At 60.3% G+C, this 57,671-nt stretch carries 47 protein-coding genes and 2 tRNA genes (1 of these 49 running past the window's edge); 8 read left to right on the top strand and 41 right to left on the bottom strand.

What is annotated here, in order from left to right:
* The 6 genes from J3U06_RS08410 to J3U06_RS08385 all read right to left on the bottom strand — a co-directional run.
* A protein-coding gene (locus J3U06_RS08410; RefSeq protein ID WP_267401132.1) for a polyprenol monophosphomannose synthase crosses the window boundary here: on the bottom strand, nt 1–111 show its 5' portion. It extends 594 nt beyond the left edge of the window; 111 of the gene's 705 nt are visible here — the first part of the coding sequence; its start codon is at nt 109–111; the stop codon falls past the left edge of the window.
* A gap of 47 nt (nt 112–158) precedes the next feature.
* Nucleotides 159–1,520 carry an NADH:flavin oxidoreductase/NADH oxidase gene (locus J3U06_RS08405; protein ID WP_267444909.1) on the bottom strand — a complete coding sequence of 454 codons (1,362 nt, stop codon included), beginning with the start codon at nt 1,518–1,520 and terminating at the stop codon, nt 159–161.
* Between the two features lie 134 nt (nt 1,521–1,654).
* Nucleotides 1,655–3,916, bottom strand: a complete 2,262-nt coding sequence (locus tag J3U06_RS08400) for a transglycosylase domain-containing protein (RefSeq protein WP_267430665.1) — start codon at nt 3,914–3,916, stop codon at nt 1,655–1,657.
* A gap of 41 nt (nt 3,917–3,957) precedes the next feature.
* Nucleotides 3,958–4,677, bottom strand: a complete 720-nt coding sequence (locus J3U06_RS08395) for a Crp/Fnr family transcriptional regulator (RefSeq protein ID WP_220236916.1) — start codon at nt 4,675–4,677, stop codon at nt 3,958–3,960.
* Between the two features lie 112 nt (nt 4,678–4,789).
* Entirely contained in the window at nt 4,790–6,016 is a 1,227-nt protein-coding gene (locus J3U06_RS08390; protein ID WP_267444908.1) for a lipoate--protein ligase family protein, read from the bottom strand.
* Complete coding sequence (locus J3U06_RS08385) at nt 5,998–6,285, bottom strand: TM2 domain-containing protein (RefSeq protein WP_267444907.1); 288 nt, start codon at nt 6,283–6,285, stop codon at nt 5,998–6,000. The genes J3U06_RS08390 and J3U06_RS08385 overlap by 19 nt, the downstream gene beginning before the upstream one ends.
* An 81-nt stretch (nt 6,286–6,366) precedes the next feature.
* Between J3U06_RS08385 and J3U06_RS08380 the strand changes: the two genes are divergently transcribed.
* Nucleotides 6,367–6,783: a hypothetical protein gene (locus tag J3U06_RS08380; RefSeq protein WP_267444906.1), complete on the top strand. Its 417-nt coding sequence runs from the start codon at nt 6,367–6,369 to the stop codon at nt 6,781–6,783.
* Nucleotides 6,784–6,972: 189 nt separating this feature from the next.
* Here the strand turns inward: J3U06_RS08380 and J3U06_RS08375 are convergent, their stop codons facing one another.
* The 8 genes from J3U06_RS08375 to J3U06_RS08340 all read right to left on the bottom strand — a co-directional run bounded on the left by J3U06_RS08375 (nt 6,973) and on the right by J3U06_RS08340 (nt 16,398).
* Entirely contained in the window at nt 6,973–8,016 is a 1,044-nt protein-coding gene (locus J3U06_RS08375; protein ID WP_267444905.1) for a 3-isopropylmalate dehydrogenase, read from the bottom strand.
* Nucleotides 8,017–8,082: 66 nt separating this feature from the next.
* Nucleotides 8,083–10,506, bottom strand: coding sequence for a S9 family peptidase (locus tag J3U06_RS08370; protein WP_267444904.1), 2,424 nt, complete (start codon nt 10,504–10,506; stop codon nt 8,083–8,085).
* 7 nt (nt 10,507–10,513) lie between these two features.
* A complete protein-coding gene (locus J3U06_RS08365) occupies nt 10,514–11,704 on the bottom strand; it encodes an App1 family protein (protein ID WP_267444903.1) in 1,191 nt (396 codons plus the stop codon).
* 10 nt (nt 11,705–11,714) lie between these two features.
* Entirely contained in the window at nt 11,715–12,128 is a 414-nt protein-coding gene (gene gcvH, locus J3U06_RS08360; RefSeq protein WP_267401122.1) for a glycine cleavage system protein GcvH, read from the bottom strand.
* Between the two features lie 39 nt (nt 12,129–12,167).
* Nucleotides 12,168–13,766 (bottom strand): L,D-transpeptidase family protein, encoded by a 1,599-nt coding sequence (locus J3U06_RS08355; protein WP_267444902.1) that lies wholly within the window; start codon nt 13,764–13,766, stop codon nt 12,168–12,170.
* 87 nt (nt 13,767–13,853) lie between these two features.
* Complete coding sequence (gene nudC / locus J3U06_RS08350; RefSeq protein WP_267401120.1) at nt 13,854–14,891, bottom strand: NAD(+) diphosphatase; 1,038 nt, start codon at nt 14,889–14,891, stop codon at nt 13,854–13,856.
* Nucleotides 14,888–15,745, bottom strand: a complete 858-nt coding sequence (locus J3U06_RS08345) for an alpha/beta fold hydrolase (RefSeq protein WP_267401200.1) — start codon at nt 15,743–15,745, stop codon at nt 14,888–14,890. Before J3U06_RS08345 ends, nudC begins: the two co-directional genes overlap by 4 nt.
* Nucleotides 15,746–15,768: 23 nt before the next feature.
* The gene (locus J3U06_RS08340; protein ID WP_267401119.1) at nt 15,769–16,398 is read right to left on the bottom strand and encodes an NUDIX hydrolase family protein; all 630 of its coding nucleotides are present in this window, start codon (nt 16,396–16,398) and stop codon (nt 15,769–15,771) included.
* Nucleotides 16,399–16,569: 171 nt separating this feature from the next.
* Here J3U06_RS08340 and trxA point away from each other — a divergent pair, with 171 nt between their 5' ends.
* From trxA to J3U06_RS08325, 3 genes are all read left to right on the top strand, one after another.
* Nucleotides 16,570–16,914: a thioredoxin gene (gene trxA, locus J3U06_RS08335; RefSeq protein WP_267401117.1), complete on the top strand. Its 345-nt coding sequence runs from the start codon at nt 16,570–16,572 to the stop codon at nt 16,912–16,914.
* 173 nt (nt 16,915–17,087) lie between these two features.
* On the top strand, nt 17,088–18,071 hold the full coding sequence (locus J3U06_RS08330; protein WP_324123865.1) for a G5 domain-containing protein: 984 nt from the start codon (nt 17,088–17,090) through the stop codon (nt 18,069–18,071).
* Between the two features lie 536 nt (nt 18,072–18,607).
* Nucleotides 18,608–22,180 (top strand): InlB B-repeat-containing protein, encoded by a 3,573-nt coding sequence (locus tag J3U06_RS08325; protein WP_416378955.1) that lies wholly within the window; start codon nt 18,608–18,610, stop codon nt 22,178–22,180.
* A gap of 202 nt (nt 22,181–22,382) precedes the next feature.
* Here the strand turns inward: J3U06_RS08325 and J3U06_RS08320 are convergent, their stop codons facing one another.
* Nucleotides 22,383–23,783 carry an NCS2 family permease gene (locus tag J3U06_RS08320; RefSeq protein WP_267444901.1) on the bottom strand — a complete coding sequence of 467 codons (1,401 nt, stop codon included), beginning with the start codon at nt 23,781–23,783 and terminating at the stop codon, nt 22,383–22,385.
* A gap of 201 nt (nt 23,784–23,984) precedes the next feature.
* Between J3U06_RS08320 and J3U06_RS08315 the strand changes: the two genes are divergently transcribed.
* On the top strand, nt 23,985–24,188 hold the full coding sequence (locus J3U06_RS08315; RefSeq protein ID WP_220236903.1) for a hypothetical protein: 204 nt from the start codon (nt 23,985–23,987) through the stop codon (nt 24,186–24,188).
* Nucleotides 24,189–24,192: 4 nt separating this feature from the next.
* On the opposite strand, the gene J3U06_RS08310 is transcribed toward J3U06_RS08315, so the two are convergent.
* From J3U06_RS08310 to J3U06_RS08290, 5 genes are all read right to left on the bottom strand, one after another.
* Complete coding sequence (locus J3U06_RS08310; RefSeq protein WP_267444900.1) at nt 24,193–25,179, bottom strand: AEC family transporter; 987 nt, start codon at nt 25,177–25,179, stop codon at nt 24,193–24,195.
* A gap of 68 nt (nt 25,180–25,247) precedes the next feature.
* Nucleotides 25,248–26,027, bottom strand: a complete 780-nt coding sequence (gene pstB / locus J3U06_RS08305) for a phosphate ABC transporter ATP-binding protein PstB (protein WP_267430676.1) — start codon at nt 26,025–26,027, stop codon at nt 25,248–25,250.
* A gap of 31 nt (nt 26,028–26,058) precedes the next feature.
* Nucleotides 26,059–27,039 (bottom strand): phosphate ABC transporter permease PstA, encoded by a 981-nt coding sequence (gene pstA / locus J3U06_RS08300; protein ID WP_267444899.1) that lies wholly within the window; start codon nt 27,037–27,039, stop codon nt 26,059–26,061.
* Entirely contained in the window at nt 27,036–27,989 is a 954-nt protein-coding gene (gene pstC, locus J3U06_RS08295) for a phosphate ABC transporter permease subunit PstC (protein ID WP_267444898.1), read from the bottom strand. Before pstC ends, pstA begins: the two co-directional genes overlap by 4 nt.
* On the bottom strand, nt 27,986–29,134 hold the full coding sequence (locus J3U06_RS08290) for a phosphate ABC transporter substrate-binding protein PstS (protein WP_267444897.1): 1,149 nt from the start codon (nt 29,132–29,134) through the stop codon (nt 27,986–27,988). The genes pstC and J3U06_RS08290 overlap by 4 nt, the downstream gene beginning before the upstream one ends.
* A 329-nt stretch (nt 29,135–29,463) precedes the next feature.
* On the opposite strand from J3U06_RS08290, the gene J3U06_RS08285 reads away from it, so the two are divergent.
* A complete protein-coding gene (locus J3U06_RS08285) occupies nt 29,464–31,035 on the top strand; it encodes an MDR family MFS transporter (protein WP_220236897.1) in 1,572 nt (523 codons plus the stop codon).
* On the opposite strand, the gene J3U06_RS08280 is transcribed toward J3U06_RS08285, so the two are convergent.
* The 20 genes from J3U06_RS08280 to J3U06_RS08185 all read right to left on the bottom strand — a co-directional run bounded on the left by J3U06_RS08280 (nt 31,036) and on the right by J3U06_RS08185 (nt 57,076).
* Nucleotides 31,036–32,094, bottom strand: coding sequence for a LacI family DNA-binding transcriptional regulator (locus J3U06_RS08280; protein ID WP_220236896.1), 1,059 nt, complete (start codon nt 32,092–32,094; stop codon nt 31,036–31,038).
* Nucleotides 32,095–32,143: 49 nt separating this feature from the next.
* Nucleotides 32,144–34,294, bottom strand: coding sequence for a beta-galactosidase (locus J3U06_RS08275; protein WP_267444896.1), 2,151 nt, complete (start codon nt 34,292–34,294; stop codon nt 32,144–32,146).
* Between the two features lie 25 nt (nt 34,295–34,319).
* The gene (locus tag J3U06_RS08270) at nt 34,320–35,288 is read right to left on the bottom strand and encodes a carbohydrate ABC transporter permease (RefSeq protein WP_220236894.1); all 969 of its coding nucleotides are present in this window, start codon (nt 35,286–35,288) and stop codon (nt 34,320–34,322) included.
* Nucleotides 35,285–36,247: a carbohydrate ABC transporter permease gene (locus J3U06_RS08265; protein ID WP_267444895.1), complete on the bottom strand. Its 963-nt coding sequence runs from the start codon at nt 36,245–36,247 to the stop codon at nt 35,285–35,287. Before J3U06_RS08265 ends, J3U06_RS08270 begins: the two co-directional genes overlap by 4 nt.
* Before the next feature lie 64 nt (nt 36,248–36,311).
* Nucleotides 36,312–37,637 (bottom strand): ABC transporter substrate-binding protein, encoded by a 1,326-nt coding sequence (locus J3U06_RS08260; protein WP_267444894.1) that lies wholly within the window; start codon nt 37,635–37,637, stop codon nt 36,312–36,314.
* Nucleotides 37,638–37,759: 122 nt separating this feature from the next.
* Nucleotides 37,760–39,670, bottom strand: coding sequence for a family 43 glycosylhydrolase (locus J3U06_RS08255; protein ID WP_267444893.1), 1,911 nt, complete (start codon nt 39,668–39,670; stop codon nt 37,760–37,762).
* 301 nt (nt 39,671–39,971) lie between these two features.
* A complete protein-coding gene (locus J3U06_RS08250; RefSeq protein ID WP_267444892.1) occupies nt 39,972–40,769 on the bottom strand; it encodes an HNH endonuclease family protein in 798 nt (265 codons plus the stop codon).
* A 54-nt stretch (nt 40,770–40,823) separates the two neighbouring features.
* A complete protein-coding gene (locus tag J3U06_RS08245) occupies nt 40,824–41,672 on the bottom strand; it encodes an aldo/keto reductase (RefSeq protein ID WP_267444891.1) in 849 nt (282 codons plus the stop codon).
* Between the two features lie 127 nt (nt 41,673–41,799).
* Nucleotides 41,800–42,963 (bottom strand): class C sortase, encoded by a 1,164-nt coding sequence (locus J3U06_RS08240; protein ID WP_267444890.1) that lies wholly within the window; start codon nt 42,961–42,963, stop codon nt 41,800–41,802.
* Between the two features lie 480 nt (nt 42,964–43,443).
* Nucleotides 43,444–44,271 (bottom strand): hypothetical protein, encoded by an 828-nt coding sequence (locus tag J3U06_RS08235; RefSeq protein ID WP_267430681.1) that lies wholly within the window; start codon nt 44,269–44,271, stop codon nt 43,444–43,446.
* Nucleotides 44,272–44,466: 195 nt separating this feature from the next.
* Nucleotides 44,467–46,464 carry an LPXTG cell wall anchor domain-containing protein gene (locus tag J3U06_RS08230; RefSeq protein WP_267444889.1) on the bottom strand — a complete coding sequence of 666 codons (1,998 nt, stop codon included), beginning with the start codon at nt 46,462–46,464 and terminating at the stop codon, nt 44,467–44,469.
* Between the two features lie 243 nt (nt 46,465–46,707).
* Nucleotides 46,708–48,222: an L-arabinose isomerase gene (gene araA, locus J3U06_RS08225; RefSeq protein WP_267401094.1), complete on the bottom strand. Its 1,515-nt coding sequence runs from the start codon at nt 48,220–48,222 to the stop codon at nt 46,708–46,710.
* A gap of 48 nt (nt 48,223–48,270) precedes the next feature.
* Nucleotides 48,271–48,963: an L-ribulose-5-phosphate 4-epimerase gene (locus tag J3U06_RS08220; RefSeq protein ID WP_220236884.1), complete on the bottom strand. Its 693-nt coding sequence runs from the start codon at nt 48,961–48,963 to the stop codon at nt 48,271–48,273.
* A 67-nt stretch (nt 48,964–49,030) separates the two neighbouring features.
* Nucleotides 49,031–50,644 (bottom strand): xylulokinase, encoded by a 1,614-nt coding sequence (locus J3U06_RS08215; RefSeq protein ID WP_267444888.1) that lies wholly within the window; start codon nt 50,642–50,644, stop codon nt 49,031–49,033.
* A 103-nt stretch (nt 50,645–50,747) separates the two neighbouring features.
* Entirely contained in the window at nt 50,748–51,869 is a 1,122-nt protein-coding gene (locus tag J3U06_RS08210) for a LacI family DNA-binding transcriptional regulator (protein ID WP_267444887.1), read from the bottom strand.
* A 38-nt stretch (nt 51,870–51,907) separates the two neighbouring features.
* Nucleotides 51,908–52,615 carry a ribonuclease HII gene (locus J3U06_RS08205; protein ID WP_267444886.1) on the bottom strand — a complete coding sequence of 236 codons (708 nt, stop codon included), beginning with the start codon at nt 52,613–52,615 and terminating at the stop codon, nt 51,908–51,910.
* A 7-nt stretch (nt 52,616–52,622) separates the two neighbouring features.
* Complete coding sequence (gene lepB / locus J3U06_RS08200; RefSeq protein WP_267401090.1) at nt 52,623–53,387, bottom strand: signal peptidase I; 765 nt, start codon at nt 53,385–53,387, stop codon at nt 52,623–52,625.
* Nucleotides 53,388–53,530: 143 nt separating this feature from the next.
* Nucleotides 53,531–53,902: a 50S ribosomal protein L19 gene (rplS, locus tag J3U06_RS08195; RefSeq protein WP_220236880.1), complete on the bottom strand. Its 372-nt coding sequence runs from the start codon at nt 53,900–53,902 to the stop codon at nt 53,531–53,533.
* 222 nt (nt 53,903–54,124) lie between these two features.
* Entirely contained in the window at nt 54,125–55,822 is a 1,698-nt protein-coding gene (gene pgi / locus J3U06_RS08190) for a glucose-6-phosphate isomerase (protein ID WP_267444885.1), read from the bottom strand.
* 129 nt (nt 55,823–55,951) lie between these two features.
* Nucleotides 55,952–57,076 carry a mannose-1-phosphate guanylyltransferase gene (locus J3U06_RS08185; RefSeq protein WP_267444884.1) on the bottom strand — a complete coding sequence of 375 codons (1,125 nt, stop codon included), beginning with the start codon at nt 57,074–57,076 and terminating at the stop codon, nt 55,952–55,954.
* 121 nt (nt 57,077–57,197) lie between these two features.
* Between J3U06_RS08185 and J3U06_RS08180 the strand changes: the two genes are divergently transcribed.
* Both J3U06_RS08180 and J3U06_RS08175 read left to right on the top strand, forming a co-directional pair.
* Nucleotides 57,198–57,270 (top strand) — tRNA-Thr (locus tag J3U06_RS08180).
* A gap of 41 nt (nt 57,271–57,311) precedes the next feature.
* A tRNA-Leu gene (locus J3U06_RS08175) sits at nt 57,312–57,392 on the top strand.
* Between the two features lie 79 nt (nt 57,393–57,471).
* On the opposite strand, the gene J3U06_RS08170 is transcribed toward J3U06_RS08175, so the two are convergent.
* Nucleotides 57,472–57,671, bottom strand: a 200-nt coding sequence (locus J3U06_RS08170) for a hypothetical protein (RefSeq protein ID WP_267444883.1), incomplete at its 5' end; no start/stop codon positions are given.

Below are 57,671 nucleotides of genomic sequence, written 5' to 3'. Positions count from 1 at the left end.
GGTGCCGTCCGGCGAGTTGTCGTCGACGACCAGGACATCGACTTCCGGACAGCAGGCCAGCAGCTGTGGAAGGGTCACCCCAATGTTGTCAGCCTCTTGATAGGTAGGCATGACCACAACGGTCCCTGCTCCACCACGAACAGCGTCCATGGCCGCTCTCAGCGTGCGATGCCGTAGGCCCCGCGCCGGTAAGGCTCAGGGTAGGGGGCCTGCTGAGCGGACAGCCCCAGTTTGTAGGCAGCCCTGAGCGGCCAGTAGGGGTCGCGCAGACTGGCTCGACCGATCTCGACCGCATCGGCCAGACCCTTGCGTACGATCCGGTCAGCCTGCCTGGGCTTGGTGATCAGCCCCACCGCTGTGGTGGGAATCAGCACCTGACTGCGCACCTGGTAGGAGAAGGGCACCTGGTAGTTGGGAGCGGCTGGGATCTTCACGCCTGGCACCAGACCCCCGGTGGAAACGTCAATCAGATCCACCCCGTGCAGCTTGAGCACCTTGGCGGTGCGGATGGTCTCGTCCAGACCCCATCCGCCAGTGGCCCAGTCGGTGGCGGACATGCGCACCAGCAGGGGCATGCCCGAGGGAATGACCTCGCGCACCGCATCGATCACCTGGATCAGCAGGCGCATTCTGCCGGACAGGTCACCCCCGTACTCGTCGCTGCGTCGGTTGATCAGGGGATCCAGGAATTGTGAGAGCAGGTAGCCGTGGGCGGCGTGCAGCTCCACTCCCAGGAAGCCGGCTTGAACGGCTCGCACGGCAGCTGAACGGAAGTCAGCCACAATGGAGGCTATCTGCGCCCGCGAGAGCTGAACCGGGACCGCCATCCTCCCGAAGGCGATGGGGCTGGGACCCACGGGCTGCCATCCTCCTTCGGCCACGGGTACGGTGGCGTTGATATAGCCCATGGAGGAGCACCCGGAGGAGCCCTTGCGCCCCGAATGGTTGAGTTGGACGATGGGGACGGCTCCAGCGGCCTTGACATCCCGGACGATGCCCTGCCAGGCCCTGGTCTGCTCGTCATCCCATAGCCCCACGTCGCAGGGAGAGATCCGCCCCTGGGGATTTACAGCCGTGGCCTCCCCGATGACGACCCCGAAGCCGCCCAGGGCCCTGGATACATAGTGCTGATAGTGGAAGTTGGTAGGAACCCCGTCATGCCGCAGGGACGAATAGGTGTCCATGGGCGGCATCCAGATCCTATTGCGGATGTGCTGGTCGCGCAGTTCCATGGGCTGGAAGAGCGCAGGCAGGGCCGTCTCCCGCCTTTTTCCTGATTTTGATTTCCTGGCCTTTTTGACTCTTTTGGCCTTCTTGTCCTTCTTGGACGATTTGATCCCCTTGGCAGCCTTGCCAGTCTTCTTCTTGCCGTCGCCGGCATCCGGCTCAAAGGGCCAGATCGGTTTGGAAACATCCAACCTGCCGGAGCCGCTCACCGGCCCCGGCATCACCTGATCCTCATGAACCCGGCCGTCGGCCCGAGGGGCCTTGTCATCCAGCTCTGAATATTCCTGGACCATCTATTCCTGCCTCTCCCGGCGGACGGCCGTACCCCTCGTGGTCCCGCCCGTCGACGAATCCCTAATGGTCTCCATTGTAAGCACAGCCTCGCTCGGGTCCCAGCCGGAACCCATCAAGCGGATCAGGCCAGGTACTAGTCAGCCGCTTGCACGCTCTGAGTCGCTTCCGAAGTGAGCTCCTCGCTCTCCGGCTCCTGCACGCCTACACCACGGGTCATCTGACGCTGCTGCATCGGAGCCGACTGCTGAGGCTGGACCCCGCCGGTAAAGCGAGCGTCGGGGTTGCCGTAGGAATTATCAGGCTGAATGTTGGCAGCGGCCAGGTAGGTGTTCATGAACTCCTTCCATGCCGGGGTGGCGATGTACATGCCGTACCAAGTGCCCATGGACCGTCCGTTGATGACCTTGCCATTGAAGGAGACCTGACCCTCGGCATTGCCCACAGTGACGAAGGAGGCCACCTGGGGCACGAACCCGCCGGCCAGCATGTACTTGTCCTCATGGGTGCCCGTCTTGGCGAAGGTCTTGCGGCCCCCGTCCAGCTGGGTCACGGCCGCCTCGCCTCCGGGCTGGACCACGCCCTGGTTGAGGGCATAGGCGGTGGTCTCGGCGATGCCCGGGTCGATGGCCTGATGGCAGTTGGCCTTGGGCACCTTGATGGACCGCTTGTTCTTATCGATCACCTTGGTCATGGCAATAGGGCTGCAGGCCACGCCCTTGGCGGCGATGGTGGCGTAGACGTTGGCCATGGTCAGCGGGGAGGCCTGGACCGATCCGATGGTCATGGGCGGCTGGAAGCTGTTGTCTGAGTGGATGTCCATCTGGTCCTTGGGCGAATTGTGGTAGCCCATGTCCTTGGCTGTATCCGCTATGCTGCACAGACCAATCTGCTGGGCCATGGAGGCCTGGGTGGTGTTGTGCGAGCGAATCAGGCCCTGCAGGGGGCTCTCAGGCGAAGTGGTGCCGCCGCCCGAGTTCTCAACGTGCCAGCTGCCAGTGCCGAATCCGTAGGAGGTACCGTCAGCCGTCTTACAGGCGAAGGCGGTCTGCGGATAGCTGGTAGAGGTACGCAGGGGCTGGTTGATGGACTTGCCGGCCTTCATCCAGGCCACCAGATTGATGGGTTTCCAGGTGGAACCCACGGGGAAACCCCAGCCGCCGCCATCCTGCTGGTCCACTGCATAGTTGATGGCCGTGCGGGTGCCACCGCCGGAGTTCTGGGTGGCGTCGTAAATGCGGTTGATCCCGAAGCCCAAAACCTCGCCGGTGCCCGGACGAATGGCCGCCATCGTCACTTCGAAGCCGGTCGGATCATCCACGGGGATGGTGTCCCGGGCCGCCTTCATGGCTGCGGCGTTGGCATTGACGTCCATGGTGGTGTAGATGTCCAGGCCGCCCTCCTTGAGGAGTTTGTTGCGATCCTCCTGGCTCTTGCCGAACTCCTTGGAGTTGAGGATCTGCTTGGTCACGTAGTCGCAGAAGAAGGCCGCGTCCCCGGCCGCCTGGCAGCCGGCGTCCGCAGACTGCACATGCAGCATCTGATCCAGCGGCTTGGCCTTGTTCTCCTCATACTGGCGCTGACTGATGTAGTTCTCCTGCCTCATCAGATCCAGGACGATGTTCCGCTGCTCCTGAGCGGCCTTGATATTGACGGTTGGGTCGAAACGTGCGGGATTCTTGGTCACGGCGGCGATGGTGGCCGACTCGCCCGGATCCAGCTCCTTGGCCGACTTGCTGAAATAGCGCCTGGCCGCCGACTCAACCCCGTAGACGTTGGTTCCGAACTGGGCGATATTCAAGTACCCTTGAAGAATCTCGGCCTTGGAGTACTTCTTCTCCATCTGCACCGCTATCAGCATCTCCCGCATCTTGCGGGCTATGGTCTCCTCCTGGGCGTGATACTCGGCGATGGGGTCGTTGTTTTCCTCGGCCTGGTTCATGAGCACGTTTTTGACGTACTGCTGGGTCAGGGAGGAACCGCCCTGGGTGTCACCCTGCTTGATGTAGGTCTGGATGAAGGCCCTGAGCACGCCCTGGGTATCCACGCCCGCATGCTCGAAGAAACGACGGTCCTCACGGGCCACCACGGCCTTCTGCATGTAGTCGGAGACATCCTTGATGGGTACCACAATCCGGTTTTGCGCGTAGAAGGTGGCGATGACGGTATGCCCGTCGGAGGCGTAAAGGCGGGACTGCTGGGGCAGATCGTTGACGTTGAAGTCGATGTTCTCCGTCTTCAGAGCAGGCATCAGATTCTTGGAGACGGCGTTGATGCCGAAGACTGCGGGGAACAGAAAACCAGAGACGACCACGCCACCTGCGACGCAGAAGATGAGGTAAGCCAGCAACAGCGTGAAAAAGCGCCTGACCGACATGGATTTCTTTTGTTCGGGCATGGTCTCCATCCTAGGCCGTTGGCTCTACCTGACAGCGGCGTTCACATGCGTGAGCGTCGAATCAGCGGTCCTGGCTGGAAAATGATGATGGTGCGGCCCTTGCGAGAGATCCATCCCCGGTTGGAGAAGTCCATCAGGGCTTTGTTGACAGTCTCGCGCGAGGCACCTACCAGCTGGGCCAGCTCCTCCTGAGTCAGGTCATAAGGAACCATCAACCCCTGCTCGAAGGGTTCGCCGAAGCGTGTGGCCAGATCCAGCAGGGTCTTGGCCAAGCGGGCCGGCACGTCCAGGAAGACCAGGTCGGAGATGCGCTCGTTGTCGGTCCGCAGGCGGTGGGCCAGCACCTGAAGCATGTCCACGGCCACCTTGGGATGCTGGTTGAGCCAGTCAAAGAGGGCGTCATGGTCCAGGGCAGCCACCTTGGTCTTGTTGACCATGACCACAGCCGAGGCGGTACGCGGCCCGCCGGAGGGGTCAAAGACGGGAATCTCGCCCAGAATCTCCCCGCGCCCGTGGATGCTGAGCAGCTGGATGCGGCGGTCGGGCGACTGCCGGACCAGCTTGACCCGGCCCTCCTCCAGCAGATACATGCGGTGGTCTGTGTCGCCCTGTCGAAAGATCGTGGACCCCTTGGCGTAAGTGGACTCGTGCATGGTGTCCAAAAGCTGGTCGGCATCCTGCCTGGGAACTTGTTTGAATAGGGCGGTCTGCCTGAGGGCGTTCCCGTCATCGGGAATCTCGTTGGGCTTGTGAACCGCCATACTCCGCACTCCTTTTCGCCATATTTGGCGGGTCTACACCGACTGGTTGATGACCTCACGCCGGATTCGACGCGACTGAGCACGATTATACTCACACATCAACCCCCTCCGATCACGCGATCTGGGCGGTCCACTCCTCACGGCCGTAGCGCTGCCGGAGCAGAGTGCGGGCCCGTTGCTCGACCTCAGGCGCTGGACTGGATATGCGCAGATCCGCCACCAGGGAGGGCAGGGTGTTCAGAAGGGCATTGATCAGGGATTGACGGGACAGACTGGTCTGCCTGTCGATGGGGTCCACCCGGCTTCTGACCGAGGTCACGGCCTTGTCGTGGAATTTCGCCGGATCCACGTTGAGCACCTGGGCCATCAGATCGGCATCCACTGAGTAGGAAAGGGTGGTGTGGTGGAGCAGTCCGCCCGGCCCACGGGAGCCTGGCGGCAATCTGCGTTGGGCGGCGCCCCCCATCTTGCCCCGCGGGGAGGCGATGTCATTCATACCCTGCCAGCCCGCCTGAATCCCTTGCATGCGCAGACCACGAACCAGCCAATAGTCGCAGATCCGGTAGGAGTCGATCAGGTCGGTCCCCTTGACGAAGTCCAGGGGCAGATAGAGGGAATAGGTGATGGCCCGGTCGGGCTGGATGACCATGGTGCCACCGCCGGTACAGCGGCGAACCAGGGTAAAGCCCAGACTGCGCGCCCGCTCCACGTGGACCTCCCGGCTCAGGGACTGGAAGCGTCCCAGGATCACCGCTGGCGCCGCCCAGTTCCAGATGCGCAGGGTGGGTGGCAGCTGGCCCTGGGCCACGACATCATTGAGAGCCTGATCCATGGCCATCTGCATGGCCGGCTGACGTGGACGGTCCCTGATCAGGTCCAGCTTCAGGCCAGACCAACGGCGGCGGCATTCGACCTCGTCCGGCTGCGACTGTTGAAAAGACGCCTGGTCGGGCTCCTCGTGCCTGTGGATGACCAGCCCAGACGGCAGGGCGCGCTCCAGTGCAGTCACTAGGGTCCATGGGGACACGCCGACAACCCGTTGGCCATCCCCTTCTGCCATGATCCTGCCCAGTCGCTTCAGAGCCAGACCAGGATCCAAGGGCAGCGGGATACGGCAAATTGCGGATTCCAGCCGGGATACCGGCCCATGATCATCCTCGGGTTCACGGGAGGCGGTAGGAGCCGGCTCCGTAAAGAAGTCGCCGTCAATCCTGCAGGAAGTGATGACTGGACGGGAGTCTGCCCCCCGGCCCAAGGTCAGGGTTACGCCCGCAAGTTTACCGCCCATCTGCTTGCCGACACCGTGCAGAAGGGCCGGATTCAATCCGTCAACTCCCATCCGCGAGCGTCACGATGCCAGAAGGAGCCGGTTGAAGATGTCAGAATCAGGATGCCTTCGATCAGCCCCCAGATTATGGCAATGGTCGGCCCAATGAAGAAGAAGAGGAAGCCGATCAGGGTGAGCATGAGCTGAGCCACACCCCGGCCGGTTCTGCCCAGGTAGAAGTTGCCCACGCCGAAGCAGCCCAGAAAGATGCTGAGCAGACCTGCCGCCGACTTGCTATGCGGAGTGGGTGATATTGGATAGGGACTCCTGCCGGTAGGCATAGCCCCTGGATACCCGCCCTGGGGCATGCCCGGATAGGGCCAAGGCATAGGAGCCTGCGGGGGATACTGCCGGCCAGGATATTGATTGCCTGGATACTGGCCTGCTGGGTATTGATTGCCCGGATACCCGCTCGGTGGGTACTGGCCAGACGGGTACTGGTCGGGATAGCCCTGTCCCGGCTGATAGGGCCTTGGCGGATACTGGCCACCAGGATATTGCTGACCGGTTGGATATTGTTGACCAGCTGGATACCCGGCGGTCGGATACTGACTGGGCTGATAGGGCCCTGGCTGATACGCCCCAGGATATTGGCCGCCGTTCTGAGGGGCAAATGGGTATCCGGCATTGGCCCTCTGACCTGTCGGATACCCACCATGGGGATACTGACTCGTGGGATACTGACCGGTCTGATACGGACTCTGATTCCCTCCGCCAAAATCATGGCCAGCGGGATAGCCCGAAGCCTGTTGCTGCCCGTCGACTGCATCTGGACCTGACTGGCCCGGCTGCGCAGATTTGGCAGCGGTATCTCCCCCGGCGGGCTCCTGTTGCTCGGGCGAAACCTGCGGGGACGGGGAGGGACCGAAGCCGGGATTCCCTGTCGGCATATCGCTGGACTGCCGGTCATCCGGCTGGGGGGCATCATCCATAGTCATGCCCTCCAGTCTAGCCGCCATCCGGCCCGATTACAGCCGGCTTAGGATATCTCTGCCGATCTGCTCCGTGCTCCGCTGGGTGGAGCCGGAGCGTTCGATGTCGTCCTCCACGGCCCGTTCGATGCTGGCCGCCTCGTCCTCAAAGCCCAGATGATCCAGGAGCATCCCGGCCGAGAGAATGGCAGCCGTGGGGTTGGCGATCCCCTTGCCAGCGATGTCAGGGGCGGACCCGTGGATGGGTTCGAACATGGATGGGTAGGTGCCCGAGGCGTTGATGCAGCCGGAGGCCGAGTAGCCCACGCCTCCCACCACAGCCCCCGCCTCGTCCGTGAGAATGTCGCCGAAGAGGTTGTCGGTCACGATCACGTCGAAACGGCTGGGCTCGGTCACCAGGAATATGGTGGAGGCATCGATGTGCAGGTACTCGCGCTCCACGTCAGGGTACTCCTGACCCACCTGGTCGACCAGCCGCTGCCACATGTCTCCCGCGTTGGTCAGCACGTTCTTCTTATGAACCAGAGTCAGGCGACGGCGACGCTTCATAGCCAGCTGGAAGGCGTAACGGATGACCCGTTCCGCCCCGTATGCCGTGTTGATGGAGACCTCGGTGGCCACCTCCTGGGGGGTGCCCCGGCGAATGGAGCCGCCGGCCCCGGCATAGAGCCCCTCGGTGCCCTCACGCACGACCACGAAGTCGATGTCACCCGGATTGGCCAGGGGTGACACCACGCCCTTGTAGAGCTTGGATGGCCGAAGGTTGACATACTGATCCAGCTCGAAACGCATTTTGAGTAGCAGTCCCCGCTCCAGGATGCCGGCCTTGATACGGGGGTCGCCGATGGCCCCCAGGAGGATGGCGTCCTGCTGCTTGAGCCGGTCCAGATCCTCGTCGGGCAGAATGGCTCCATCGCACAGGTAGCGCTCAGCGCCCAGGTCGAAGTCCTCATAGCGGATATCAGCCTTGCCCCGGGTCACCTTCTCCAGCACAGCCTGAGCCTGGGGAACGATCTCCTTGCCGATGCCGTCACCGGCAATGACTGCAATGTGACATGTTTTCTGCTTGCTATTTGTCATACCCCGAGCATAACGAGCCTGCCAGGGCCCTTTCCCGACCCCGACCGAATCCCGGACAGGCCAGGTTCAGCGGCTTTCAGGAACCATGATGGACAGGCACCAGGCGTTCTCGAAGGCCAGCTCCTCCCACTGCCGGTAGCGTCCGCTGATGCCTCCGTGGCCTGCCTGGACCTCGATCCTGATCAGCGCATCGGCACCTACCTGCGGCTCCTGCAACCTGGCAACCCACTTGAGCGGCTCCACGTAGAGCACACGGGTGTCGTTCATGGATGTGGTCGCCAGGATGGCAGGGAAGTGGTCGCTGTTGAAGAGCCGGAGCCTGCTATCGGCGTCAGGAACGTTCTCATAGGGCGAGTAGGAGCGCATATACCGGTAGACCTGCTGGTCATGCAGAGGGTCTCCCCACTCGTCCCATTCAGTCACGGTCAGCGGCAGATTCGGGTCCAGGATGCTGGTCAGCGCGTCCACGAAGGGCACATCCGCCTCGATGCCGGCATAGAGCTGGGGAGCCATATTGGCCACGGCCCCCATCAACAGCCCACCGGCCGACCCGCCGTTGGCCACGGTATGACGGGGATCCGCCCAGCCCTGAGCCTGCAGTGCGGCGGTCACGTCGATGAAGTCCAGGAAGGTATTGACCTTGTGCAGCCGACGGCCCTGCTCGTACCAAGCGCGGCCCATCTCCCCGCCGCCACGCACATGGGGGACGGCGTAGAGCACGCCTCGGTCAAGCAGGCTGAGCCTGCCTGTGGAGAAACCAGGGTCCTGGCTGATCTCGTAGGCTCCATACCCGGTGATGAACATGGGAGCAGGCTTGTCCTGATCCTGGTCCGGCCAGGGACGGCGCTCAGGATGGTCGGGGGCCTGAATGACCGTGTCATCAAGACCAGTCCTCCCGCAGGCATCCAGCGCCGGATGCATGCCTCGCCGCCAGACCAGGGAGACCGGCACCAGGGCCCCATCCCTGACACGGACCAGAATTCGACGCTCGGCGTAGCGCTCCGGCCGGAAGTCGCCCAGCACCCTGGCCCGCTTGAGCAACCGATCCACGCCCCGGACCGGATCCAGCTCCCGCAGCTCGGCGGGGGTCCCATAACTGCCCCGGATGTAGCGCAGCCCAGGAGCCTTGTAGGAGGGATTGTCCGTGGGGCCTATGCTGTAGAGACGGTCGATGCCGTCCCTGGCCTGGTCGGGCAGAACCTCGCGGAAGCGCCAGGGTCGGCCCGCCCGCAGATCCTCCAGCGCCTGGTCCTTGGCGATAACAGCCATGTGGGGCATGCTGTCGGCCCGGTAGGTCAGGACCACGAAGCTGCGGTGGATGCCCAGCCCCTCGATGCCTAGCCCACGAGCGCCTTGGAGGATGGCCGGATTGCCTGGATCCCGATAGGGCTTCTCTGGCGGCAGGGAGGCTAGGTCTCCGGAGCGCTCGCAGCCATAGGGGCTGCCCTGGGCCAGCCGCACCCCTTCTCCCAGCCGAAATGGCGGACGATGGCTGCGCAGATCGATAAGATCCACCTCAAAGTTGGGGTTGTTCACATTGTGATAGACCACAGCCACCGGCAGGTCCTCCCCCGCGGGACCGGCATTTTCGAACCGGGCCAGGCTGATGTCGTACTCGATTCCCTCCTTGCGGGGGATCAGGGGCACAAATTCGCCCTGCGGATCCTTCAGGTCCAGCGTGAGCACCTCACTGGTGATCTTGGACCCGGTGGCAATCAGCATGGCGGATTCGTCGTAACTCAGGCCCAGCCCCACCCAAAAGCGCTCATCATCCTCCTGATAGACCATGACATCCTGATCGGCCGAAGTACCCACCTTATGCCGCCAAACCGTGTCCGGACGCCAGGCCTTGTCCAGGCCGGTGTAGAAGACCCAGTGGCCGTCGGGGGTCAGCACTGCCCCTGAGGAGACCTGGTCGATTCGATCAAGCAGGTCTCGGCCTTGACATAGATCACGAATGCGCAGGTCGTAGCGCTCATTGCCCCTGGTGTCCAGTCCATAGAGCATCCAACGGCCATCGGCGCTCAGGTCCAGACATCCTAGAGAGAAAAAGTCATGCCCCTTGGCCTCGGCATTGGCGTCGAAGATGACCTCCTCGTCAGGCATGGATCCAGGTGCTGCATCGGCCTGGACAGCAGGAGGGTCCCAGTCATGCTGGTCGCGCACCGGCAGGCGGCACTGCACCCCATACTCCTGGCCCTTGAGCGTCCGGGAGAAGTACCAGTAACCATGCATCCGAGTGGGCACCGACATGTCGGTCTGCTGCACCCGGTCGGTGAACTCCTTGAGCAGGGTGGCCCGCAAACCCTTCTGGCCGGCAAGCCGTTCCTGGCAGTAGCGATTCTGGTCGCGCACGTAGGCCTTGGTGGCAGGATCCTCCCGGTTGCGCATCCACTCGTAGGGATCCTCGAAGTGATCCCCATGAAAGCATCGATCAGCAGGACGGCGTTCCGCACGAGGAGGGGCGGGGTTGACGGCCGAAAAACTCATGGGGCGATTATATTCGGGCGCGGCGACGCAGATAAGGCAGCAGGGTCCGCATCAGATTGGCGCCCGTGGTCCCGTAGAAGACAGGCACCTCCGTCACGGGCACCGGCTGTGTGGCAGTGCGCTTGACCAAGGTTCCCAGCCCGGTCTCCTGGGGACTCAACTGACGGATGCCGATGGCCAGGACCCGGCCCGGATACTGCCGTACCACCTGAGCGAAGGTGGAGGGATCGCTCTGGCCGTCGTCGCCCATGAGCACGAAGCGCATCTTGGGAAAGTCGGCCATGAGCTGGCGGATGAACTCCATCTTGTGCTGCACGATGGAAGGCACGAAGGTCTTGGGCCTGGGATCCAGATCCCGTAGCAGCAGAGGCCCGGCAGGAAAGCCATGATCGCGGATGAATCCGCGTATGGATCCCTCCACATTCCAGGGCGAGGCCGACAGGTAGAAGAAAGGCATCCGGGGGTCCAGATCGCGGATGCGGTTGTAGAGCACGGCCATGCCCGGCACCGAGGACCGGCGGTGCGGATTCGAAAGGAGCAGGTTCCAGGCAGCCTTCCAATGATTCGGCACCTGGCTGATCATGATGGTGTCGTCCACGTCGGATATGACGCCGACAGGAGTCTGACCGGGCACGATGTAGAGCGGCGCATTGATGGGCCGGCGGCCCCGTACCTGGTAGGAGACACGGTGCACGCCTGGGACCAGACCATGCTCGGCCACCAGATCCAGATAGCCCGATCGGTCCGAGAAGACCGCATCCGCGCTCAGGCTGCGGGCGGGATCGACAGCATCGTAGACCGAGGAGTCACCCACCTGGACCCTCCCGATGGCAGTGCTGTCGATGGCCAGACTGACCCTGGTCCTGGGCGCAGGTACGGTCAGCAGGCCACGGATGCCCCGAATGGCCGGATCCCCGCGTCTGCGGCCGTCAGTCAGAATGGTGCGGCAGATCAGCCGGGAATATGATTCGGTGCCGTAGCCCACATAGGGCTGAACGTCGGGCGACCAGCCCAGGCGGCCGGTCATATTGATGGACAGCCCCACCCAGAGGTCGAAAGCGCCAGTAATCAGGCGACGCAGCAGACGCACCGGGGCTGGTCTGCTTTCGATGCCCTCACCGGGCGCGGCCGAATCGAAGGTAGTGCTGACCGATCGGACCCGCAGAGGCCCTTCATTGCGGCCGGATCGCCTGGTCATCACCGGACCGTCAGTTCAGGCTCTTCAGCAGCTGACCGTACTCCTCGGCGCTCATCAGATCGGGCTCATCGTCCTCCAGATCGATCTTGGCTATCCAGCCTTCCCCATAGGGGTCGGAGTTGATGACCTCCGGATCGTCCGAGGCCGCCCTGTTGACGTAGGCGATGGTGCCCGCCACCGGGCAGACCACCGGCTCAACAGCCTTGGAGGACTCCAGCTCGATGACCTCATCACCGGCATCGACGTGGGTGCCGGTCTCGGGCAGGTCCAGAAAAACCAGTTCTCCCAGCTGATCCGCCGCATACTCGGTCACACCCATGGGCGCCGGGGACTGGCTAGGGTCGATCCAGACGTGATCCTGGGAATACTGCAGATGGTCGGGCACATCCAGACGGGAAGTTCCATCACTGTGTTCATCGCTCATGGTTCCAGCCTACTCGGCCGTCTGCCGCGACAGTTGCACCTATCGGGCCGGACCTGGCGGAACCTGTCCCTCCACCTTGACCATGGTCCCGACCGGTGCGTTGTCGTAGATCCATTTGGCATCCTGCTCATACATGTTGATGCAGCCGTGTGATCCGTAGTGAGTGGGGTCGCCCTTGGCAATGCCTCCGTAGTTCCAATCGGCCGTATGGAAGCCCTCGCTGCCATTGTAGTAGGAGACCCATCTGACATTGGGCGACACGTAGCCGGGGCCGCGCATGGTCTGAACGGTATAGCGCACATTGATGAAGAAAGTGCCTGTATCTGACCAGTCCCCGTCATAGGGCTTGCCCGAACAGATAGGGAAGGCCTTAACCTCGGTGGTCCCATGGTAGGCGGTGGCTGTCTGATCGCTCAGGTTGACTCGGATCCAGATGTCGCCGTCAGGCACGTCATAGCGGGCCACCCGAGTCTGCTCCTTGTGAGGCGTGACCTCAGCGCTCGCCTGGATCGGGTTCACGTCGCCCTGGACCAGGGCCTTGACGACCAGATCAGCTGTGGCGGGCACATTCGTAACACGGACCCCGTCTACGCCCTTGGTGGTCTCAGCCACTACATCGCCCTTGGTGTTCTTGACATTGACGGCGGTGACCATATCCCGATCCAGATGCCGAGCTAGCTCCTGATCCAGATACTGCTGGATGGCCTGCCGATCGAAGCCCAGCTCCATGGTTCCCTTGCTGAGGTCTGTCACCGGCTTGACCCAGGTGGCTACAGTGGCGGCCGGAACAGTCATGACATCGTCATCAGCTCCCTTGATGACCAGATCCTTGGCCAGCCGTTGGTTGGCTTGAGATGCCACCTGATTGGCGGTGTCCAGGCTGATGGGCATGCCCACATCCTTGTAGACCAGCCCAACAGCCAGCTGCCTGCCTGGCTGGTCTATCAAGGAGGAGACAGCACTCTGCACACGGCCCAGTTCAGCCCCCTTGCCGCCACGTCCCTCCTGGGCTCTAAAAGCATGAGCACCGGAATCAAAGACGATGGTGGAAGGAACAGAGCGATCTTGACTGGGGATGAAACGTTCAGTCAAATACTTATTCATGGCCAATTGATCCCGTTCTGCCACCAGCGGCACCGCCTCGCTATAGAAGGGGTTGAGCCGGGAGAGGCCTGCAGAGCCCTTGGCTGTCATGACTCTTGTGACTGTGGCATCCTGATCCACGCTCACGCCCAAATCCTTCAACCCAGCCCGCGCAGAGGCGCCATTGCCTTTGAGCTCCACCTGGGAGTCGCGCACCTGCTGATCGACGATCCGCCGGACTTGGTCGCTGGTCCGGCCCATCATGACCTTTCCGCCTAAGGTGACGCCGGGGGCCACCCGATCACGGAAGAAAGCACGAACGCCGAACCAGCAGCCTACCAGAATCAGCACAGCCAGAAGCGACATGGCCAGGATAGTGCGTCCTCGATGACCACTCGAAGGAGTCTTGTCGCTGGCACCTGCGCCGAAAGCCCGCTCTGCTTGTTCGTCGGCGAACAGGTCCACTGGGTCGGGCCCGTTACCGGTCGCGGGCGGCATGGTCACAGTTTCAGTCTGGTCGACATCCGGAATACGAGGCTCTTCTTGCCCCTCCATGGCCATAACGCACCTTTCGCTACTTACATTTCCACAAAATATTTTACGACAGAACCAAACCCAAAGGCACGGGCCTTCCCAAACAGGTCAGAGCTCGCTGCCATACCATTGTTCAATCATATGTCTGGCAACACTGGCCGCCTGGGGTATGTGCAACCGGCCCGAGGCCAGAGCATTGCTGAATTCCTCCCGTGTGAACCAGCCGGCATCCTCGGTCTCCTGACCATCCACCCGGATATTCGTATTCAGGGATCTGGCCTTGAAGGCCACCATCAGGGAGGAGGGGAAAGGCCAGGGCTGAGAGCCCAGGTAACGCATCTCCCCCAAATTCAGGCCCACCTCTTCCAGAGCCTCACGCCGGCCTGCATGCTCCAGATTCTCTCCAGCCTCAACGAATCCAGCAGTGACCGAACGAAAGCCAGGAACCCACTTCCGGTTGTGCTGGAGCAGAAGCCGATCATGGCCGTCCACCACGGTCATGATCACTGCGGGCTCGATGCGGGGAAAGAGCGTGTGTCTGTCCCCCGACACATTCCCCTGGCAGATCTGAGCCCATCCAGCCTGGCAGGGATGAACCGGTGCGCCACAGTGGGGACAGAAGACCTGGAGTCCATGCCATACGGACAGAGCGACTGCGCAGATTGCCAGGCCCACCTGACGCGGATGTCCATGAGGGGCATACTCGCGCAGGCCAAGCCAGTCGAAGCGCTGATCCGCAGCCTGAACCAGGTCACGAAGAGGGTCATGGACGACCCGACCGGCACAGGCTAGATCCAGATCCAGGGCCAGCCAGGCCTGCTGGTCGGCCTTCCCCAGGTAGTAGCAGGGCGGCTCGAACTGGTCTGTCGAGCTTGCTAGAGGACCCCGCAAGTATGCAGCGGGCAGTGTGGCCAGACGGATGCTGGCTCCGGTGCGGCCAGACAAGGCTCCCTCCCCCCTGGGCACGGCCACCTTCTCGCCCCTCACCAGGATGACCCCCGTGCCGTCCTGGTCCAGCAGGTGGTCAAGCAGACCGGGCTGCGGCCGCGATGCCGTGTCGTAGTCCACATCCCCCTGTGCCAGGGGCAGGAAGGGCAGGGGCTCGGTGAGTGCCAACGGGGAGAAGACCGTTTTAGGATTGCTCATGAGAGCCTCCCCACGCGACGAACCAGATCCAACAGGGCAACGGCCACCTGATGCGGATGCTCGACGGCGCTGAAGTGGCCACAGTCGTCGATAGCGGTAAAAGTAACGTCGGTTCCTGCCTGAAGCATGGCCTGGGCCAGAGGCTCCATGGCACGTGGGGGGCTGGATGGATCGCAGCGACCGCTGACCAGAGCCACGGGCACCCTGATGCGGCCGACAAGATCGCTCTGATCCGGGCGGCCTGCAGCCATCCGCTCTCGCCAGGCGATGCCGCGAGGATCCTGGGACTGTATCCATTCGGTCATGGTCTGCACGAAAGCAGACGAACGCTTGACCTTGGAATCGCCCTCCTGAGGCCTGGCGAAGTGCATGACCGGATCCAGCGTCCCCTCCACCTCACAAGTTTGGGCGATCCGCAGCCGGTTGGCCCGGGAGACTGGACGGTCAGCCATCATGGTGGTGTCGCACAGGGCCAGCCCGGCCGCCATCTGTGGATAAAGTCTGGCTATGGCTTCGACCAGGTAGCCTCCCATGGAAAGTCCGACCCAGATGGCCTTCTGCGCCCCCGTGGCGGCGACCATATCCACAAAGGCTCGAGCCATGGCATCCAGAGCACTAGGCAGGGCGCCATCAGAGTCTGCCGGGCCGCAGGACGCCGGCTCAGGCAGGGGGCAATCGCCTGCTCCGGGCATATCTGGCGCAAAGACAGGAAAGGGGGCCATACCAGCACGATCCGCCTGGTCAATCAGCAAGGCCGCACACCGATTCCACATGCGGTGGTCCACAGGGAAAGCATGGACCAGCACCAAGGGCAGCCCCTCCCCTTGTCGATATACGGTATTGACGATGTTCATGCCCGCCTCCAAGGTTTCACGGCTCATAGTGCACCAGCCCAGGTCAGGGCGCTCATCAGCACCTTGCCGTGCCCACCAGGCATCTGGCTCATGAAGGACTCCAGCATATCCGCCTTGGGATCGATCCACTCCACATCCAGGGTCTCGTCCTGGGGCTTGCAGTCCCCGGCCACCGGCACCAGATAACACAGAGCGATGGCATGCTGGCGGGGGTCGTAGTACTCCGAGACCCCCGGTGTGGGGAAGAACTCAGCCACGGTGAAGGGCTGTGGGCTGGCAGGCAGCATAGGCAGGGCCAGCTGGCCCAGATCCTTGGCGATGTTTCTGGCCAGAGCCTCCCTGATGGTTTCATGGTAGAGGATCCGTCCGGTGATCAGGGTGCGTTCAATGTTGCCCTGATCATCCACGCGCAGAAGAGTGCCCACTTGGGTGACAGCGCTCATTTCATCCACGCGAACCGGCACTACCTCCACATAGGGCATGGGTAGGCATCGCCGCGCACGGTCAATGGCATCACGGTCCAGCCATCCGGGAGGATTCGAACCCGAAAAACCCCGGTTGAAGTCCTCTGGAGTGATGTGCGAGAAGGCGCCACGGTCGCGATCGGCATCGAAGTCGTCATCATCGGGAATCTCGTCGTTCAGCACTGGCATGGTTCCATTATCCGCACCAGGCTTGACCGCCCACGGGACCCCGACGGACATCTCCACCCAGAGCATATTCGGGCGCTTTCTCCAGCCTTGATGAAATGCTGATGGTTGAAAGCGGTTGCTAAACACGGGAGCTTCCCGCGCGACAGTCAAGCGACTTCAAGGAGCGTCATTATGACCACCACGACTATCACTTCGGAAAACTTCGAGCAGACCATCAAGGACAACGACCTGGTGCTGATTGACTTCTGGGCCACCTGGTGCGGGCCCTGCAAGGCCTTTGGCCCCATTTTCGAGAAGGCTTCGCAGGCCAACACCGACATCGTCTTCGGTAAAGTGGATATCGACCAGAATCGGGATTTGGCCGCGGCGGCCGACATCCAGGCGGTGCCCACGCTGATGATCACCAAGCAGGGGCAGATCATCTTCAAGCAGGCCGGCGCGCTCAGGTCTTCGGATCTGGACGACCTGATCAACCAGGCACGTAAGGCCGATTTGTCAACCCCTGCGCAGCCCTGAGCCGGTCGAGTTGGCTCCAAGGCAGGTTTGTACTAAAATAGAGATGTATTTGTCCAGTGACCATTTCGGTCTTACCGGAAGCATGCGGTCGATAAGAAGCATTAAATCGACTGATCACTGAGGATCTGTCGGTCCAACAGAGGAGAGTAATGGCGAACCACCGTAGAGGACGGATGAGTGCGGTCAAGGCTCTGACCAAGCGTCAGTGGCTGCGTCTAGCCGCCGGTGTTACTGTTCTCGGTATGGTCATTGGCGCGGGTTTCGCCTCGCGCGACTTCTACGCATCCACTGAGAACTCGGCCAAGTCCGGCGTAACATCCTATTCCGCCACCCAGGATCTTGGCACGGTGTCCCGCAGCAGCACTAGGCAGGCCATCCGCAATGGTGCGGGCGGTGCCAACTCCGGTACATCCTACGTGAATGTGCAGATCAACGGGAAGAACAAGGTGGTGCTGGGCAACGGCTTCACCGATGTCAAATCCGTGCTGGAAGCCGGGGACATTACCCTGCAGCCGGGAGACCAGATCGCCCCGTCGCTGACCACTCGCATCAACGAGAAGACCATCATCCGCATCGACCGGGCCAACGCCCAAGTCAAAACTGACGAGTCGCCCATCCCCTTCAACACCATCGAAGAAAAGACCGACTCCCTGCCGGCAGGCACCACCAAGGTCAAGACTGAGGGGCAGAATGGCGTCATGGAGACCACTAGCCTGGTCACCGAAGCCGGCAGCAAACATCTGGCCAGCAATATCTTCGCATCCTTCGTTAAGACCGTCCCCGTCGATAAGGTAATCCTGGTGGGCACTGGTGGCGGAACCCCTGCACAGTCCGGCTCGACTACCACCACGACGCCTGTAGGCGAAGCCCAGAGCATCGCCCACGATGTGGTCGCCTCCCGCGGCTGGGGCGAAGACCAGTTCACCTGCCTGGTGCAGCTGTGGAACAAGGAGTCCGGTTGGCGGACCAATGCCGCCAACCCCTCAGGCGCCTATGGCATTCCACAAGCGTTGCCCGGCAGCAAGATGGCCTCGGCCGGCCCCAACTGGCAGACAGACGCCCACACTCAGATCGTCTGGGGACTGGACTATATCCAGGGCCGCTATGGGACACCCTGTGGCGCATGGGCTCATTCCCAGTCATCCAACTGGTACTGATTCGTTTTCATACAACTCAACCAGGAACTTCCGGTAGGCTAGTTCGGCTTACCGGAAGTTCTTTTTTGCCTGAGACACGACCTGTTCCAATTACCTGCTGATAATCCGATCGTCAAGCGAGAGAAGGCCATCACTGAAACCTCGGTATTCCAGAGCTGTGATAAACTAATCATAATTGAGCGACATACACGTTGGCCGTGCGGATTGAGTCGGAGATGCAGTTGCAATGTTGTATGCGCTGTTGCTTTTGAAAAGGACCGTATGCAATTGTTATATAAGAATCGCGCATGCTGCATTGCTTCTCTTATAGCTATTATCGTATCAGGGTTTATATTGGCAAACCTTTCGTGGATTGACCTAGCACAGGCAGATGCCACCGCATCCCCAATAGCATCGCAAAGCATGAAAAATCCGGGGACGGGGGGGGGGGGGGGACTTCAAGTATACCTGGCTCTACTCAAATTCCCTCTAATATTTCCACACCACCTATAACTCAAAAGCTGGATTCCTCTATTCAACTAACACCCTCTCCGGCTTTGCCCTCCCCCACTTCACTAGACTCAGCAAGCCCCGCTCTTTCCACTCGGTCGATAAGCTCCTGCCCCAATAGTCAATGTTCGGTCACCTTTGACACGGTCCAAGCTGACACAGAAGCCCCTGTCGCACAAATTATCCCTTCGGGAGGTCTGGCGAAACGACCGACAGATCCCACCAAGCACGGATACCTCTTCGACGGCTGGTTTACGGGCCAGGTAGCCTACGACTTCAACCAGCCCGTCACCAGCAACCTGAAGCTGACTGCAAAATGGACAGCCGGCGATGGCCATTGGTCTCTGGCACCTGCGCACGGAGCTGCATCGGGAAATACTGCAGTGACACTGACTCCCCCAGCAATCCGTGGCATCAAATTCTCTCAAATCACATCAGGAGCAACCCATTCCTTGGCTCTTGGGTCGGATGAAAACCTCTACGCCTGGGGTGATAATAGTTCAGGACAATTGGGCGACAGCACCAACACTCTGCGACAAACACCAGTGAAAATAAACAAGCCGGCCAATACGTCAGCCCAATTCACTTTCACTACCATTGCCGCTGGCGACCATTCCTCTTTCGCTATAGGTTCTGACGGTAACCTCTATGCTTGGGGGAACAATACCCGTGGACAACTTGGCGATGGAACTACCACAAACCGGTCGGCTCCTATCCAGGTTCCGAAGCCTGCCGGTGTCTCAAATGGATTTACCTGGACCCAAGTAAGCACCCGATGGGATCACACCCTGGCATTAGGCTCAGATCACAATCTCTATGCCTGGGGATGGAACGAGTACAGCCAGCTCGGCAACACCAGCGTCCCTACTGGCACCGATAATTCCGATGCGTATAGCAGCAAACCTGTACTTGTCAGCAGGCCAGCAGGAGTCACTTTCACTCAGTTAAGTGCTGGACGGTATAACTCTTTTGCCCTAGGCTCAGATAACAACTTGTACGCTTGGGGATGGAACGGATACGGACGGCTAGGAGATGGGACCGATATTCCGCGATCTACTCCTGTTCAGGTCCACCAACCCGCCGGCGTTACCTTCTCCCAGTTCAACGCGGGAGATACATCTTGTTTCGCAATCAGCACGAATGGAGATCTTTACGCTTGGGGATGGAACGGATACGGACGGCTAGGAGATGGCAGCAATGCAGAAGATAGAAAAACACCCACTTTAATATCTCCACCCAACGGAGCACCGTCAGGGTTTACCTGGATACGAGTCATGATAAGAGACTCTCACGTCCTAGCCATTGGCTCGGACGGCAATCTCTATTCCTGGGGACGAAACGATCACGGCCAACTAGGTATCAAAGATATAAGCACCGACGGTTCATACATCAATAGACCACACATTGTCAATCAACCAACATCTACAACTGCCCAGAAATTCACTTGGGCTCAGATCAATGCAGGATGGGAAGAATCATCTGCATTAGGATCAGATGGAAACCTGTACACCTGGGGATGGAACAACGGCGGACAGTTAGGTGATCCAGACGTTCCTATAGGTACGGATAATAAGCAGGCGATGAGGCTGACACCAAGCTTGGCTGCTTTCCCGCTTTCGCCAGATGTTACTGCGGTCAAATTCGACCAAACACTGGTCAACGATATCAAAAAAGCAGGTACGAACTGGCAGGTGATGACCCCAGCTCATAGGAAGGGGCGAGTAGATGCGACCATTACCTGGAATCTCTATGGCCAGCAGTTCGATGAAATCCTGAATTACACCTATGACCCGCCCAGATATGTCGTCTCTTTCGATAAGGCTGACGGCAGCCAGACCACCAGTCAGTCGGTCATCGAGGACCAAACGGTTCCCAGACCAGATCAAGACCCGACCCGACCGGGCTTCCTATTCGACGGCTGGTTCAACGGCGATGCGGCCTACGACTTTTCTTCCCCCGTCAAGGGTCCCACGAAACTGACAGCCCACTGGACGGCAGGCGCCGGGCAATGGACCACCTCTCCCAAGCAGGGTCCCGACAGCGGTCAGACCAAGGTGATCCTGATACCACCTGCAGCACGGGGCATTAGGTTCAGCCAAGTCAGTGCCGGCGACGATCATTCATTGGCTCTCGGATCGGATGGAAACGTCTATTCTTGGGGGGCCAATAAATACGGACAGCTGGGCGATGGGACCACAACGGACCGCTTGACGCCGGTTCAGATTCCCAAACCGACAGGCGTAATCCGATTCACACAGGTCAGTGCGGGAAGAGCCTTCTCATTGGCTCTGGATGGACAGGGCCACGTCTGGGCATGGGGACTCAACAGCTCCGGACAGCTGGGCAACAATGCCGTTGCTACCAATGGCTCAGCTGCATACAGCTCGAGCCCGATTCGCGTGCAAGCCCCAAGCGGGATGACGGCAACAAACTTCAGTCTCATTGGTATCAGCGCGGGAATCACTCATGTCCTCGCCGTAGACGAGCAGGGCAGAGCCTGGGGCTGGGGATCCAATGAGTTCGGCAAACTAGGCGTTCCTTCTAGCACTGTAGCGACGACAGGAATCGCCACCAGACCCGTCCAGGTTGCAACTCCGCAAGGCGAAACGACGGGATTCCGCTATGCACAGGTCAGTGCGGGCGGTTCACATTCCCTGGCGACTGACACCCAAGGCCATGCCTGGGGCTGGGGATCGAACCAGAACGGTGTCCTCGGCAACACGAGCGATGTAACACTCAATGGTTTCACCTCCATACCTGTCCAGGCCAAGCCAGACACCAACCCGACAGGCGGCTTCAAGCCTGTGCAAATATTGGCAAGCACAGGCCACTCCTTCGCCCTCGATGAGCTGGGACGCCTATGGTCCTGGGGCGGAAACAGCAATGGAGAGCTCGGCCTGAGCGACACCAACATAAGGACTGCTCCGTCCCTGGTAGCCATGCCTACAAACGTCAGCATGTTCACTCAGTTGACAGCCAGCAGAGCTAGCGGCAATTCACTGGCTCTGGACCAGAACGGAAACATCTGGGGCTGGGGTCAAAACTCATCAGGCATGCTGGGGACCGGAAATACAGGCAGCCTGAACAAGCCAACCAAGATGGGCAATCCATCAGGCATCGACCACTTCGTCAAGGTCAGTGCTGGCACTGACCACACTCTGGCTATAGCCTCCAGCGGCAGCACCTTGGGCTGGGGAGACAACGGCCAAGGACGCTTGGGCAACAATGCAACGCAGACAGCCTATTCCCCTGTCGACGCACTCTTCCCCTTCAGACTCGGTATCCCATCCACAGTGAAATTCGGAAACACCAGAGGAACCAGTCCAAGCTTCACGGGGCAGGAGGACGGCGCATGGACCGTGCTGACGCCAAACCACCAGGCCGGCGACACGACTGTCAGCATCACTTGGACGCTCAATGGGGCTCCACAACCCGAGGATGAGACCAATGCCTTCCGTTTCATCCACTATGGCGTCCTGCCCTTGACAGGAGAAACAGGCATCCTGATCACCATCTTGGCTGGATCGCTGGCCGCAATCAGTGGCTTGGCCGCAAAACGTCAGCGGGTTGAAATGCAAAGTGGACAAGGTGGAAGGACGAACGTCCGACACGAGCACTGACCCGAAGTGCCAACCACATCACCAGGCCACGAACAAGCAAGGTCCCGCCACTACATACATGGCGGGGCCTTGCTGCGGTCTCTGTATCTACTTTGCTCTATGCGCACCCTCAAACCCTGACAACCGCATGGCAACTGCTTGCGCGACCGGGGAATGCTCCTGACAAATACTTCTTGAGGATGCCGTGTTTGCGAAAACGTGCTTAGAGCACGGCCTGGAGCACGAAGTCCAGAATGAAGAGGGCTGAGACCGCCCAGATGATGGGGTGGACCTCCTTGCCCTTGCGCTTGCAGACCATGGTCAGGCAGTAGGTGATGAAGCCGGCGGCCACGCCGTAGGAAATCGAGTAGGCAAAGCCCATGAAGATGGCTGTGAAGAAGGCCGGAATGGCCTCAGACAGCTCGCCCCACTCAATCTCCGCGAAGGAGCCCATCATCATGCAGCCTACAATGACCAGAACGGGTGCAGTAGCCGCCGAAGGCACAGCCGATATCAGCGGAGCGAAGACGGCGCTGAGCGCGAAGCAGGCGGCGATGACCACCGAGGTCAGTCCGGTCCGGCCACCGGCCGCGATGCCGGCTGCGGACTCCACATAGGTGGTGGTGTTGGAGGTGCCGAAGAGGGCGCCGATGGAGGTGGCCGTAGCATCGGCGAACAGGGCCCTATCCATCTTGGAGCTGAACCCTCGGCCGTTTTCCAGAGCCTGCTCATCCTCGGCTGAGAAGATGCCTGAGCGCCGGCCGGTGCCCACAAAGGTACCGATGGTGTCGAAGGTGTCAGACAGGGAGAAAGCGAAGATGGTCACCAGAACCAAGGGCAGCTTAGCCGGGTCCGAGAAGAGGGCAGGGAACCCATCCTGACTGAAAATGGCCAGGAAGGTCTGCGGCAGCTGTGACCAGGCCTGGCCCAGATCGACCGACTTGGCCATGCTGGTGACCCCCATGGGAATGCCCAGGAGCGTGACTGCGATGATGGCGATGACGAAGGCGCCCTTGTTGATGAAGGCAAGGCGGCCCTTGAACTTGAAGATCAGAAGGAAGACGGTCAGCAACAATCCGATGACGAAGAGGATGACCCCGGGGGTGTTGAAGGTGGTCAGTCCAGGGTTGGCGCCTGCTGCCGAAGTCTTGTCGGGCGCGAACTTGATAATGCCCACATTGAGCAGACCCACATAGGCGATGAAGACGCCGATGCCGCCGCCGATGGCATGCTGAAGCAGGGGCGGAATGGCCTGGATGATCATCTTGCGCAGCTTGGTGGCCGTGACCAGGATGTTGATCAGGCCGCACAGGAAGACCATGCACATGGTCTGTTGCCAAGTGAAGCCCAGCCCCTTGACCACGGTGAAGGTGAAGAAGGCATCCAACCCGACACCTGGCGCCACGCCATAGGGCACGTTGGCCACCAGACCCATGATCAAAGTGCCGATGACAGCAGCGATCAGGGTGGCGAGAAAGACGGCACCCCAAGGCATGCCCGCCGTGGAAAGCACCGAGGGATTCACCACGATGATGTAGGCCATGGCGAAGAAGGTGGTAATGCCTGCTACCACTTCCGTAGAGACTGTGGTATTATTATCCGAAAGCCGAAATAGCTTATGCATATTCGATTCCTTATTGTCTTATTTGGCGATGAGACAAGAGCAGAATATCACGAGCGCTCGGCTTTTTTGTTACAAGACCTCCTCCAGGCTCCAATACCGCCCCACCACCTTCCGCTCATCTATAATCGGCATACCGGCACGGCCCTGAAGCCGTCCCACATGGGGATGAGCTGATGGGCGGGCACTGTTGAGGAGGGGTATATGGCCAGGAACAATCATTGGGATCCGGACGATCAGAAGCAGTATCAGCACGTGCATGACAGCGAAGTCGATCGCGGACAGGACGAGCGCTCCGCCGAGCGGATTGCAGCCGCCACAGTCAACAAGCAACGCACCCGCGAGGGCCGAACCCTGCGTCAGGAGCAGGAACGCCGCGACCAGCGCCAAAACGACAAGGAGGATTGATTCCTCAGAGGGCGCCCATCAGCAGGTGCGCCAAAACCATGAGCACGGCACCGATCAGCGCAGTCAGAGCCAGGGTGAATCCCGCCAGACGGGCGTTGCCAAGAACCTTGTCAGTAAACATGGTGGCGAAAACCGCCGTCGGAGCCAGGCAGCACAAGGCCACCGCCTGACGGATCAAGGGTTCGAAGGGCAACAGATACCATGCGGCCGCCGCGAACAGGATGCCGAAGGGCAGTCGCCAGCCCAGAATCTGCAATACGGCCTTGATGTCAGCCCGTCCGCCGGGCAGCTCCATGAGCATGCCCACCATGAGCATGGAGCAGAAGGCGTTGGCCGCCGAGAATGGACGGGTGATTTGGGCCGACCAGTCAGGCAATGAGATCCCGGCCAGCGTAAATCCCACCATGACCAAGTAGGTGTCGAATGAGGGCGAGCTCAGGAAGCCCTTGGCTATGGAGAGGGCTGCAGCCTTGCGGTGGAGTTTGCGGGCATCTGGGTCATCCAGCTTGACCGTCTCCCCCGCATCGGGATCCAGGGACTGGCCCGGTCGAATATGCAGAAGCCCCTGGGTCATGACGTTGGTGCCGGCAGAGACCATAACCGAATTGCCGATGTCGAACATGGCGGCGGGGACCAGGGCCGCCGTGCCCAGCAGCGACTGGAGCATGGGGAAGCAGAAACACCCGATGTTGAAGCCCGATCCGTTGAGCATAAGAAAAGCCCGCTGAGCCGTAGGACGATGCCTGCTGGTCAGGAAGATGGCCAGGGGTGGAGTCAGCGAAGCCACGAAGGCGAAGGCCGAGACCAGAAGCAGGCTGGGATCGTGGGGGCTGGTGGCGAAGGAGTAGATGATGGCCCCGGGCAGGACCAGATCGAACACGACAGTCTGCAGCACCCGGTAGTCCAACGGGCGAAAGAGTCCAAACCGCTTGAACAGGTAGCCCACCAGGATGATGCCCAAGAGGGTGGCCGGTTCCAGCAGTGCTCCCATGCTCTCGCTCCTTCCACGGATGCCGGAACCATGATACCTGACGAGCGGGTGCGCAGACCGGTTCTGTCTCAGCCGAAGCGACCGGATATGTAACGCTCGGTGTCCGGCTCGTGCGGGTTGGAGAAGATTGTGGTGGTGTCGTCCATCTCCACCAGGTGGCCGGGCTGACCCACGGCCTTGAGATTGAAGAAGGCCGTATAGTCCGAGACCCTGGCGGCCTGCTGCATGTTATGGGTGACGATGACGATGGTGTAGTCCCGCTTGAGCTCGTTGATCAGATCCTCTACGGCCAGAGTGGAGATGGGGTCTAGGGCCGAGCAGGGTTCGTCCATGAGCAGGACCTGGGGGTGCACGGCCACGGCACGGGCAATGCAGAGCCTCTGCTGCTGACCGCCAGAGAGCCCGATGCCCGGCTTGTCCAGACGGTCCTTGACCTCGTTCCAAAGATTGGCCCCGCGCAGGGCCCACTCCACCAGATCGTCGGCGTCAGACTTGGCAATGTGCTTCTTGTTCAGCCGTATGCCAGCCAGGACGTTCTCCCGGATGGACATGGTCGGGAAGGGATTGGCCCTCTGGAAGACCATGCCCACGTCCCGCCGTACCTCGACCGGGTCTACATCCGGTCCATAGAGGTCGCGCCCCTCCAGGAGCACCTGCCCGCTCACATGCGCCCCCGGGGTGATCTCGTGCATGCGGTCCAGGGTGCGCAGAACCGTGGACTTTCCGCAGCCGGAGGGACCGATGAAGGCGGTGACCTTGTTGGCTCGGATGCGCATGTTCACGTCCTGGACGGCCAAGAAATCGCCGTAGTAGACGTTGAGATGGCTGATGTCTATGCGTTGGCCCATATTCCGGCCTCCGTTCCTCTCATGGCGGCGCTCAACGGGTCCGCCCAACAGCAAAAATGCGCGAGACCAGTCGCCCCAGCAGGTTGAGCAGCAGAACAATAAGGATCAGCACCAGAGCCGCAGCCCAGGCCCTCTGCATGTGGACATCAGCCAGGCATCCCGGGTCAGCGCCTGGCCCGCAGACAGCCAGACCCTGGGAATACTCGTTGTAGACGAAGACCGGCAGGGTGGTCATCCTTCCGGAGAAGAGGTTGGGGTTGGTGGTGGCGATGAAGCCCGAGGCTATCAGCAGGGGCGCCGTTTCCCCGATGACCCGTGCCACGGCCAGAATAGTGCCCGAGACGATTCCAGGCAGGGCCGTGCGCAGAACAATACGGGTGATGGTCCGCTGCTTGGTCACCCCCAGGGCATAGGCCGCCTCACGCAGGTCATTGGGAACCACCGTCAGCATATCCTCGGAGGTCTTGACCACCGTGGGCAGCATGAGCAGGGAGAGCGCCACGGAGCCGGCCAGGCCATTGACCGTGCCCGGTCCAACCACCAAGGCGAACATGGAGAAGGCAAAGAGGCCTGCCACGATGGAGGGAATCCCGCTCATCACGTCCACCATGAGACTGATGGCCTTGGCCAGGCGGCCTCCATGGGCATACTCAACCAGGTAGACCGCGCACATGACGCCCACCGGAATGGATATGACCATGGATCCAAAGGTAATCTCCAGGGTGCCGATTACCGCGTGCAGGATGCCGCCATAGCCTCCGGTCGGCGTGGGGTTGCCCCCTACCACACCGCTCATGTTGTGGGTGAGGAAGTCCGGTGTCAGCCGTCGCACACCCTTGGACAGGCTGACCCAGAGCACCGAAACCAACGGAATCAGGGCCACCAGGAAGGAGAACCCGATCAGGACGGTCATCAGCCGGTCCTTGCGCTTGCGAGCACGGATGGAGGACCTTGTAGGCCTGAAACGATCAAAATCGATGACCGGCCCACGATCAGTTCGGCTCGCCATCATACACCCGCCTTCGCTGTGATCCTGCGCGCCATGTAGTTGACGATGAAGGTGATGATGAAGAGGACCAGACCGGTAGCCACTAGAAGGGCCACACCCTGGGAGTCCGCCTCCGGGAACTGGGCGGCGATGTTGGCAGCGATGGTCTGACTGTTTGAAGCCTGCAGCAGCCGCAGGGAGTAGCTGAAGCCTGGCGAAAGAATCATCAGCACCGCCATGGTCTCGCCCAGAGCGCGGCCCAGGCCCAGCATGGAGGCCGAGATGATGCCCGAACGGCCGAAGGGCAGGACCGCGAGCCGGATCATTTCCCACTTTGTAGCGCCCAGAGCCAAGGCAGCCTCCTGCTGCAATCGAGGGGCTTGGATCAGGATGTCACGGGTGATCGAGGTGATGATGGGCAGGATCATGACCGCCAGCACCAGGGCCACAGTGGCCACGGACCGGGCAGGGGCTGCAACGGGTCCGGCAAACAGCGGAATCCATCCCAAATGAACAGATAGCCAACGCCAGAAGCCTGTGATATTGGGAACCAAGACCAGAGCCCCCCAAAGCCCATAGATCACCGAGGGCACGGCGGCCAGCAGGTCGATCACCGTGCTAAGCAACGTGGACAGGCGGGCGGGAGCGTAGTAGCCGATGAAGAGGGCGATGCCAAGGGAGACAGGGAAGGCCAAGAGCAGGGCCAGACCGGCAATCAAAATGGTGCCAAAAACCAGGGGACCCACATAGCCCAGGAAACTGCCCGCCCGCCCCCCGCTCAGGGAGAGGATGGCCTGGGTGCGGGAATCTGGGTCCCCAGTGAAGGCCGGAAAGGCCCGCAGGATCAGAAAGAGGGTGACAGCAGCCAGGGCCAGCAGGATCAGAATGCCCGCACCGGTGGCGCAGGCCTTGAAAATCCGATCCGCCCGTTTAGCCTTGTTCAGGGTTGCAGCCCCGTCCAGTTTCTCGTTCATGCCTTCCCCCCGATGGTCTCCACCGAGGCCATGGCCTGGTTGCGCAGCCCCTGCCCCAGCTCGGCGCTGCCCGCATTTGCCGCAGCCATGCGCTGACCCTGCTCGCTCAGCAGATAGGTCAGCCAGGCCTTGGCGAACCGGGTCTTGGATCCGTCTTGATCATCTCGATAGGCGGTGCAGACCACGTTGTAGGAGACCAAAACAATGGGATAAGTATGCTCCCGGCTGGTGCGATGGTCCACGGTCAGGACCACCCGGCCGGGCTGGCTGGCCTGCGGATCCCGCTGGGCTGCATCCAGCAGGTTGGCCACGGTCTTGGCTGTAGGCGGCTGCCAGGTCTTCCCCGCCTGGACCGCCACCGTGCCCAGCCCCGTGGTCTGGGCCGCGTCCGCATAGCCAAAGGTACCCTTCGCCTGGTTCATGGTCATGACCACTCCGGCAGTGCCCTTGGCGCCCTGTCCTAAGTCGTTGGGCCAATTCTCGCCCGCTGGGTAAGGCCAGGCAGACCCGGCCGTGTCGTGCAGGTAGGACAGAAAACTTTTCGTAGTGCCCGACTTGTCCGAACGATGGATCACCGTGATGTCCAAGTCGGGCAGATTAGCCCCCGGATTGAGGGCTGCTATGCGCGGATCCCGCCAATTGGTGACCTTTCCGGAGAAGATCATGGCGATCAGAGCCGGGTCCATCCGCAGATGGCCGCCGGAACCCTTTGGCCACAGATCGGGGAGATTATAGGCCACGGCGATTGGGGTGGCGTAAACGGGCAGATCAATGGCCGTACCGGAACCGCAGACCTTGCGCGAGCGCTCAAGCTGGTCTGAAGTCAGCGGTGCATCAGTGCCGGCCCAGATGGCCGAACCCGAAAGGAAGGCGTTGACCCCAGCACCGGAACCTGCTGGATCATAGGAGATGCGCGCACTTGGATGCTGCTTGCGGAAGCCGGCTATCCAAGCCTCGTCGGCGCTCTGCTGGGAGGATGCGCCGGATCCGGCGAACTCGCCTTGGAACAAGGCTTGATCTGGAGTATCGATTGCTCCGCCGCCTTCGATGGGGACGTTGTCGCCGCAGGCCGCCAGGGGGATCAACATTGCCAAGGACACGAGGAGGGCCGCAAATCTACCACGACCATGACCATGTGCGTGCATGTTACCTACCTCGACCGCCGTTGCATTTCAAACGTCCGTCCTCATCAGCCCGTGTCGGACCCTCCTGCATTCACATTACCGAAGCCCGCTCAACAACAGCATACTGGAAACGCTGACCGCAGGACAAGGCCGCCGCAACCGCGTCAGCCAAGCGGAAAAGCTCAATCACAATCCACAGCCGGGTATATTATAAGGACATTGTCAGACGCTTCACTCTCTAGCTTTTCTTAGTGTCACCGGTATCGGTATGCCCTGATTCCTTTTCTAGGACGGCACCGCAGGGAGTGGTATACGCAGCGGAAACTGAGCCCAAAGGAAGTGGTGGTTGCATGAGGAAGCAGGAGCTCGCCAAACAGGGGCGGACCCTCAGCAAGGATGGAGCCTTCGTCAACGGAAGACTCACCCGTGAGGCCTTCCTGTCGCTGGCCATCCTGACCGTCATCACCTTCCTAGGCAACTTCACCCAGCTGCAGCTGGCTTCGGCACTGCCCACTATAGTGGACGAGTTCCACATCACCCTGACCACCGGTCAGTGGCTGACCTCGGTCTTTCAGCTGGTCATGGGCGTCATGGTGCCGTTGACCGGCTTTCTGACCAAGCGTTTTTCCACTAGGCAAATCGTCATCACCTCCATGGCGGTCTTCACACTGGGTTCCCTGCTGAGCTGGCAATCGCAGACCTTCGCCATGGTTCTGCTGGGGCGCATCCTGGAGGCCGTGGGCACCGGGACCATGTGGCCCGTCCTGCAGATCACCGTCTTCTCCATCTATCCTCTGGCCAAGCGCGGCATGGCCATGGGCACCGTGGGCCTGGCCATGAGCGTGGCCCCGGCCATCGGCCCCACCCTGGGCGGATGGCAGACCGATGCCAACGGCTGGCGCTCCATTTTCCTGACGCTGAGCATCTGCGGGGCCGTGGCGCTGCTCCTGTCGATCCTTGGTCTACGCAACTTCGGGCAGCGAGACAAGAGCGTCAAGGCGGACTTCTTCTCAGTGGCCCTGTCCATCTTCGGTTTCGGCGGCCTCATGTTCGGCTTCACCAACATCGAGAACTTCCCCATCACCTCCTTCATGACCTGGCCCTTCATGCTGGTCGGCCTGATCGGAATCATCTGGTTCGTCCTCCGCCAGCTCAACCACGACAAACCCCTGCTGGACCTGCATGTGCTGCGGATCAAGAACTTCACCGTAGGAACCATCATCGCCTCTATGTCCTTCTTCGCCTTCAGCTCGGTCACCGTCATCCTGCCCATGTACATCCAGACGGATCGTGGCTTCTCAGCCACCATGAGCGGCCTGGTCATGCTGCCAGGGGCCATCGGCACCGCCATCGCTCAGTTCTTCGGTGGCCGCCTGCTGGACCGCTGGGGCGCTCGGCCCGTAGCTATGACCGGCTGCTCGGTCCTGCTGCTGGGCACCATCGCCATGAGCATGATTGGGGCCAACACCTGGATCGGCCTGGTCTCCATCTGCCAGTTCATCCGTCAGATCGGCATGGGCTTCACCCTGATGCCCCTGACCACCTGGTCCCTGAACAACCTGGCCCCCAAGGATGTTTCAGCCGGTTCAGCCGTCACCAACACGGCCCGACAGATCGCCGGAGCTGTCGGCGCGCCCATCCTGGTCATCCTTATGGAGACCATCACCACCCTGCGCCACAACGCCTTGGGCGGCGGCCACTCCACCCAGATCGCAGCCAACATTTTCGGGGTGCAGTGGGCTCTGCGCATCTCGGCACTGATCTGCCTGGGCATGGTCCTGCTGGTCTACTTCGGCGTTCGCGGAAACGGCGCCGGCTCCGGCCGTCAGATGACCCGCATGCTCCTGCGTCACATGCACATCATCCACACCGATGCGCCTGCCGTCACTGCCTCCACCGCCGACTCCAAAACACAAAACTGATTACCGGGTGGTTTTGCGGGCTATGACCCGCGATCCTATGACAAGATCCTGGGGAACCGTAGCTCTGCCCCCAATACGTCCTAGGACGCGGTCAACACAGGTCCGCGAGATCCACCCCAAGCATGAATCCATGGTAGTGAGCGGAGTCTGCAGATAGGCCGACTCTTCGATGTTGTCGAACCCGACGAGCTGAACCTGGTCGGGCACGGCTCTGCCGTAAGCAGTCAGAGCTGACAGGGCGCCGATAGCCAGCTGATCATTGAGAGCAACCACCCCATCGAACGGCATCCCCGCCTCTAATATCCTTTGCATGGCCAGATACCCGCTGCCCAAGGTCCAGTCATAACCGGTAACGCCCAGAAGCCGATCATCCAGCTGGAGCCCCCTGGCATGAACCGCTTTAAGCACGCCTTTCATCCTTAACTCGGCATTGCCTTCGACTGCAGCCTCCAACTGATTCCGGTCAAGCGGCGCATGCAGACCGATGACCGCCAACGAACGCACCGACCGATCAAATAGATACTCTGCAGCCATCCGAGCTGCCTCGGCATCGTCGACCATGACATGATCCGCCACCCCATGGGTGGTCCGCGCACCCACGCAAACCAGGGGATAGCGTACATTCAGGTCCTCCACGGCAAATCGTTCAAGCTCCGACATAGAAAGGATTATGCCGTCGCTGATAGTGCTATTAAAGGATGCCAAAATCTCATGCGCACCCTTGGCGGACCCCTCGGCATATGTGCTGACATATACTGCATAGTCCCGCAGGCGAGCGCTGTCGATGACCCTATTAGCCAATTCAGCCAGATAGGGAGGTGTCAGCGAAGGCACGGCCAGCGTAATGATACCGGTTTTGTTTCGATGCAAATTGCGGGCCGCGGCATTGACCTTGTATCCCGATTCGTCAATCACCTGCTGCACACGCGCACGGGTCGCATTTGACATACGGCCATTGCCATTGATCACATTGGACGCGGTCTTCAGCGAGACACCCGCCTTGCTGGCCACCTCGCGCAAGGTGATCCGTTTACCTGGACGTCCTTCATCCGTAGCCATAGGCACCCCCTAGAATGCAGCAACCTCCAAGGCACTATGGCAATCAGATCTATTGACGGGTGATCACCACACCATGCACTCCTATAGTGTACTGATTACCGGATAAACCGCCTCCATTGGACCGGGTCGCTCGTTGAACTACCAAAGCCTCACCCATGGTGGACACATCTCTGACAACTGTCGACCCCCGGTTGAAATAGAAATGATAACAGCCCTGTGGCCCGGACCTGATCAGGTGCACCAACCGCGGGTCGCCATCACGTCCGTTATGCAACCCTGCCCCTGCCGCGCCAGTGAGAAAATCAGGAGGAAAGATCCGATTGATCACCGAGACCAGCGATTCCTTGGTGAAACCAGTCCCGAGATAGAGAACCCGGCCCTGACCGTATCCATGGATGGTCGCCGCAGGTTTTCCGGCCATGTCGAGGTCATAGGAACGACGCCCATGGTAACGAGCCAGCACCCTTACCGAATCCTCTATGCTCAAGGGATCGTTGACCCATATATTGCCCTCAATGCCCTCTGATACCAGGATGGATCCACCGCCTTGGCCTCTCGTGCCCAAGGCGATCATCTCCTGGGAAGCGATACCTGTCAAATCACGCAAAACCGCAGGATACCCACCCAGACCGACGTGCATATGGCCGTCCATAATGCCACTGGCGAAGTCCACCACCAGACGGCCGCCCTCGCTCACGTAGTCTCGCAGACGGCCGGCTTGCCTCTGGTCCAGCAGGATCAGGGCGGGCAACACCACGACGTCATAGCGCTCCCACTGCCCTTTCAGCGGCATTACGTCCGCTCTGAGCCCGACGTCAAGCAAGGCTTGATACCAGATATAGACCTGCTGCCAATGATCCAGAGAACAATCGGGCAGAGTCGAATCAGCCATAGACCACTGGCAGTCGGCATCGAAAAGCAGAGCAATAGGCGAGGGCTCCAATTGGGTCCCGGCCAGTCCACTCCCGGAGAGCCTGTGCAGAATGTCTCCCAAAGCAGCAACCTGAGTATAAATTGCCGAATCCGGCCCTGCATGAGGGACCATGGCCGAGTGGAAGGCCTCTGCTCCGAAGGCGGACTGCCGCCATTGGAAGAAGTTGACTGCATCCGCCCCCATAGCTACGTGGGCCAGAGCGTCCCGGATCAGTTCGCCTCGACGCTTGGAAGCATTGAAAATGCGCCAATTGACGGCTGATGTGGAATGCTCCATCAGACACCAAGGATGCCGTTGAGCATAGGCGTCCACCAGGGAATCCGAGCAGAGGAGCTCATCCAGGTGTCCGGGGCCATGAGCGAAATAGTGGTCATTGGCCACGAAATCGACCTGGTGGGACCAACGCTCATAATCAAGGACACATTGGTCTGTAGAGACCATGAAATTGGTCGTCAAGGGTTTATCAGGCGTGAGCTCCTGCAACTGATCGCGTTCGGCACAGAAAAAATCCATCAGCGCATCTGAGCAGAATCTACGAAAATCCAGACGCAGTGCTGGATTGATAAAGGCATCACGCACGCCGGCATGTTCAGGCAGGGGAACCTGATCGAAGTTCTGCAGACGTTGGGACCAGAAATCGTTGCCCCAGGCTTGGTTAAGCTCCTCGATGCTGCCATAGCGCCGGCGGCACCAGCCTTGGAAGGCCTTCAAAGCATCCTGCGAGTAGTCGGTTGCGTTGTTCCATCCATATTCATTGCCGACATGCCAGGCGACCACAGTCGGATTGTCGCGGAAATGCTCTCCCATGACCCTGCAAAGGCGGAGGGCATAGCGCCGAAAAACAGATGAGGTGGGCCTCCAGGATTGTCGAGCACCAGGATGGACCAGGGTTCCGTCCGCCTTCACGGGCAACACCTCAGGATGTGCCTGATAAAGCCAGTACGGAGCCGTAGCTGTAGCCGAAGCCATGTCCACTGCGATACCGGCTTCACCTAGTAAAGCCACCGCCCGATCCAGCCATCCGAAATCCCAGACTCCGTCGCTTGGCTCCAGACGCGCCCATGAGAAAATGCCCAGTGCCACCATGGTGACGCCAGCCCGCTTCATCAACGCGACATCTTCGGTCCATGCCCGCTCCGGCCATTGGTCCGGGTTGTAATCCCCACCGAACCAGATCTCCCCTGAATGACCGTCGAGGCCTTTCGGCCATCGGTAAGGTCTGTACTGTTGGGGCTGCCGACGGTCATGATAGTCCGTTCTGCTCATGTCTGATCCCGTCTGCGCCTTCCCGCTACTCCTTGACAGCGCCGGCAGCCAAACCGGACTGCCAGTATTTCTGCAACAGCAGGAAAGCGACGACGATGGGGATGATGGTGACAAGGCTGCCGGTCACCACCAGGTTCTGAATGGCATGGGCACCAGCGGTCGACGCCTGGTCCTTCCAATTGTTGAGCCCGATCGTCAGCGGATACCAATTGGAATCTTTGAGCATGATCAGAGGCAGGAAATAGTTGTTCCAAGTGGCCACGATAGTGAAAAGCGCCGTAGTCACGATGCCGGGGGCCAGCAGAGGCAGACTGATCTGCCAGAAAGTGCGGAATTCCCCGGCCCCGTCGACTCGGGCTGCTTCCAGCAGCTCAGTAGGCACTGCCTGGTCGGAAAAGATCCACATCAGGTATAGGCCGAAGGGCGAGATCAGACTGGGGATGATCATGGCCCAAGGCGTATCAGTCAGTCCGATCTTGGCAAAGAGCAGGAACTGAGGCACAGCAAGAGCGATGCCTGGCACGCTGATGGCTCCGATGACTACAGCAAAGACGAGGCGACGGCCGGGAAAGCGGAACTTAGCCAGGGCATATCCACCCAGCACAGCCAGTAGGGTGGCGCCACCGGCTCCCACAACCACGTAGAGCAGGGTATTGAGCAACCAGCGCCCGAAGATTCCTCCTTCATAGGTGAACACCTCGCGCAGATTGTCCCAAAGGGCGAACTTGTGCCCAAAGGCCAAACCGAAGGTGCCGATGAAATCCGACTGGGTCTTGGTGGCATTGATGACCAGCCAGATCAGGGGAAACAGGCAGTAGAGGGCGAAGATCCCCGCGGCAAGGGTCAACGGCCAGCTGCGCCGCGGATTGTCCGGATTGGAGAATCCTGTTCGAGCTGCCCTTTGGCGTTCCGCACGCTCATCCCGGGCGACGCGTCGGGCGCGCATACGTTCAGCCTTGGCCCCGTCGACAGCCGTGGAATCAACCGTGCTCATTGCATCTGCTCCTTCATGCCCCTGAGCTGGACGGCGTAGGCAGCGACCATGGTGATGATGGCCATGACGATGGCCAAGGCCGCCGCATAGTTGCTCTGACCGCCCATGAAGCTCAGGTTGTAGGCATACATGTTGGGGGTGTAATAGGTGGTAATCGCATTGCCTGGGACCATGGTCTGCAGCACCGAGGGCTCATTGAAGAGCTGGAAACTGCCGATGATGCTGAAGATGACCGTGATGACCAGGGAGCTCTTGAGCTCGGGAACCTTGATGCTGCGCACGATCTGCCACTCCGAGGCTCCGTCAATAGCCGCCGCCTCATAGAGCGAGTGCGGCACAGTCGACAGCGAGGAATAGAAAATCAGCATGTTGTAGCCCGTGAACTCCCAGGTGTTGATGTTGCCTATGGCGGCCAGGAGCACGCTGGGCTGCAGAACGTCGATATGCGTGCCCAGCCATTGATTCAAGGAACCTACCATTCCGTACTTGGTGCCGTAGATGAACCCCCACATCAAAGCCGCCACCACGGCGGGCACTGCGTAGGGCAGGAAGGTGGTGATCCTGAAGAAGCGCGTGCCGTGCAGCTTGAGCGAGTCCAGAGCCAGCGCCATCAATGCCGCCAGAAGGAGCATGATGGGCACCTGGACCACAGTGAAGAGGGCCACACGGCCCACTGATGACCAGAACTGCCCATCCTTGAGCAGCCTGGCGTAATTGGCCAGGCCTACAAAGACGTTCCCTCCGATCATGCGCTTCTCGTACAGACTCAGGTAGATGGCATAGAGCACCGGCAGAACGAAAACGAACACGAAGACCACAACAAAGGGCCCCATGAACTTCCATCCACGCCAATCTGGTCTGCGGGGCCGCTCCCCAGTGCGGCCCCCGCCGGTTTCGCCAGGGCCTTGATCCCGCACAGGGGCCAGAACCCGCGCAGACGAACCTTCGGCTTCACTCATAATGCCTGCCCTTCTCTCCTGTAGCCGTCCGGAGACGGCCCTGATCGGCCGTCTCCTTCATCATTCACTTGTTGACCTGGTACCCCTGCTGGTTGCCATGATCCACCAGCTTCTGCTGATAGTTCTCGAAAGCCTTCTCCAGACTGGTCTGCTTCATGTAGGCCTTGCCGATGGAATCCCCGTAGGTCGACTGGGCGAAGGGGTTGTAGGGCAGATACTGGAATTTGGAGACTTTGAGGTTGGCTGCCTCGGTCAGGACCTTGTTGACCTCCTGGCCTCCGAAGTACTCATTCTTCTTGCTGGTGAATTCAGCTGAGCTCAGGATGCGTTTCAGAGAGGGGAAACTGCCCTGGTCAGCCATGACCTGGGCTCCCTTGCCGTGTGTCAGATATTCTGCGAACTTCCAGGCTGCCGCCTTGTTCTTGGCCTTCTTGGGCACAACAAGAGCCGAGCCCCCGTCCTCGGCGGACACGCTGCCCCCTTCTTCCCACTGCGGCAGGGGCGCGACCCTCCAGTTGCCCTTCTGGTCGGGTGCGCCGGACTCCAGATTGGTGGGCATCCAGGCGCCGATGGTCAGCGAGGCCACCGACCCATCATTAAGCGCCCTGTTCCAGTCATCGGACCAGTTGGCGGTCTTGGTATCGAGCAGGTCTTCGTCGATCAGCTTTTGCTGAAAGTCGATATACCGCTTCATGCCGGGGTCCTTGGTCATGTTGATGGTGATCTTGTCCCCATCGACCTTCCAAGGATGCGCCCCGGCCTGCCAGGCCTGTGCAGTAAAAGGCTGATAGGCATTCTTGTCACCGGCGTTGTTGGTGATGTAGGAACCTGCGGCTCGGATCTTCTTGGCATCCTGATAGTACTCATCCCAGGTCTTAGGAGGATCGGGGATGCCGGCCTTGTCGAAGACCGCCTTGTTGTAGAAGAAAACCTCGGGACCGGCATCAATGGGCAGCGCATAGGGTTTCCCGTCGTACTGGACCTTGTTCCATGGCCCCGGGGTGAAGTCGTCAGCGAACTTGTCGGCCCCATACCCCGACAGATCCTCCAGGTTGTCTTCAATGGCAAACTGCTGGACGGTAGGATCCTCCAGCATGGTGACGTCGGGGATGCCCTTGCCTGCAGCGACCGCATTGGACAAGGCCACCTGGGTGTCACCAGCAGTGCCGGTGTTGTTGTACTTCACGGTGATGCCGGGATTGGCTTTTTCAAAGGCGGCAATGGTCTCCTTGATGCCATTGCCCCAGCCCCAAAAGACTATGCGCCCCGATGCCTTGCTGGCGTCCGCCGGCTTCGATGTTGATCCGGAGCCGCTGCTTCCACAGGCAGCGAACGAAGCCAGGGCGACCACGGTGATGCCCATGGTCATGAGTTTCCGTGCAGAATGCATGATGAACCTTTCGATGTTTGAAAAACCACGTCCTTGATAAGGTTTTGACGCCCCACTCCTTCCGATCGTTGATACAACTGTGTACCAACGTGGTATTCAGTGTAACCCTTAGCCATGGATTGTCAATTCAGCGCAAGAAGACGCCGCCCACGCCCGGCTACAGCCATCAACAGAACGCCCGCCGCCACACAGCCGGCCGCGAAGATCGGAATGCTGCCGGCGGCGATGCCCCCGGCAGCCAATGCATGGGATGAAACCGCGCTCTCGACGCCAAGACGAACGGAGACGGCCCCTCCTCCTGCATGGACCGCCGGAAGCACATTTGCGCCCTGATTGATTTCACCATTGCTTTCAGCCCCCTTGTCAGGCGCATCTGTCAGAGACACGTCGTCCACATGAAGGGTCTGGCCCGACCTGCCGGAAGCCTCGACAGCGATCCTGGTCTGGCCGCCAACCAGTTCGACCGGCAAGGAGGCCTGCCTCCAGCCTGTGCCAGTAGAGTCAGCCAGGTCGATTTCAGAGGTTCTCCCACCGGATTCGATTGCGATCCTGGCCCGATCCATGCCTTTGGGATTCATATAGGAGAGTTTCAGAAGGTAGCGGCCCGCGTGCAGGGGAACATGTCCCGGTGCATTAAGATCCTGGACAATGGAGGCGTCGCGGGATCTCCCGGGAGCGAACCGCAGGTCGAAGTCGCCCACTCGCCCATAGGCATCGGCTACGTTGGCCACAGCATCCGGATTGACACGCCGCCATCCGGCGATATCGCCAATCACCTGGCCATCCTTATCCCGATACCCGTGCTCGCCTACCGAAATCCTGTCCGCTTCGAAGGACCCATTGAGCACGTAGTCATTGGCCTCGCCAACCGACCAAAGGCCGGTATCCGCATCCAGCCTCCACTGGCTCATGGAATTGAAGCGGGGCGTGCCGACATCATCGAAGCTCAGCGGATTCCACTGGTTGTAGCCAAGTCCGTTGCCTGCGAAGTCAGCCCATCGGTCGCCGCAGTGGATGACGGTCTCCGCTCTGCTGCCACGCAAGGTGTAGTAAAAACCAGTCTGGGTGATATGGCCGAAATCTGCTCGGCTGCCATCCATGATCACCGTCTGATTGACGGGCTGATACGGGCCGAAAAGGTGATCTGCAACCTGGAAATGAATTCGGGAAGCATCCCACCCGAACAGATCGGAGCCAGCAAGATAATACCGGCCAGCGTGCTTGAAAAGCGCATTGCCTTCACGCCCAAAACCCTGGTAGAGCTTGGTAGGCTCCAGCAAATCCACCCGGCCGTTTCTGGCGCCTATTCTGGCTGCCCAGACACTGCCGCGGCCACGGCCATAGGAATAGATCAGATAACCTGTGCCGTCCTCATCCTGGAAGACGCTTTGGTCCCCGGTATTGCTGGTGCCCAGTCCGTAATCGCGCATGTCGATACGCCTCTGGGCTTTGAACGGGCCAGCAGGTGAATGGGCCGTAGCGATCAGCACCTTTTTGTCGAAATCGCGACCAGTGGCATCAATAGGCATCTCATGCTGGATGAGCATGGCATAGGTTTGCAGCTCGGGGATATAGGCAACCCCCGTTCTGCACACCCAACCCGCACGGCGGCCACCGAAATCACCGGAGAAGGCATCGGCCTGTGCTCTGTCCAAAGCCACGCCTTGATAGCGCCAGTCGGACAGATTCTCGGATTTGTAGACATCCACTGAAATGAAGTCATTGCCGGTGAGCGCATGGGTAGGGTCATGACGGTAAGTTTCCGCCTGTGAAAAGTGAACACCATACCAAAAGTGAGAGACCCTCCCCGTGGCAGGATCCGGGAAATCGAAGATTCCTCCGCCTTGCATATACATCGGATTGCCGTCGGCGTCATTCCAGAAACGGTCATTGACGATTTGCCCGCTTCCGCCTGCAGAATGAGATTTTTGCCCCGCTTCTTGAGCGGCGACCGTCTTTGGCGCCACGAATGACAAACCCATAATCACAGCCAGGGCGACAAGCAGAATGGCCGATTTGCGGCTTTTCAGCATATGGCCCCCTATGTGATGCCCTTCCCCTGGCATATGCGAACCACGATTGCCGTTCATGGCCAACCTCCCTGTTGCCGATGGCTGCGGGCATAGAACCTGAGAAATTCAGGAATCCATGCGGTTGATACAACTGTGTATCAACCTCCAATCATTCTACCACACCAGAACAGGCCCGGATCAAAGCAGGGGGGGGGGGGGGGAGAGAAGCAATAGAACGAAGGAGGAGAGGGATTGTGACGATCCTATACGAGCAGACCCGTCCATCACGGTCTGTTTCCGCCTATCAGGGAAAGGCCAGCAATCAGCGATCCTGCGGAAGGGGCTGGCCCGGGCAGGTATGCAGAATGGCCAGCATGGCCTGCTTTTCCGAGCTGGTGACGCTCAGGGAGTACTTGTCCTTGACTGCTATCTGACGGGCTACATAGGAGCACTGATAGTCCTTGTTCTCGGGCAGCCAGTAGTCGGCCGAAGCACTCCCCTTGGCCTGGTTGGCCGGGCCGTCCACGGCAAGGAGATTGTAGGGGTCGTTGCCAAAACGGTAACGGCGGGCCGTGTCCCATTTGCTGGCTCCTGACCGCCAGGCATTCTCCAGGGCGACCACGTGGTCGATCTGCACAGCCGAGCTAGTCTTAGGGCCTCTGATAAATTCAATGGTCCGCCCAGTGTAGGGGTCCTGCAGACGGCCACTGGCCACCTTGCAACCGCCGGGGGTGGTAGTGCGCAGATCAGTCAGATCGCGAGTCAGCACATCCTCTCGCACATTGCAGCCGTTGCCGTCCTCATCGGTCTCCTTGAAGCCGAAAGCCTCGCGCCGGTACTGGCGGCCCGGTCGGGCATGATCGTCCACTGTCAAACCCTGCAGGGTCTGGGCCGCATCGCCGGTTGCCGTATATCGGCCGGTCAGCCGTCCGACTCCACCATTGACCCTTGGCAATATCAGGCCGATAGTGATGCCCAAGACCACAGCCACCACCAGAAGGATCAACACACGTTCCGTCAGCGATTCGCGACGAAAGCGGGCCGGGGCGGGATTCCTCAATGTCGAACCGTACCGGCCGCGGCTCCGATATCGATGTCTTCTGCGTCTCGAATCGGTCATCTGCCGCTAATACCTCCTATGCCGGCTGCATGCATGAAATCTCCATCATAGCGCTCAGGCGTAGGCGTAAGTCATTGGGTCGTGTCCTGCACGCACCGGAGTGTCCATGGCATCGATGGAGGCATGCTCCTCAGAGGTCAGGCTGAAACCGAACAGGTCCAAGTTCTCCGCCTGCCTTTTCCTGTGGACGGACTTGGGGATGATGATGGTTCCGTTCTCGATGTGCCAGCGGAGTACCACCTGGGCCGGCGTAACCCCGTGGGCCTGGGCGATTTTCTCCAGTCTTCCGCCGCCGACTGCCAGGTCTGCGCCGCGCGCCAATGGCGAGTATGCTTGGACAGCGATGCCGTGTTCCTTGCAGAAAGCCGTCACTGTGCGCTGCTGCCAGCTGGGATGCAGTTCGATCTGATCCACGGCAGGGTATTCCCCCGTCTCCCGGTGCAGCCTTTCCAGATGCTCAGGCAGAAAGTTGCAGACCCCCAGAGTCCGCACTCGCTTCTCATCACGCAGCCGATGGAATGCGCTCCAGACCTGGTCGGCCCGCCAATCAAAGGGGGTGGGCCAGTGGATCATATACATGTCGACATAGTCAGTGCCCAGCAGAGCCAGCTGGCGGTCGAACGCCCGAAGAGCACTGTCGTAGCCCTGTTCGGAGTCACGCAGTTTGGTGGTCAGCCACAGGCGAGCACGCTCAGGGCCACACTGACAGCCGAAAGCCCTGAGACCACGGCCCACCCCGCCTTCATTGCGGTAGCCCGCCGCGGTGTCGATGTGGCGATAACCCAATTCCAAGGCAGAGCGCACCGCCCCAGCGGTCTGATCATCGTCGATTCTGAGCACGCCCAAGCCCACCTGCGGAATGCGGTTGCCGTCAGACAAAAGAACGTCAGGGACTGCTGCCATGGCCCACACCTTCCATGATGCAGCCCGGCAGTCTGCCGGGCCATGCTCGCTCCATTCTAGAGCCGGGGAAGAGCCGGACCCGGACAGAACTGATACCTGTGGTCGAACATGCTTCCCCATGCACCAGCTAGAATTTGGCGATGCCGAAGAAGTACAGCAGGTGGGTGTCGAACCAGTGATAGCCAAGGTCGAATACAGGCAGGAAGCCGATCCGCATCATCATGCCGACCGAACCCCAGGCGAAGAACAGACAGAGCAGAGCCAGCAGCCACATGAGTGCGCTGCAGATCCGCCGTGTTTTGATCAACCGGCGACGACGGGTGGCTTCGGCTCGGGTCTCCTGCTCATGGCTGACCATGATCGTGGCCAGTGGCTCCCCCACGGTTCCGGATCCTGTGGCCCGAGACACCAGATGCTCCATCTGCTCCAGGTCTTGACGGCAGCTGCGCCGGCGGCGCGAGAGCAGGTACCAGCCCACAAGGCTGGCCGCAAACAGGGCAAGGAGCACCCAGACCATGTAGATGGGCGCCCCCTCAGGTTGAGTGGGGGGTACATCATCACCGATATAATGCCCACGCACGATCAGTCGGTGGGAGTTGACGCCATAGGGATAGCAGGTCAACAGGGTCACGTAGTTGGAATTCTGGATTGGCTGCAGTGCGCTGACATCGGTAGGCAAGATGACCTTAATCTGGTCCACCTTGTAGCTCATGTGCCGTTTGAGCACTCGTATCTGGAAAACATCCCCCTTGCGCAACTGGGTCAGGTTGTCGAAAAGCATGTACCCGACCTCACCGGTATGCCCGGTGATGACGGCATGGATGGTTCGGTTGTCTGTAGGCACGTGGGTCGTGGCAATATGTCCTGTGCCGTCCTTGAGCACCGCATCACTTGTTCCATGGCGCACGGGCAGCTTGACATTGATTTTGGGGATCTCCACATAGGCCATCATGCCCTTGCCGTCCACATTGAGGATCTTGTAGTAGCGACCCAGTGGTTCCTTGACTTCCTTGTATTTGAAGGGGTCCCTCAGCGTAGGCTTGCCTAATTCCTCGTCGTACTTCTTGGCATCGCGCCACATGGCTTTGCGCTGTGCAGGCGAGAGTGCATCCACGATCTGATCGTAGTTGTCGACTGCGGCGGAATCCTTGGAATAGTTCACGTAAGCTGCCAGCAACGGATAGAGGAAGATTGCCAGACCAATCAGGAAAGCCAAGGTCTCCAGGAGGCCGAACCCTCGCCCTGACTTGCTGGCCTTGCCATTGTTCTTAGCTTGTTTGGACGCAGCCACAGTTGTCTGGCCTGCGTCCTGAGCATGATTTCCTGAAACAATAATTATAGGAGCCGACGTGGTAGCTTTGCCTGGAACAGGCGCTGGAGCCGCTACTGCATCTGAATTATCCGACTCTACAGCTCTGCGATCCTCAGGTGTTGCCGAAGGTGGATAGGAAGGGGGTACATCGGAACTTGGAGCATAGGCAGGCGGCATATCCGCTTGCACAGCAGGCTTTTCTAATGAGGACGATACTGTCGGAATGGACTCATATGCTACATCACCGTTGCCGGTGGCATTTACTGGGCTGATAGTAGCCGAGTCAGTGTTCTGGTCCATCTATAGCCTTCCTCGTACTGCGCTTCCTATAGTCCAGTTGCCAGTTTTTTGACATATAAAAACCGGCGGTACCTGTATGATACCGCCGGTCTTTACGCATCCTCACAGATGCCTACGATGCCATTTGGTGGCAACATGCCGACATCGCCATGAGAATACCTAGCGTTCATCCCGGTTCCAGGATCGTGCAACTACCCCCAAGTAGATGCCCATCATGGCCAGAATCATAAGCAAAATGCCAGGCGCCACCATGGATGCACCGGTAGCTGCCAGTTTGCCTGGCCCAGATCGCACCACTGGCACGACCTGAGGCACGTCCACAAGCTTGGGGCTTATAGTCACATCATAAAGCGGATGGACCTCCCCCTGCTCGCGGTAGAGCGGCAACTGTACAACTACAGGGTCGGCTTTTACCTTTGCATTCTTAGGTGTGGCTACCATAGTGACCAACCAGTACGAAGCGTGGAAGTAGTCGCCATCAAAAACAGCCGGGCTGCCTCCGGTCAGGCTGGATGCGTCTGAATCGAGATTGGCCCCAGTAAGCCAAACACCTTGCGATTTCGCCTCTGACGCATTGGTTATAGTGCCTTCTTGATCAGAGACACCGTAATATTCAGCGGGCTGCGTCTTGTCTTTGAAAGCATCTGGATTGGCTGCCACCTCGTTGCTGATGGCCGCTTGTGCCTTATCAGCGCCTGGATTATGGTCAAGTGCCTCCACCCGGCTCTTGAGAGTGCCTGCATCCAGTCTTAGGGCACGAAAGACGTACCCTGCTCCAGCAGATACAGGAGCACTCGGCAGGATGTCATTCTGGCCTCCTTGACCTGAATGCCCTCTCTTGAGTTGCACCGTCAGGGTCGGGTTAACCGTCGCCGCCTCTGCCGCCGGCGTCATATCGAAAGCGGTAAGTCCTAAACAGGCCAAGGCCGCAATCAGACAAAGCAGGACCCGGCGGGTGAGGCATTTCGGCAAGGCAATTCCCTTCATAAACCTTCCCTTCCAAGGCCGCCTTTCGACGACGTGGTTGCGTCAGATCCGCTGGCTCAAATGGAATCAGACCAGCGTCCCGACATGCGCGGACCGAAGAAGATCTCAACAGTCCATATGAAAATGGCGGACGATTCACGGAGGAACCGTCCGCCATCAGGTCACCTCACATGATTCTTGATATGACCGTGATCATCAGGCCCGGGCGGCGTTATTGCGCCGATTGCGGGCGTAGAGGGCACCACCCATGATCAGGGCGCCGACAACCAGCAGCAGCAGGATGCCGCGACCACCAGTCAAAGGCAGGGCCAGAGGCGCATCACTGTCAGTGGTCTTGTAGTGAGCCAGATACTTACTGATTGCCACATTGTTGAACTTCATCTGAGTATCGGCTGGCACGTCACCTGCAGGAGCGTCAAAGCGGCCAAAGTTCAGCTTCGAGTAGTCTGGCTGCACAGTAGCGTTACTGCCATACTTCTGAACGATGGCTTCCTCAGTCAAGCCGGCATCCTCATAAGTTACAGTTCCCAAGGGTATACCAGGGTTACGCCAACCTTGTGGCGTCTTAGTTTCAACCAACATCCAGCTTGTATTTTGGACTGTCTTGTCGGCTGCTTTTGCAGCAGTAGATCCGGCTTCGAAGATAGGCAATGCCGCGAAGACTACCAGGCCCTTATCGTTGGCAGTAGCCTTATAAACCTGAACACCGTCAGGAAGGGTATCCTTCGAGCCATAGAAGTTACCATCCGAACCCAAGTATTTATCTGTCGAATTGGCATCCTTAACAAGACGATATTCTGTACCGGGCAAAGCTCCGTACTTTGGATTCTGATTCTTGCTCTGCACAGAACCAAATGCTAACACTGCATTGGTAACGTTTGTATGAGATGGCACAGGATCCAGTGGATTGCCCTTAGAATCCTTGTTTTCACTAAAGTCGGATGCTGCATCGTTGACTACACCACCAGTACCTGTAGAATCACCATCTCCTGTAACCAATGCATCATAGGTGACTTCAAGCTCCATCACTGATGCTTCGACAGTCTGCGCTTTTGAAACTCCGCTTTTGGTAAAGAAATTGAATACCCAGTAAGTCACATTAGCCGAAGGCGCATCTGCAAACATCTTCTGATCTGCAGCATTCAGACGAGCGGGATTTGCATTAGCACTTGTATCTGAATCGAAATCAGTTGCGTTTACCAGTGGTACCACCGTACCATCAGCGCTCCGAATGACAGCCTTGATGGTGGCTGGGTCGCCCTTCAGCGAGCTAGACATACGATCAGCAAGCCTCACATCAGAGCCAGTACCACCCAATTCCTGGACGTCAAGCTTCCCGTCATTCTTAGCACGGGCACTACCTTCATTGTAGATCTTCTGAGACAGCTTGTATGTAATCGTATCACCCGCAGTCGCTGTGGTTTGACTCTTGACTGCACCGTTTTTACTCTTCACGCTTTGCACAGTCTTAGCGAAAGACTGTGTATTGACATTCTTGGGATACAGGTGCAGGTGATAGATAAAACCACGAGTCTGGTTTGCATCCGATCCATTAGTTGCATAAGGCAGACCGAAGAACGAGTTTGCTGCAGCCTTGTACTTCGTCTTGTCAAGCTTGTTTGGGTTGCTGTCGAGGAAAGCAGGAGAAAGGTCCTTGTTCTCAGACAGGATATAGTAATGATTAGGGCCTGCGGGGAAAGTCGCTGCTGTGCTAGTTGCTGTCCCGTCTGCATTGCCTGCGTACCATTTATCAATGACACCATGGCCGTCAGTCACACCAGCAAATAGCGTGCTACCACTCTTAACAGTGTAGGTTTCAGCGTTATTTGCATCGATATCAGCTAAACTCTTGCCTTCTGTTGGCTCGACTTCTTTAACATTAAACAGAATGCCTTGAGCAGGAGCCAGATCTTTATTTTTGTCCAGCTGTACGACATCATTGGCTGAACCGGTAGGCGCATAGCCGTCATTCAGCGACAGATACTTGGTGACAGTTAACTGAGGCACCTTGTTGGTATCCAGATCGCCTGCTACGAAGTTATCTTCAGGTGCAAATCCATAGGCATCAGCATCAGCGGCCGAAGCCTGGGTGACAGGCATGACGACCATGCCCGCCAGGAGCGTCGCTCCGGCAACCGCTAAGCCTAAAAGCTTAGGGAGCCTTGTCCCTTCATTATCTCGTTGCATGTGCATGCACGCATTCCCTTCTTTGTTAATAGGCACAGGATGGCCAGGCACATCTTCACCTCCCCAACCGTTTACTGCCCCGACTCAGGGGGGTGGGCAATATGTCAACTTTGGGACATGCCACTGTTCCCATTGCCTAATCATCACTGTACCGACAAAATATGGACAACGCAAACCGACAAGCCGAACATGCGAAGGCCCCGCCATGCTCTGTGGTCGGGGCCTTGCAGTCTTTCCAGGAACGGGGGCTCAGTGCCGGTTGTCCAGCCGATGGTAGAGCTCGGCTGCTCGCAGGTCGGCCTCGAAACGTCTGGGTTCGCTGTTTTCGTCAATGACGGCCAGCTCCACTCCGGCCATCCGCGCGAAGTCCTCCCAGGCCTCACGGCCCACGGTGGTGGTCATGCAGGTATGATGCGCCGCGCCAGCGCGCAGCCAGCACTCAGCCGAGACCTTGAGCGAGGGCCGGGGCTTCCAGAGTGCACGGGCCACAGGCAGCTTGGCCAGGGATCCGCCGGGCTCAACCACATCCACCACGTTCATGACCAGGCGGAAGCGTTCACGTACATCCGCCAGGGAGATGACCACGGCATCCGTGCAGGGTGTGGCCGTGAAGACCAGACGCACAGGGTCCTCTCTGTCGCCAATGGACAGCGGGTGGATCTCCAGGCGGGGCCGCCCCTCGGTCAGCAGCGTGGGCGAGACCTCCAGCATGTGGGCGCCCATGATCTCCTCGTGACCTGGCACAAAGTTATAGGAGTAATCCTCCATGAGCGAGCAGCCGCCCTTGAGCCCATAGCCCATGACGTTGCCGATACGGATCAGAACCGAGGTCTTCCAGTCGCCCTCTGCCGAGAATCCATACCCGTCAGCCATCAGCCGCTGGGCCCCCACGCCGGGCAGCTGATGCAGGCCACCCAGATCCTGGAAGTTGTCCACGGCGGCCGAGGCGCCCACCTCCTCCATCATGGCGCGCATGCCGAGCTCCTCGCGGGCGGCCACAGCCAGCGAGTCGTACCGGGAGTCCAGAAGTTCGGGAGCCACCTCATAGCTGTTCTTGTAGTCCTCGATCAGATCCTTGACTTGGTCGTCAGCGACGGCGTTCACATGGTCTACCAGCTCATTGACCGGCCAGGTGTTGACGGAGACTCCAAAGACCCGCTCGGCTTCGGTCTTGTCGCCCTCGGTGACGGCGACATCGCGCATGTTGTCGCCCCAGCGGCAGACCTTCATGTTGTTGGCGGCGTCCCAGCCGGCGCAGGCGCGCGCCCAGACGCCGATCTTGTCGGCGACCTCGGGATCGGTGTAATGGCCGACCACGATCTTGCGCGGTATCCCCAGCCTGGTCAGGATGTAGCCAAACTCCCGGTCTCCATGAGCCGATTGGTTCAGGTTCATGAAGTCCATGTCAATGGTGTCCCAGGGGATCTCCATATGGTGCTGGGTGTTCAGCTGCAGGAGCGGCTTGCGCAGCCTCTCCAGGCCACGGATCCACATCTTGGCCGGGCTGAAGGTATGCATCCAGGCCACCACGCCGATGCAGGCAGGGTCCGAAGAGGCCTCGACCATGAAGTTCAGGATGGAATCAGAATCCTTCAGTGTGGGCTTCAGGACCAGCTTGACCGGGATGCGACCGGATTCGTTGAGGGACTTGGCAATGTCCGCAGCCTGAACGCCCACCTGGCGCAGGGTCTCTTCGCCATAGAGGTCCTGGGAACCGACGGCGAACCAAAGCTCTTTGCCTTCGAATGGATTTTTCATGCTCATGCTTGCTCCTTTGCTTATGCGTTTGTGCGATGTGATTGCCCGACCGGTTCAGCGCTGGCCATAGACGTGTTGGTAGCGGTCGTTGAGCCGGGCTATGTCGGCCGGATCGATAGGCTTGGGCGTGCCGATCTGCTCAGCCGCCCAGACCGTGTGGGCCACCTCCTCGGTCATGGCGGCCGCCTTGACCGCGGCCTCAGCATCGGCTCCCACAGTGAATGGCCCATGGTTGCGCATGAGCACGGCAGGGCAGCCGGGGTGGCCCTTGAGGGTGTCGACCACACCCTTGCCGATGGCTTCCGAACCGATCAGCTCGAAGGGGCCCACGGGAACGGGACCGCCGAACTCGTCGCCCATCATGGTCAGCACGCAGGGGATGTCCCTGCCGGTGGCCGCCCAGGCGGTGGCATAGGTGGAATGGGTGTGGACCACGCCGTAGACCTCGGGCATGTGCCGGTAGATATAGGCGTGGGACAGCGTATCCGAGGAGGGGGCCTCGGCGCCGTCAACCACATTGCCATCCAGATCGGTGACCACCATGGATCCCGGGGTCAGATGCTCATAGCGCACCCCCGAGGGCTTGATGACCATCAGATCGGCAGAACGCAAACGCTGCGAGACGTTGCCCGCCGTCCAGACCACCAGATTCCACCTGGTCAGCTGCGCATGGAGGGTGGCCACTTGTTCGCGCACCAGCTTCACCTCGTCGCGCACCTGGGGTGAATAATCAGCCAAGGACACCATTCTGCAACTCCTTTTCCCGGCCCGATCCCGCTGATCCGGCCGCTTGACGTTTATTTCGTTCCCTGCCTCATCCCTGCAAGGGAATGGTCTTTACGGCCGCCTGTTCGATGGGCAGGCCCTTGGCGAAGCGGCCGAAGAAGGCTCTGAAGCCTTTCACGTCGGCCGGGTCCGGCTGCTCTGTAGTGGACTGAACGCCCGCAAAGACATTGGCGTCCAGGTAATCGGCCAGCGTCTGGTCGGCATGGCCCAGGTAGTCGGCCAGGACGGCCATGCCCCATGCGCCCCCCTCGACCGCTGTAGACATAACCTTGATGGGGGCGTTGAAGGCAGCCGCCAGGATCCGCTGAGCCACCACAGGGGTGGCGAAGATGCCGCCGTGACCGACCATGGTATCCACCTGGACATGCTCCTGGCGGGTCATCACATCCATGCCGATGGTGACCGGCGAGAAAGCCGAATAGAGCTGGGCCCGCATGAAGTTGGCCAGGGTCATCCGCCCCTCGGGGCCGCGTGCAAAGACCGGGCGGCCCTCCTCCAGGCCAGCCAGGAACTCCCCGGAATAGAAGCAGTAGTTGATCAGCCCGCCGGCATCCTTGTCACCCCGGAGCGCCTGGTTGAACAATGCGGCGTAGAGCGCATCCCCCTTCAGGTCCAGGCCTACCACCTTGGCGAAGTCTCCGAACAAGCCCACCCAGGCGTTCAGATCCGAGGTGAAATTGTTGGCGTGGCTCATGCCGGCCGGATCTCCAGCCGGGGTGGTGACCGGATCCACCTCGGGATGGAAATCGCGCAGGGGATGCTCCAGGACCACCATGGCAAAGATGGACGTGCCTGCAGACACGTTCCCGGTGCGGGGGCGGACCGCGTTGGTCGCCACCATGCCGGTTCCAGCATCGCCCTCGGGCGGCGCCATGGGCACGCCGGGCTGCAGCCGGCCGCTGGGATCCAGCAGGGCGGCACCCTCGGAGGTCAGTGCGCCCGCCCGGCTGCCGGCGGTCAGCGGCTCAGGCAGCAGGTCGTGGATGTCCCAGGGCTGCGCCTGAACCCGGGGCAGCTTGGAGAAGATGTCCAGCAGGCTCTGATCGAACTCCTTGCGGGAGGAATCGATGGGGAACATGCCCGAAGCGTCGCCGATGCCGATGACCTTGCGGCCGGAGAGCCTCCAGTGCATATAGCCGGCCAGCGTGGTGATGTAGGCCACCCTGGGCACATGCTCCTCGCCGTTCAGGATGGCCTGGTAGAGGTGGGCGATGGACCAGCGTTCGGGAATGTTGATCCTGAAGGCCTTTGACAGGGCCTCGTGGGCCTGGCGGGTGTTGGTGTTGCGCCAGGTGCGGAAGGGCACCAGCAACCGGCCGTCCTTGTCGAAGGCCAGATAGCCGTGCATCATGGCCGATATCCCCATGGCGCCGATCCTGGTCAGCGTCACTCCGTACCGGCGGAGGACATCCTCGGCCATGGCCGAGTAGGCCGTCTGCAGACCCTGGTGGACCTGTTCCATGGAGTAGGTCCACAGGCCATCCTCCAGCCGGTTCTCCCACTCGACGTCCCCGGTGGCCAGCGTCCGGTAGTCATGGTCGATCAGCACAGCCTTGATGCGGGTGGAACCGAATTCGATGCCCAGACTGGTCTTGCCCTCCTCCAGTTCGCTCACGATGACACCTTGCTCGCCTACCGCCATGTCTGCTCCTTTGCCTGATATGTTAACGCTCACATAATCTGGTCCCGATTGTATCCGAGACCGAAGCGACAGGCAAGCCCGGGGAAAATGCGGGCCGACGGGATCAGAACCGCTTGACGGCGTAGCCTAGCGACCGACGCGGAACCACATCCGCCTGGATAAGCCCCACCCCATGACGGGTGACGGGAAAGTCCACCGGCTGGCCCTGGTGGAGCAGAGCCAGAACCTGCCGCATGGTGGCCACCCCCAGATCCTCGAAGCGGGGACGAACCGTGGCCAGCGGCGGAAACATATTATCCACAGTGGGAACGTCGTCGAAACCCACCAGACTTATGTCCCCTGGAATGCGGATGCCGTGCTCCTGCAGGGACCGGGCCACGCCCACAGCCTGGTTGTCGTTGGCAGTGACCACAGCCGAGGGCAGGGAGGCGCCGCTCATGCCCCGCTGATCGATCAGATGGTTCATCAGCATGTAGGACTCCCCCGCCTCCCAACTGCGGGCATGGACCACGGCCGTCCGAATGCGGCACCGGGCGCATGCCACCTTCCAGGAGGCCAGTCGCGTGGCCGCATCTCGCCACTGCGAAGGACCGGCCATGTACAGCACCCGCCGATGGCCCCGGGAGACCAGCAGCCTGGCCAGACGCTGGACGGCTCCCCACTGGTCGATTCCAGTCAGGGCTATCCGTCCGTCGCCCCGCCTGCGACCCAGGGCCTCCTCGACGCTGGTGATGCCATGCGTGGAAGTGACGATGACCCGGGGCTGACCTACCTCTGTTTGGCAGGCGGCCTGGAACATGGTGTCGGTGGGCGTCAGAAAAATGAAGGCATCCACATTCTGCTCAAGGAAGGTGCCGCAGAGCTCCTGGAAACCCCTAAGAGTGCAGGCCGACTCGTCCACCATCATGACCGACATGAACAAACCATGGGAACGAGCCACGGTCTCGATGGCCGTAATCGACGAGACAGGCCCAAAGAGACTGACGCCGCCAGCCACCAGACCTATGGTCCTGCTGCGGCTGGATGCCAGTGCCCGCGCGGAGTTGCTGGGTCGGTAGCCCAGCTTCCTGATGGCCTGCTGGACCTTGATCCGGGTAGCGGGTGAGACATCCTTGGAATTGTTGATGACTCTGGACACGGTCTGGTGGGAGACTCCGGCCAGCCGTGCGACCTCGAACATGGAGGGGCGCTTGGACCGTGCATTGCCGCCGCTGCCTGCGGGCATATGACCTTCTTCCGATAGCCGTGTCGACCGTTCCGATATTAGCTCCCGCCGGGACTGGACGAGGGCAGATGCCAGCTGACACGATGCAGACGGCTGGGCCCCAGACGGCGAATGGCCTCCAGGTGGGCAGGCGCCCCATACCCCTTGTTGCGCTCCCACTGGTATGGGGCCAGGGCTGGATCGGAGGCGGCCAGCCGAACCATAAGCTGGTCACGGGTGACCTTGGCGATGACCGCTGCGCAGGCCACACTGGCGCAGTGGGCGTCGCCCTTGACCTGTGTGGAAACCTTGGGCAGAACCGGAAGGTCGGGTGCGTCAAAGCTATCGGCGGCCAAGGTGATGTAGTCGTGGGGGCCGTCAAGGATGGCGGCCAGCCGGCAGCCAGGCCCCAGGCCCATCCCATGCTCCAATTCGGCCAGTGCACGCAGGGCGGCGATGCCCAGGGCATGAACGATGCCCCACTGGTCGATCTCATGGTTGGAGCAGGCCCCCACCGCCCAGCCAGCAGCCCAGTCCTCAAGATCACGGTACATGGCCAGCCGACACGCAGGGGTCAGCATCTTGGAGTCCGCCACCCCCTCAGGGACTGTCAAATGAGGCAGGTCAGCGGACCGGACCGCCACCACGCCGACCATGGCCGGGCCTGCCAGGGCACCGCGGCCGACCTCATCAAGGCCCAGCACATACTCAGCTCCCTGGTCAGCTAGAGCAGCCTCGGTCGCCAGGGTCGGCAAGATCCGCCTCACAGCCGGTTCAGTCCTGCGTCGGCTCGGGCACGGCGTCGAAGACCTTGTGCTGGTTGTTGAGCAGCTTCCAGCTGCCCACAGGGTAATAAGTCAGCAAACCGGTGCCCTTGATGTTCTCCATGGGGACCAGCCCATTGTGACCGTCATCCTTGTGCAGGCGGGAATCGGCGGAGTTGGAGCGATTGTCGCCCATGACGAAGACGTACCCAGGGTCCACCTTGACCTTGAAGGCAAAGGAACTGGGCTCCACTCCTGGGCGTAGGTAGGAGCTCTCATCCAAGGCGACGCCGTTGACGGTGACTGGGGCGCCATGACCCTTGCAGGCCACTGTGTCACCGGGCATGCCGATCAGGCGTTTGACCAGGTGACTGCCGCGGAAGCTTGGCGTGGACTCTTCGCCTAGCCAGTTAGCAGGGTCGGTGAAGACCACCACATCCCCTCGGCGGGGGGCCACCATGGATCTGGTCAGCCTGTGAGTGGTCAGGATTCTGTCCCCGATGCCGAGGGTGTTCTCCATGGACCCGGAAGGGATGACGTAGATGCTGAGCAAAAATATGCGCAGGATGGCGACGACGGCCAACAGGGCAACCAGCTCGAACAGAAACTCGGGTAGAAAACCGCGTTCGCCCAGCCGTGGATGACTGCCCTTGGTGGAGCCACGTCCACCAGGACGGTCTAAGGCATGGCGGGGCGGCACTGGGGCTGAGGTGGCCCGTATGCCGTCCGGGTACGGGATTCCCGACGGGGTCGCTTCCTCATCCCGAAAAACCATATCCACTCCTTGTCATCAGCAGGAACCCGCACGCAAAAGATTCCGCATGCCTCATAGCGTACACACCCAAGCATGGAAAAACCCGGGAGAACTGCATCCCGGGTGTTAGCGGCCAGGCCTGGGCTGGATCGCCCGGACCGAACCTACTTGTTGGACTCAGCCTTGTTGTCACGCCGTTCGACAATGCGGGCGGCCTTGCCGTGCAGCCCACGCAGATAGTAGAGCTTGGCGCGACGGACACGGCCGTGGCGCAGCACCTTGATGGAGTCAATCTGCGGAGAGTGCAGAGGGAAGCGACGCTCGACGCCCACGCCGAAGCTGACCTTGCGCACCAGGATGGTCTCGCGCACGCCGGCGCCCTGGCGGGCGATCACTACGCCCGTAAAGGCCTGGATACGGGAGTTGTTGCCCTCAGTGATGTTGACGTTGACCTCGACGGTATCGCCAGGACGGAAGTCGGGGATCTGCTCCGCAGGCTTCATGTGGCTGGCGTCAAATTCCTGAATCGCGTTCATGCTGTTCCTCCATGGCCGCCGCACATCGACCCATGACATGGACCGCAACCACCAAAGGAGGCGATCCTGGACGGAACCCGACGGTCTGCCGTCGGGGGTGCCGATCCGCCGGAGCATCCGGCTGGACCTGAAAGGAAGGGAGCCCATGCGGCAGCCGCCCTTCCGGCGAATAACTCTCCGATAATATACCACGAGCCGGACCTGCAAGGGCCCGGCTGAACATCAGCGGCGATGGGCCCTGTAGAAGGCGATCAGGGACTTTGTGGACTGATCCTGTTCGGCCAGCGCCTGGTCGTCCCGGGAGATGGCCGGCGTAATTTCACGGGCCAGCTTCTTGCCCAGCTCAACGCCCCACTGGTCGAAGGAGTCAATGCCCCAGACTGTGCCCTCGGTCAGGGTGATGTGCTCGTAGAGGGCGATCAGCTCGCCCAGGGCGGCCGGAGTAAGCGCATCACCGAAAATGGATGTGGTGGGGCGGTTGCCGGTGAAGACCCGGGCCGGGACGATGGCCTCCGGAGTACCTTCGGCGCGGACCTCGTCGGCGGTTTTGCCGAAGGCCAGAGCCTTGGTCTGGGCCAGGAAGTTGGCCAGGAAGAGCTCATGCACGTCCTGGTCGCCGTCCTTGGCCGGATTGGGAGTATTGGCAAAGGCGATGAAGTCAGCGGGAATCAGGCGAGTGCCCTGGTGGATCAGCTGGTAGAAGGCATGCTGGCCGTTAGTGCCCGGCTCCCCCCAGAAGATTTCGCCGGTCAGGCTGGTCACTGGCGTGCCGTCCCAGCGCACAGACTTGCCGTTGGACTCCATGGTCAGCTGCTGCAGATAGGCCGGGAAGCGGTGCAGATACTGGTCGTAGGGCAGCACGGCGTGGGAGTGGGCGCCGAAGAAATTGACATACCAGACGTTGAGCAGGCCCATCAGGGCAACTACATTCCGATCCAGAGGAGTGGCGCGGAAGTAGCGATCCACGGTGTTAAAGCCCTTGAGGAACTCCTCGAAGCGGTCCGGTCCGATAGTGATGGCCAAGGAGGTGCCCACGGCGGAATCCACCGAGTACCGTCCGCCGACCCAGTTCCAGAAACCGAAGACGTTGTCCGGATCGATGCCAAAGTCGCGGACCTTGTCCAGGGCGGTTGAGACGGCGATGAAGTGCCGGCGGATGGCCTCGGCTGAGAGGTCCTCACCGTTCTTGGACAGCAGGCCACGCCCCCCTAGGCTCTTCAGGAGCCAGGCACGGGCCTGGCGGGCGTTGGTCAGTGTTTCCAGAGTCGTGAAGGTCTTGGAGACGATGATGAAGAGCGTGGTCTCCGGATCCAGGTCGCGCGTCTTCTCGGCCAGATCGTTGGGATCGATGTTGGAGATATAGCGGGCGCTGATGCCCGCATCCGCGTAGGGCTTCAGGGCCTCGTAAGCCATAACCGGGCCAAGGTCGGAGCCGCCGATGCCAATGTTGACCACGGTGGTGATCCGTTTGCCGGTCAGACCGGTCCAGCTGCCCGAGCGGACCTGGTCGGCAAAAGCATAGATGCGCTTAAGAGTGTCGCGGACATCGCCCACCACATCCTGGCCGTCCACAACCAGCCGGCCGCGATCCTCCTCGGGGCAGCGCAGGGCTGTATGCAGAACGGCCCTGTCCTCGGTGTTGTTGATGTGCTCGCCATTGAACATGGCTTCGATCCGCTCCTCAAGGCCGACCTCGCGTCCCAGCTGGGCCAGCAGGGACAGAGTCTCGGGCCGAATCAGGTTTTTTGACAGATCAATATAGAGATCACCCAGCTCGAAGCTCAGCTTTTCGGTGCGCTGCGGGTCCTTGGCGAACCATGCGCGCAGATCGATCCCCTGGCGCTGCATGTCGTCGAAGTGCTGGCGCAAGGCCGCCCAGGCCTTGGTACTGGTAGCATCCACTGGAGGATTGATGGCCATGGTTATTTGGGTCCTTTCATGAGGTGATGCCCGTTCTACCGAGCACCCGGTTCTGTAACCCAAACTACTCACAAAAGCAGACAGAAGACAACAAAATCAGTCAATCTTCTTAACCGAGCCGAATCGCTGTCAGAGTATGTCGTCACGACCGTACTGGGCCAGCTTGGCCACCATGTCCTTGACCTCCTGGCTGCGGGCCCGGGGGGCCACCAGGAGAGCATCGGGAGTATCGACGACGATCATGTCATTCACACCGAGAAGGGCGACCGTGCGTTCCGAGCCCGGCACGACCATGTCTCCGGCTGAATCCAAATACATGACCCGGTCAGCGTCACCCAGAATCTTGATGTTGCGCCTGTTGGATGACGGAAGCAGGCCGGCCACTGAATTGAAGTCGCCGATGTCATCCCAATCGAATCCCCCCGGAACAACCGCCACACCGCCGGCCGCCGATAGGGGCTCGGCCACAGCATAGTCAAAGGCGATCTTCTCGATGCCCGGCCAGTGCTCCTCCATGGCCTCGCTGCGGGCCTGCTCACCCTGGTCCCAGACCTGGGCGATGGCCATGACCGCAGCGTATAGCTCCGGCTTGTAACGACGCAGGCAGTCCAGAAGCACCTGCGCCTGCATGACGAACATGCCTGCGTTCCAGCGATACTCTCCTGTGGACAGGTAGGCCTGTGCCGTAGAGGCATCCGGCTTCTCGACAAATTCGCTGACCAGACGGGCATCAGGGGCCCCGGGAATGCGATCGGCCAGGGAGGGACCTTGGTGGATGTAGCCGAAGGCGGTGGAAGGACGGGAGGCGGCGATGCCGATGGTGGTCACGTAGCCGGCGCGGGCCGCCGCCACCGCCTGTCCCACTGAGGCAGCGAACGCCTTGTCGTCACGGATGATGTGGTCTGCGGCGAAGGAGCCCACGATGATCTCCCCACCATGTCGCTGAGCCAGCACAGCCGTAGCCAGGGCTATGGCCGCCGTGGAGTCGCGTGGAACGGGCTCAGCGAAGAGCGCGTCCGGAGCCAGTTCCGGAAGCTGCTCACGCACCTGGGCCACATGCCGCTGCCCTGTGGAGACGACCACATGGTCCGCTCCGCAGATGCCGGCCAGCCGGTCAAAGGTGCCTTGGATCATTGTTCTGCCTGACCCCAGGAGGTCATAGAGGAACTTGGGCCGGTCCTGGCGGCTCAGGGGCCAGAGCCGGGTACCCACCCCACCGGCCGGAATGACGGCATAGAAATTATCGAGGTCCATGCCCCTATTGTGTCAAGGAGCTTGTACACCCTTGGCCCGAGGACCAAGGCGTTTTTATCCCGAGCATCCAGTATGATTAAACCTGCTGTCTTCATCCGGCCAGCCCGGAGGTAAGGCAAAGGCCACTTTAGCTCAGTTGGCAGAGCGTCTCACTCGTAATGAGAAGGTCGACAGTTCGATTCTGTCAAGTGGCTCTTTTGACAGCTGCCCTTTGCAGGGGTTAGGTATGCAGCAGGCGCGAGTGGCGTAATGGTAGCCGCGCAGGATTTAGGTTCCTGTGTCTTCGGACGTGTGGGTTCGAGTCCCATCTCGCGCACAGGTATTAAGAACAGGGCCTGCCTTCATCTCCATGGAATTGGAAAAATGGGGGCGGGCCCTGGCTGATGCGTCCTAGGTCAGTGGCGGTTTTCCTGCTTGTTCCTCAGGCAGGCCACGAAGCCGACCAGGCCAAGCGCCATCAGCAGCAGGATCCTGAACACGGCCAGGGGCCACCCGCCCGTCAACGGCAGGGCCGAGTTGGAAGGACGGAACTCCAGCGTCTGCGACACGACGGCTGACTGGTTTCCTCCTTGGAACCTTCCCTGGGCGTCAGCGC

This window comes from Bifidobacterium sp. B4142, assembly GCF_026537325.1.
GTDB lineage: Bacteria > Actinomycetota > Actinomycetes > Actinomycetales > Bifidobacteriaceae > Bombiscardovia.
This window is presented reverse-complemented; position numbering and strand designations above follow the sequence as displayed.

What these genes read in the sequence shown, in the direction of transcription:
- J3U06_RS08405 (WP_267444909.1), bottom strand. Translation starts at nt 1,520, where the DNA reads ATGGTCCAGGAATATTCAGAGCTGGATGACAAGGCCCCTCGGGCCGAC.
- J3U06_RS08400 (WP_267430665.1), bottom strand. Translation starts at nt 3,916, where the DNA reads ATGCCCGAACAAAAGAAATCCATGTCGGTCAGGCGCTTTTTCACGCTG.
- J3U06_RS08395 (WP_220236916.1), bottom strand. Translation starts at nt 4,677, where the DNA reads ATGGCGGTTCACAAGCCCAACGAGATTCCCGATGACGGGAACGCCCTC.
- J3U06_RS08390 (WP_267444908.1), bottom strand. Translation starts at nt 6,016, where the DNA reads ATGGGAGTTGACGGATTGAATCCGGCCCTTCTGCACGGTGTCGGCAAG.
- J3U06_RS08385 (WP_267444907.1), bottom strand. Translation starts at nt 6,285, where the DNA reads ATGCCTACCGGCAGGAGTCCCTATCCAATATCACCCACTCCGCATAGC.
- J3U06_RS08375 (WP_267444905.1), bottom strand. Translation starts at nt 8,016, where the DNA reads ATGACAAATAGCAAGCAGAAAACATGTCACATTGCAGTCATTGCCGGT.
- J3U06_RS08370 (WP_267444904.1), bottom strand. Translation starts at nt 10,506, where the DNA reads ATGAGTTTTTCGGCCGTCAACCCCGCCCCTCCTCGTGCGGAACGCCGT.
- J3U06_RS08365 (WP_267444903.1), bottom strand. Translation starts at nt 11,704, where the DNA reads ATGACCAGGCGATCCGGCCGCAATGAAGGGCCTCTGCGGGTCCGATCG.
- gcvH (WP_267401122.1), bottom strand. Translation starts at nt 12,128, where the DNA reads ATGAGCGATGAACACAGTGATGGAACTTCCCGTCTGGATGTGCCCGAC.
- J3U06_RS08355 (WP_267444902.1), bottom strand. Translation starts at nt 13,766, where the DNA reads ATGGAGGGGCAAGAAGAGCCTCGTATTCCGGATGTCGACCAGACTGAA.
- nudC (WP_267401120.1), bottom strand. Translation starts at nt 14,891, where the DNA reads ATGAGCAATCCTAAAACGGTCTTCTCCCCGTTGGCACTCACCGAGCCC.
- J3U06_RS08345 (WP_267401200.1), bottom strand. Translation starts at nt 15,745, where the DNA reads ATGAACATCGTCAATACCGTATATCGACAAGGGGAGGGGCTGCCCTTG.
- J3U06_RS08340 (WP_267401119.1), bottom strand. Translation starts at nt 16,398, where the DNA reads ATGCCAGTGCTGAACGACGAGATTCCCGATGATGACGACTTCGATGCC.
- trxA (WP_267401117.1), top strand. Translation starts at nt 16,570, where the DNA reads ATGACCACCACGACTATCACTTCGGAAAACTTCGAGCAGACCATCAAG.
- J3U06_RS08330 (WP_324123865.1), top strand. Translation starts at nt 17,088, where the DNA reads ATGAGTGCGGTCAAGGCTCTGACCAAGCGTCAGTGGCTGCGTCTAGCC.
- J3U06_RS08320 (WP_267444901.1), bottom strand. Translation starts at nt 23,783, where the DNA reads ATGCATAAGCTATTTCGGCTTTCGGATAATAATACCACAGTCTCTACG.
- J3U06_RS08315 (WP_220236903.1), top strand. Translation starts at nt 23,985, where the DNA reads ATGGCCAGGAACAATCATTGGGATCCGGACGATCAGAAGCAGTATCAG.
- J3U06_RS08310 (WP_267444900.1), bottom strand. Translation starts at nt 25,179, where the DNA reads ATGGGAGCACTGCTGGAACCGGCCACCCTCTTGGGCATCATCCTGGTG.
- pstB (WP_267430676.1), bottom strand. Translation starts at nt 26,027, where the DNA reads ATGGGCCAACGCATAGACATCAGCCATCTCAACGTCTACTACGGCGAT.
- pstA (WP_267444899.1), bottom strand. Translation starts at nt 27,039, where the DNA reads ATGATGGCGAGCCGAACTGATCGTGGGCCGGTCATCGATTTTGATCGT.
- pstC (WP_267444898.1), bottom strand. Translation starts at nt 27,989, where the DNA reads ATGAACGAGAAACTGGACGGGGCTGCAACCCTGAACAAGGCTAAACGG.
- J3U06_RS08290 (WP_267444897.1), bottom strand. Translation starts at nt 29,134, where the DNA reads ATGCACGCACATGGTCATGGTCGTGGTAGATTTGCGGCCCTCCTCGTG.
- J3U06_RS08285 (WP_220236897.1), top strand. Translation starts at nt 29,464, where the DNA reads ATGAGGAAGCAGGAGCTCGCCAAACAGGGGCGGACCCTCAGCAAGGAT.
- J3U06_RS08280 (WP_220236896.1), bottom strand. Translation starts at nt 32,094, where the DNA reads ATGGCTACGGATGAAGGACGTCCAGGTAAACGGATCACCTTGCGCGAG.
- J3U06_RS08275 (WP_267444896.1), bottom strand. Translation starts at nt 34,294, where the DNA reads ATGAGCAGAACGGACTATCATGACCGTCGGCAGCCCCAACAGTACAGA.
- J3U06_RS08270 (WP_220236894.1), bottom strand. Translation starts at nt 35,288, where the DNA reads ATGAGCACGGTTGATTCCACGGCTGTCGACGGGGCCAAGGCTGAACGT.
- J3U06_RS08265 (WP_267444895.1), bottom strand. Translation starts at nt 36,247, where the DNA reads ATGAGTGAAGCCGAAGGTTCGTCTGCGCGGGTTCTGGCCCCTGTGCGG.
- J3U06_RS08260 (WP_267444894.1), bottom strand. Translation starts at nt 37,637, where the DNA reads ATGCATTCTGCACGGAAACTCATGACCATGGGCATCACCGTGGTCGCC.
- J3U06_RS08255 (WP_267444893.1), bottom strand. Translation starts at nt 39,670, where the DNA reads ATGCTGAAAAGCCGCAAATCGGCCATTCTGCTTGTCGCCCTGGCTGTG.
- J3U06_RS08250 (WP_267444892.1), bottom strand. Translation starts at nt 40,769, where the DNA reads ATGACCGATTCGAGACGCAGAAGACATCGATATCGGAGCCGCGGCCGG.
- J3U06_RS08245 (WP_267444891.1), bottom strand. Translation starts at nt 41,672, where the DNA reads ATGGCAGCAGTCCCTGACGTTCTTTTGTCTGACGGCAACCGCATTCCG.
- J3U06_RS08235 (WP_267430681.1), bottom strand. Translation starts at nt 44,271, where the DNA reads ATGAAGGGAATTGCCTTGCCGAAATGCCTCACCCGCCGGGTCCTGCTT.
- J3U06_RS08230 (WP_267444889.1), bottom strand. Translation starts at nt 46,464, where the DNA reads ATGCACATGCAACGAGATAATGAAGGGACAAGGCTCCCTAAGCTTTTA.
- araA (WP_267401094.1), bottom strand. Translation starts at nt 48,222, where the DNA reads ATGAGCATGAAAAATCCATTCGAAGGCAAAGAGCTTTGGTTCGCCGTC.
- J3U06_RS08220 (WP_220236884.1), bottom strand. Translation starts at nt 48,963, where the DNA reads ATGGTGTCCTTGGCTGATTATTCACCCCAGGTGCGCGACGAGGTGAAG.
- J3U06_RS08215 (WP_267444888.1), bottom strand. Translation starts at nt 50,644, where the DNA reads ATGGCGGTAGGCGAGCAAGGTGTCATCGTGAGCGAACTGGAGGAGGGC.
- J3U06_RS08210 (WP_267444887.1), bottom strand. Translation starts at nt 51,869, where the DNA reads ATGCCCGCAGGCAGCGGCGGCAATGCACGGTCCAAGCGCCCCTCCATG.
- lepB (WP_267401090.1), bottom strand. Translation starts at nt 53,387, where the DNA reads ATGGTTTTTCGGGATGAGGAAGCGACCCCGTCGGGAATCCCGTACCCG.
- rplS (WP_220236880.1), bottom strand. Translation starts at nt 53,902, where the DNA reads ATGAACGCGATTCAGGAATTTGACGCCAGCCACATGAAGCCTGCGGAG.
- pgi (WP_267444885.1), bottom strand. Translation starts at nt 55,822, where the DNA reads ATGGCCATCAATCCTCCAGTGGATGCTACCAGTACCAAGGCCTGGGCG.
- J3U06_RS08185 (WP_267444884.1), bottom strand. Translation starts at nt 57,076, where the DNA reads ATGGACCTCGATAATTTCTATGCCGTCATTCCGGCCGGTGGGGTGGGT.